General features: G+C 68.2%; 53 protein-coding genes and 1 pseudogene (1 of these 54 running past the window's edge). 28 read left to right on the top strand and 26 right to left on the bottom strand.

The features are described from left to right. From IG75_RS0116060 to IG75_RS0116040, 5 genes are all read left to right on the top strand, one after another. On the top strand, positions 1-2,481 hold the 3' portion of the coding sequence (locus tag IG75_RS0116060; protein ID WP_030522085.1) for a bifunctional FO biosynthesis protein CofGH. Its footprint begins 102 nt before the window's first position; only the last 2,481 of its 2,583 coding nucleotides appear in the window; its start codon lies off the left edge, out of view; its stop codon occupies positions 2,479-2,481. Positions 2,482-2,674: 193 nt separating this feature from the next. Then, positions 2,675-2,998, top strand: coding sequence for a ferredoxin (fdxA, locus tag IG75_RS0116055; RefSeq protein ID WP_030522084.1), 324 nt, complete (start codon positions 2,675-2,677; stop codon positions 2,996-2,998). 12 nt (positions 2,999-3,010) lie between these two features. Continuing rightward, on the top strand, positions 3,011-4,129 hold the full coding sequence (gene dapC / locus IG75_RS0116050; RefSeq protein ID WP_030522083.1) for a succinyldiaminopimelate transaminase: 1,119 nt from the start codon (positions 3,011-3,013) through the stop codon (positions 4,127-4,129). Between the two features lie 99 nt (positions 4,130-4,228). Next, positions 4,229-5,866 carry an L-glutamate gamma-semialdehyde dehydrogenase gene (gene pruA / locus IG75_RS0116045; protein WP_030522082.1) on the top strand — a complete coding sequence of 546 codons (1,638 nt, stop codon included), beginning with the start codon at positions 4,229-4,231 and terminating at the stop codon, positions 5,864-5,866. 22 nt (positions 5,867-5,888) lie between these two features. After that, entirely contained in the window at positions 5,889-6,878 is a 990-nt protein-coding gene (locus IG75_RS0116040; protein WP_030522081.1) for a proline dehydrogenase family protein, read from the top strand. Position 6,879: 1 nt separating this feature from the next. Here the strand turns inward: IG75_RS0116040 and IG75_RS0116035 are convergent, their stop codons facing one another. Then, positions 6,880-7,746 carry an oxygenase MpaB family protein gene (locus tag IG75_RS0116035; RefSeq protein WP_030522080.1) on the bottom strand — a complete coding sequence of 289 codons (867 nt, stop codon included), beginning with the start codon at positions 7,744-7,746 and terminating at the stop codon, positions 6,880-6,882. A 128-nt stretch (positions 7,747-7,874) separates the two neighbouring features. Here IG75_RS0116035 and IG75_RS0116030 point away from each other — a divergent pair, with 128 nt between their 5' ends. Continuing rightward, positions 7,875-8,519 (top strand): TetR/AcrR family transcriptional regulator, encoded by a 645-nt coding sequence (locus IG75_RS0116030; RefSeq protein ID WP_030522079.1) that lies wholly within the window; start codon positions 7,875-7,877, stop codon positions 8,517-8,519. A 38-nt stretch (positions 8,520-8,557) separates the two neighbouring features. On the opposite strand, the gene IG75_RS0116025 is transcribed toward IG75_RS0116030, so the two are convergent. Continuing rightward, complete coding sequence (locus IG75_RS0116025) at positions 8,558-9,436, bottom strand: oxygenase MpaB family protein (protein ID WP_030522078.1); 879 nt, start codon at positions 9,434-9,436, stop codon at positions 8,558-8,560. Positions 9,437-9,699: 263 nt separating this feature from the next. Between IG75_RS0116025 and IG75_RS0116020 the strand changes: the two genes are divergently transcribed. Continuing rightward, positions 9,700-11,148 carry an acyl-CoA synthetase gene (locus tag IG75_RS0116020; RefSeq protein WP_051714652.1) on the top strand — a complete coding sequence of 483 codons (1,449 nt, stop codon included), beginning with the start codon at positions 9,700-9,702 and terminating at the stop codon, positions 11,146-11,148. Positions 11,149-11,181: 33 nt separating this feature from the next. Next, the gene (locus IG75_RS0116015) at positions 11,182-11,550 is read left to right on the top strand and encodes a PPOX class F420-dependent oxidoreductase (RefSeq protein ID WP_030522076.1); all 369 of its coding nucleotides are present in this window, start codon (positions 11,182-11,184) and stop codon (positions 11,548-11,550) included. Between the two features lie 15 nt (positions 11,551-11,565). Here the strand turns inward: IG75_RS0116015 and dapD are convergent, their stop codons facing one another. Beyond that, positions 11,566-12,513: a 2,3,4,5-tetrahydropyridine-2,6-dicarboxylate N-succinyltransferase gene (gene dapD, locus IG75_RS0116010; protein WP_030522075.1), complete on the bottom strand. Its 948-nt coding sequence runs from the start codon at positions 12,511-12,513 to the stop codon at positions 11,566-11,568. Positions 12,514-12,573: 60 nt separating this feature from the next. Between dapD and dapE the strand changes: the two genes are divergently transcribed. From dapE to IG75_RS0115985, 5 genes are all read left to right on the top strand, one after another. Beyond that, a complete protein-coding gene (gene dapE / locus IG75_RS0116005; protein ID WP_030522074.1) occupies positions 12,574-13,671 on the top strand; it encodes a succinyl-diaminopimelate desuccinylase in 1,098 nt (365 codons plus the stop codon). 147 nt (positions 13,672-13,818) lie between these two features. Then, positions 13,819-14,622 carry an LOG family protein gene (locus IG75_RS0116000; protein WP_030522073.1) on the top strand — a complete coding sequence of 268 codons (804 nt, stop codon included), beginning with the start codon at positions 13,819-13,821 and terminating at the stop codon, positions 14,620-14,622. After that, the gene (locus tag IG75_RS0115995) at positions 14,616-15,176 is read left to right on the top strand and encodes an LOG family protein (RefSeq protein ID WP_030522072.1); all 561 of its coding nucleotides are present in this window, start codon (positions 14,616-14,618) and stop codon (positions 15,174-15,176) included. Before IG75_RS0116000 ends, IG75_RS0115995 begins: the two co-directional genes overlap by 7 nt. Positions 15,177-15,494: 318 nt before the next feature. Then, positions 15,495-16,376 carry a dihydropteroate synthase gene (gene folP, locus IG75_RS0115990; RefSeq protein ID WP_030522071.1) on the top strand — a complete coding sequence of 294 codons (882 nt, stop codon included), beginning with the start codon at positions 15,495-15,497 and terminating at the stop codon, positions 16,374-16,376. After that, on the top strand, positions 16,373-17,311 hold the full coding sequence (locus IG75_RS0115985; RefSeq protein WP_030522070.1) for a glucosyl-3-phosphoglycerate synthase: 939 nt from the start codon (positions 16,373-16,375) through the stop codon (positions 17,309-17,311). Before folP ends, IG75_RS0115985 begins: the two co-directional genes overlap by 4 nt. Positions 17,312-17,344: 33 nt before the next feature. Here the strand turns inward: IG75_RS0115985 and IG75_RS0115980 are convergent, their stop codons facing one another. From IG75_RS0115980 to sigE, 6 genes are all read right to left on the bottom strand, one after another. Next, positions 17,345-17,869 carry a hypothetical protein gene (locus tag IG75_RS0115980; protein WP_030522069.1) on the bottom strand — a complete coding sequence of 175 codons (525 nt, stop codon included), beginning with the start codon at positions 17,867-17,869 and terminating at the stop codon, positions 17,345-17,347. Positions 17,870-18,107: 238 nt separating this feature from the next. Further along, positions 18,108-18,968: a hypothetical protein gene (locus IG75_RS0115975; protein ID WP_030522068.1), complete on the bottom strand. Its 861-nt coding sequence runs from the start codon at positions 18,966-18,968 to the stop codon at positions 18,108-18,110. Between the two features lie 51 nt (positions 18,969-19,019). Continuing rightward, positions 19,020-19,436: a Sec-independent protein translocase protein TatB gene (gene tatB / locus IG75_RS0115970; RefSeq protein WP_030522067.1), complete on the bottom strand. Its 417-nt coding sequence runs from the start codon at positions 19,434-19,436 to the stop codon at positions 19,020-19,022. Between the two features lie 33 nt (positions 19,437-19,469). Then, entirely contained in the window at positions 19,470-21,014 is a 1,545-nt protein-coding gene (locus IG75_RS0115965) for a S1C family serine protease (protein WP_030522066.1), read from the bottom strand. 10 nt (positions 21,015-21,024) lie between these two features. Continuing rightward, positions 21,025-21,420, bottom strand: coding sequence for a zf-HC2 domain-containing protein (locus IG75_RS0115960; protein ID WP_036514211.1), 396 nt, complete (start codon positions 21,418-21,420; stop codon positions 21,025-21,027). A gap of 64 nt (positions 21,421-21,484) precedes the next feature. Next, positions 21,485-22,150: an RNA polymerase sigma factor SigE gene (gene sigE, locus IG75_RS0115955; RefSeq protein WP_281181638.1), complete on the bottom strand. Its 666-nt coding sequence runs from the start codon at positions 22,148-22,150 to the stop codon at positions 21,485-21,487. Positions 22,151-22,602: 452 nt separating this feature from the next. Between sigE and IG75_RS0115950 the strand changes: the two genes are divergently transcribed. The 4 genes from IG75_RS0115950 to IG75_RS0115935 all read left to right on the top strand — a co-directional run bounded on the left by IG75_RS0115950 (position 22,603) and on the right by IG75_RS0115935 (position 27,324). Continuing rightward, entirely contained in the window at positions 22,603-23,235 is a 633-nt protein-coding gene (locus IG75_RS0115950) for an O-methyltransferase (RefSeq protein ID WP_373863774.1), read from the top strand. Positions 23,236-23,903: 668 nt separating this feature from the next. After that, positions 23,904-24,674 (top strand): TetR/AcrR family transcriptional regulator, encoded by a 771-nt coding sequence (locus tag IG75_RS0115945; protein WP_063834151.1) that lies wholly within the window; start codon positions 23,904-23,906, stop codon positions 24,672-24,674. 77 nt (positions 24,675-24,751) lie between these two features. After that, complete coding sequence (locus IG75_RS0115940; RefSeq protein ID WP_030522061.1) at positions 24,752-25,672, top strand: ABC transporter ATP-binding protein; 921 nt, start codon at positions 24,752-24,754, stop codon at positions 25,670-25,672. Then, complete coding sequence (locus IG75_RS0115935; protein WP_036514207.1) at positions 25,669-27,324, top strand: ABC transporter permease; 1,656 nt, start codon at positions 25,669-25,671, stop codon at positions 27,322-27,324. Before IG75_RS0115940 ends, IG75_RS0115935 begins: the two co-directional genes overlap by 4 nt. A gap of 56 nt (positions 27,325-27,380) precedes the next feature. Here IG75_RS0115935 and glgC read toward each other — a convergent pair whose 3' ends face one another. Further along, on the bottom strand, positions 27,381-28,595 hold the full coding sequence (gene glgC / locus IG75_RS0115930; protein WP_030522059.1) for a glucose-1-phosphate adenylyltransferase: 1,215 nt from the start codon (positions 28,593-28,595) through the stop codon (positions 27,381-27,383). Between the two features lie 123 nt (positions 28,596-28,718). Here glgC and glgA point away from each other — a divergent pair, with 123 nt between their 5' ends. Beyond that, on the top strand, positions 28,719-29,876 hold the full coding sequence (gene glgA, locus IG75_RS0115925; RefSeq protein ID WP_030522058.1) for a glycogen synthase: 1,158 nt from the start codon (positions 28,719-28,721) through the stop codon (positions 29,874-29,876). A gap of 14 nt (positions 29,877-29,890) precedes the next feature. Here glgA and IG75_RS0115920 read toward each other — a convergent pair whose 3' ends face one another. The 10 genes from IG75_RS0115920 to IG75_RS0115875 form a co-directional block, all read right to left on the bottom strand. Beyond that, positions 29,891-30,298, bottom strand: a complete 408-nt coding sequence (locus IG75_RS0115920; RefSeq protein ID WP_051714651.1) for a group I truncated hemoglobin — start codon at positions 30,296-30,298, stop codon at positions 29,891-29,893. Positions 30,299-30,414: 116 nt separating this feature from the next. Then, positions 30,415-31,284 (bottom strand): putative RNA methyltransferase, encoded by an 870-nt coding sequence (locus IG75_RS0115915; protein WP_051714650.1) that lies wholly within the window; start codon positions 31,282-31,284, stop codon positions 30,415-30,417. Further along, positions 31,271-31,438 (bottom strand): DUF3117 domain-containing protein, encoded by a 168-nt coding sequence (locus tag IG75_RS37935; RefSeq protein WP_064484472.1) that lies wholly within the window; start codon positions 31,436-31,438, stop codon positions 31,271-31,273. Before IG75_RS37935 ends, IG75_RS0115915 begins: the two co-directional genes overlap by 14 nt. A 158-nt stretch (positions 31,439-31,596) precedes the next feature. Next, positions 31,597-32,178: a DNA-3-methyladenine glycosylase I gene (locus IG75_RS0115905; RefSeq protein WP_281181636.1), complete on the bottom strand. Its 582-nt coding sequence runs from the start codon at positions 32,176-32,178 to the stop codon at positions 31,597-31,599. Then, positions 32,175-32,495, bottom strand: coding sequence for a DivIVA domain-containing protein (locus IG75_RS0115900; RefSeq protein WP_030522054.1), 321 nt, complete (start codon positions 32,493-32,495; stop codon positions 32,175-32,177). The genes IG75_RS0115905 and IG75_RS0115900 overlap by 4 nt, the downstream gene beginning before the upstream one ends. A 19-nt stretch (positions 32,496-32,514) precedes the next feature. Continuing rightward, complete coding sequence (locus IG75_RS0115895) at positions 32,515-33,651, bottom strand: Mrp/NBP35 family ATP-binding protein (protein ID WP_030522053.1); 1,137 nt, start codon at positions 33,649-33,651, stop codon at positions 32,515-32,517. A 19-nt stretch (positions 33,652-33,670) separates the two neighbouring features. After that, a complete protein-coding gene (locus IG75_RS0115890) occupies positions 33,671-34,525 on the bottom strand; it encodes a lytic transglycosylase domain-containing protein (protein WP_030522052.1) in 855 nt (284 codons plus the stop codon). Between the two features lie 276 nt (positions 34,526-34,801). Beyond that, complete coding sequence (locus IG75_RS0115885) at positions 34,802-36,190, bottom strand: lytic transglycosylase domain-containing protein (protein ID WP_245713335.1); 1,389 nt, start codon at positions 36,188-36,190, stop codon at positions 34,802-34,804. 144 nt (positions 36,191-36,334) lie between these two features. After that, the gene (locus tag IG75_RS0115880) at positions 36,335-36,943 is read right to left on the bottom strand and encodes a DUF1003 domain-containing protein (protein ID WP_030522050.1); all 609 of its coding nucleotides are present in this window, start codon (positions 36,941-36,943) and stop codon (positions 36,335-36,337) included. Continuing rightward, complete coding sequence (locus IG75_RS0115875; protein WP_030522049.1) at positions 36,940-38,220, bottom strand: magnesium transporter MgtE N-terminal domain-containing protein; 1,281 nt, start codon at positions 38,218-38,220, stop codon at positions 36,940-36,942. The genes IG75_RS0115880 and IG75_RS0115875 overlap by 4 nt, the downstream gene beginning before the upstream one ends. A 54-nt stretch (positions 38,221-38,274) precedes the next feature. On the opposite strand from IG75_RS0115875, the gene IG75_RS0115870 reads away from it, so the two are divergent. From IG75_RS0115870 to IG75_RS0115860, 3 genes are all read left to right on the top strand, one after another. Beyond that, positions 38,275-39,219, top strand: coding sequence for an HpcH/HpaI aldolase/citrate lyase family protein (locus IG75_RS0115870; protein ID WP_030522048.1), 945 nt, complete (start codon positions 38,275-38,277; stop codon positions 39,217-39,219). A 554-nt stretch (positions 39,220-39,773) separates the two neighbouring features. Beyond that, positions 39,774-40,265: a YflT domain-containing protein gene (locus tag IG75_RS0115865; protein ID WP_030522047.1), complete on the top strand. Its 492-nt coding sequence runs from the start codon at positions 39,774-39,776 to the stop codon at positions 40,263-40,265. A 3-nt stretch (positions 40,266-40,268) separates the two neighbouring features. Beyond that, positions 40,269-40,850 (top strand): suppressor of fused domain protein, encoded by a 582-nt coding sequence (locus tag IG75_RS0115860; RefSeq protein WP_030522046.1) that lies wholly within the window; start codon positions 40,269-40,271, stop codon positions 40,848-40,850. 35 nt (positions 40,851-40,885) lie between these two features. On the opposite strand, the gene IG75_RS0115855 is transcribed toward IG75_RS0115860, so the two are convergent. Further along, positions 40,886-41,959, bottom strand: a complete 1,074-nt coding sequence (locus tag IG75_RS0115855; RefSeq protein WP_030522045.1) for a magnesium and cobalt transport protein CorA — start codon at positions 41,957-41,959, stop codon at positions 40,886-40,888. A 139-nt stretch (positions 41,960-42,098) separates the two neighbouring features. Between IG75_RS0115855 and IG75_RS0115850 the strand changes: the two genes are divergently transcribed. The 5 genes from IG75_RS0115850 (at position 42,099) to IG75_RS0115830 (ending at position 47,901) form a co-directional block, all read left to right on the top strand. Further along, positions 42,099-42,953 carry a PHP domain-containing protein gene (locus IG75_RS0115850; RefSeq protein WP_030522044.1) on the top strand — a complete coding sequence of 285 codons (855 nt, stop codon included), beginning with the start codon at positions 42,099-42,101 and terminating at the stop codon, positions 42,951-42,953. Further along, positions 42,950-43,216: a hypothetical protein gene (locus tag IG75_RS0115845; protein ID WP_030522043.1), complete on the top strand. Its 267-nt coding sequence runs from the start codon at positions 42,950-42,952 to the stop codon at positions 43,214-43,216. Before IG75_RS0115850 ends, IG75_RS0115845 begins: the two co-directional genes overlap by 4 nt. Before the next feature lie 524 nt (positions 43,217-43,740). Then, positions 43,741-44,946, top strand: coding sequence for an NAD(P)-dependent malic enzyme (locus IG75_RS0115840; RefSeq protein ID WP_030522042.1), 1,206 nt, complete (start codon positions 43,741-43,743; stop codon positions 44,944-44,946). Between the two features lie 356 nt (positions 44,947-45,302). Then, positions 45,303-46,205, top strand: a complete 903-nt coding sequence (locus tag IG75_RS0115835; protein WP_281181635.1) for a glycine betaine ABC transporter substrate-binding protein — start codon at positions 45,303-45,305, stop codon at positions 46,203-46,205. A gap of 211 nt (positions 46,206-46,416) precedes the next feature. After that, positions 46,417-47,901 carry a DHA2 family efflux MFS transporter permease subunit gene (locus tag IG75_RS0115830; protein ID WP_030522040.1) on the top strand — a complete coding sequence of 495 codons (1,485 nt, stop codon included), beginning with the start codon at positions 46,417-46,419 and terminating at the stop codon, positions 47,899-47,901. Between the two features lie 68 nt (positions 47,902-47,969). Here IG75_RS0115830 and IG75_RS0115825 read toward each other — a convergent pair whose 3' ends face one another. The 4 genes from IG75_RS0115825 to IG75_RS0115810 form a co-directional block, all read right to left on the bottom strand. After that, positions 47,970-49,763, bottom strand: a complete 1,794-nt coding sequence (locus IG75_RS0115825; protein ID WP_030522039.1) for an AMP-dependent synthetase/ligase — start codon at positions 49,761-49,763, stop codon at positions 47,970-47,972. Positions 49,764-49,890: 127 nt separating this feature from the next. Further along, complete coding sequence (locus IG75_RS0115820; RefSeq protein WP_030522038.1) at positions 49,891-50,814, bottom strand: alpha/beta hydrolase; 924 nt, start codon at positions 50,812-50,814, stop codon at positions 49,891-49,893. Between the two features lie 22 nt (positions 50,815-50,836). After that, positions 50,837-51,667 carry an SDR family NAD(P)-dependent oxidoreductase gene (locus IG75_RS0115815; protein ID WP_030522037.1) on the bottom strand — a complete coding sequence of 277 codons (831 nt, stop codon included), beginning with the start codon at positions 51,665-51,667 and terminating at the stop codon, positions 50,837-50,839. Beyond that, positions 51,664-53,211 (bottom strand): flavin-containing monooxygenase, encoded by a 1,548-nt coding sequence (locus IG75_RS0115810; protein WP_036514202.1) that lies wholly within the window; start codon positions 53,209-53,211, stop codon positions 51,664-51,666. The genes IG75_RS0115815 and IG75_RS0115810 overlap by 4 nt, the downstream gene beginning before the upstream one ends. Positions 53,212-53,278: 67 nt before the next feature. Here IG75_RS0115810 and IG75_RS0115805 point away from each other — a divergent pair, with 67 nt between their 5' ends. Then, a complete protein-coding gene (locus IG75_RS0115805) occupies positions 53,279-53,911 on the top strand; it encodes a TetR/AcrR family transcriptional regulator (protein ID WP_030522035.1) in 633 nt (210 codons plus the stop codon). Between the two features lie 3 nt (positions 53,912-53,914). On the opposite strand, the gene IG75_RS0115800 is transcribed toward IG75_RS0115805, so the two are convergent. Further along, entirely contained in the window at positions 53,915-55,147 is a 1,233-nt protein-coding gene (locus tag IG75_RS0115800; protein ID WP_030522034.1) for an MFS transporter, read from the bottom strand. A 771-nt stretch (positions 55,148-55,918) separates the two neighbouring features. On the opposite strand from IG75_RS0115800, the pseudogene IG75_RS0115790 reads away from it, so the two are divergent. Beyond that, positions 55,919-57,671, top strand: a pseudogene (locus IG75_RS0115790) (DNA-directed RNA polymerase subunit beta); the annotation flags it as partial.

Here is a 57,671-nt window from a genome sequence, read left to right as displayed (position 1 = left end):
ACACTGAATGTCGACGAGGCCACGGTGCTGCTGCACGCGCGCGGCGACGACCTCGCCGACCTGTGCCGCAGTGCCGTCCGGGTACGTGACGCCGGGCTGGCCTCGGCCGGACGGCCCGCCACGATCACCTATTCGCGCAATGTCTTCATTCCGCTGACCCATCTGTGCCGCGATACCTGCCACTACTGCACTTTTGTGACGGTGCCGGGGAAGTTACGGGCACAGGGTCGCGGGATGTTCCTGGAACCCGACGAGGTGCTCGATATCGCGCGCCGGGGCGCCGAACTGGGCTGTAAGGAAGCGCTGTTCACCCTCGGCGACCGGCCCGAGGCCCGCTGGCCCGAGGCCGCGCAGTGGCTGGACGAACGTGGCTACGATTCCACCCTCGACTATCTGCGCGCGGTATCGATCCTGGTACTCGAGGAGACCGGGCTGCTGCCGCATCTCAACCCCGGCGTCATGTCGTGGGAGGAGATCTCGCGGCTGAAACCGGTGGCGCAGTCGATGGGCATGATGCTCGAGACCACCGCGACCCGGCTGTTCACCGAGAAGGGCAACTGCCATTACGGCAGCCCCGACAAGGACCCCGCGGTACGGCTGCGGGCCATCACCGACGCGGGCCGGCTCTCGGTGCCCTACACCACCGGTGTCCTGGTGGGTATCGGCGAGAACATGGCCGAACGGGCCGATACGATCGCCGCGATCCGCAAGCAGCACAAGGCGTTCGGTCATATTCAGGAAGTGATCGTCCAGAACTTCCGCGCCAAGGACGACACCGCCATGCGGCACGCGCCCGACGCGGACTTCACGGAGTTCCTGGCCACCATCGCGGTGACCCGCCTGCTGCTCGGACCCGATGTCTCGGTGCAGGCGCCGCCGAACCTGGTGTCCGGGGCGGAATGCCGGGCCCTGCTGGAAGCCGGGATCGATGATTGGGGCGGCGTCTCGCCGGTCACCCCCGACCATGTGAATCCCGAGCGGCCCTGGCCCAACCTGGACACTCTGGCCGAGATCACCGCGGCCGCCGGTTTCGAACTGGTGGAACGCACGTCGGCGCATCCGAAATATGTGCGGGCGGGTAACCCGTGGATCGATCCGCGGATCGGCGCGCATGTCGCGGCCCTGACCGACGCCGAGACCGGCCTGGCGAAATCCGGCGCGCTCCCGGTGGGTCTGCCCTGGCAGGAACCCGACGAGTCCTGGGAGTCGGCGGGTCGTACGGATCTGAACACCGAGATCGATACCACCGGGCGCAATACCGATACCCGCAGCGATATCGACAACGCGTTCGGCGACTGGGACACCATCCGCGAGCAGGTTCGCGATCTCGCCGCCGCCCCCCAGCGGCTGGACGCCGACGTACTGGACGCGCTGCGTGCCGCGGAACGGGATCCGGCCGGTCTCACCGATGCCCAGTACCTGGCGTTGGCCACCGCCGACGGACCCGATCTGGAAGCCGTCGCGGGTCTCGCGGACCAGTTGCGCCGCGATGTCTGCGGCGACGATGTCACCTACGTGGTGAACCGCAATATCAACTTCACCAATATCTGCTACACGGGCTGCCGGTTCTGCGCGTTCGCGCAGCGCAAGGGTGACGCCGACGCCTTCACCCTCAGCACCGAGGAGGTCGCCGACCGGGCCTGGGAAGCCTATGTCGACGGCGCGACCGAGGTCTGCATGCAGGGCGGTATCGACCCCGACCTGCCCGTCACCGGCTATGCCGATCTGGTGCGCGCGGTGAAGGCACGGGTGCCGTCCATGCATGTCCACGCCTTCAGCCCGATGGAGATCGTCAACGGGGCCTCGCGCGGTGGTGAAAGCGTCCGCGATTGGCTGACCGCGCTGCGCGAAGCCGGGCTGGGCACCATCCCCGGTACGGCCGCCGAGATCCTCGACGACGAGGTCCGCTGGGTGCTCACCAAAGGCAAATTGCCCGCCTCCGCCTGGATCGATGTGGTCACCACCGCCCATCAGGTCGGCATCCGGTCGAGCTCGACCATGATGTACGGACACGTCGACAACCCGAGCCACTGGGTCGGGCATCTGCGGGTGTTGCGCGGTATCCAGGACGAGACCGGCGGTTTCACCGAATTCGTCCTGCTCCCGTTCGTGCACCAGAGCGCCCCGCTCTACCTGGCCGGCGCCTCCCGCCCGGGTCCCACCAACCGCGACAACCGCGCCGCGCACGCCCTGGCCCGGATCATGCTGCACGGCCGGATCGACAACATCCAGACCAGCTGGGTGAAACTCGGCACCACGGGCACCCGGGTAATGCTGCGCAGCGGCGCCAACGACCTCGGCGGTACCCTCATGGAGGAGACCATCTCCCGGATGGCGGGTTCGCAGCACGGGTCGGCGAAGACGGTGGCCGAACTCACAGAGATCGCCGAGGGTATCGGCCGGCCGGTCCGGGAACGCACCACCACCTACGGTGTTCCGCCCCGGCGGAGTGCGGCAGCCCCAGGTCTGGAACTCGTCTAGGCGCGTGGCCTTCGAGTGAAGGCGCGCAGCGACCGAGCGCAGTAGTGGAGTACCGGGGCCACGAAGCTCCGACCATGCGACGCCGGAGCCGGCGTCGGGTATTAGGGCAGGCTCACCGGGCGTAGCCTGTGGGGCGCCAGGGATACTTGTGTGCGGGCGCAGTTACCCGGAGAAGGAAGACTTAGGAGCGGGAGTGACGTACATCATCGCCGAACCGTGCGTTGACGTGAAGGACAAGGCATGCATCGAAGAATGCCCTGTGGACTGCATCTACGAGGGCGGCCGCATGCTCTACATCCATCCCGACGAATGCGTTGACTGTGGTGCGTGTGAGCCGGTCTGCCCGGTGGAGGCGATTTTCTACGAGGACGACACGCCCGATCAGTGGAGCGGGTACGTCAACGCCAATGTCGACTTCTTCGACGAGCTGGGCTCGCCGGGCGGTGCCACCAAGCTGGGCAAGGTCGATTCCGATCCGGCGTTCATCAAAGAGCTGCCGCCGATGGCGGGCGAGTAGAGCATTCGCACGATGAGCGCCGAGGTAACCGAACGTCGCCGGGTGAGTGCGGCCCTGCCCGATTTCCCGTGGGACACCATCGCCGAGGTGAAGGCGCGGGCGGCCGCACATCCCGGCGGACTCGTCGATCTGTCGGTGGGTACGCCGGTCGATCCGGTCGATCCGCTGATCCGCGCGGCGTTGAGTTCGGTCGCCGAGGTGCCCGGTTACCCGACCACGCACGGCACGCCGGAGTTGCGTGCCGCCGCGGTGGCCGCGCTGACCCGGCGTTTCGGTATCACCGCGGTGCCCGAGGCGGCGGTGCTGCCGGTGATCGGCACCAAGGAGCTGATCGCGGGGTTGCCGCGGCTGCTCGGGCTGGGACCCGCGGACCTGGTGGTGATCCCCGAGGTCGCCTATCCGACGTACGAGGTGGGCGGACTGCTCGCCGGGACCCGGATTCTGCGTGCCGACGGACTCACCCGGCTGGGCCCGGAGACTCCGGCACTCATCTACCTCAACTCACCGTCCAACCCGACCGGCAGGGTGCTCGGCGTGGAGCATCTGCGGAAGGTGGTCGGTTTCGCGCGCGAGCGCGGGGTGATCGTCGCATCCGACGAGTGCTACCTGGGGCTGGCCTGGGAAGAACCGGCCGTGTCGATTCTCGACCCGCGGGTCTGCGACGGAGATCACACCGGCTTGCTGGCGGTGCATTCGCTGTCGAAGACGTCGAATCTGGCGAGTTACCGGGCCGGATTCGTGGCCGGTGATCCGGAGCTGGTGGCCGAGTTGCTGGAGGTGCGCAAGCATTCCGGCATGATGGTGCCCTTTCCGATCCAGGCGGCGATGGCGGCGGCGCTGGGCGACGACGCGCATGAATCGGTGCAGCGGCAGCGGTATCGGGCCCGCCGCGAGATCCTGCGATCGGCGCTGCTGGATGCCGGGTTCCGGATCGACCATTCCGAGGCCGGGCTGTATCTGTGGTCGACTCGCGGTGAAGCGTGCCGGACCACGCTCGAGTGGCTGGCCGAGCGCGGCATCCTGGCGGCTCCGGGCGAGTTCTACGGTCCCGCGGGCGCCCGGCATGTGCGGATCGCATTGACCGCGACCGACGAGCGGATCGAAACGGCCGCACAACGGCTGCGCGGCTGAGCACGCTCTGCCGCCGCTGTGCGGCAGTGCGGTAACGACTCCGCAGAGATTCGCGCGTCGAGTTCGGGCGGGGCCGGGCGGGCGGCGCTAGCCTGGGGTATGGACGCTGTCACAGTTGTCCCCACCCCCGGTAACGAGCCGGTGCACACGTACGCGCCCGGTAGCCCCGAGCGGGAACGGTTGCTCGGCAGGCTCGCCGATCTCTCCGACAGCACCACCGAGATCCCCCTGGTCATCGGCGGTAAGCATCGTCCGGGTATCGGCACGCGGCGGGAGATCGTCGCACCGCATCGGCACCGGCAGGTACTCGGGACCTATACCGACACCACACACACCGAAGCCGCCGCGGCGATCGACGCCGCGACCGCGGCCGCCCCCGGATGGCGTGCGCTGCCGTTCGACGAACGCGCCGCGGTGCTGTTGCGAGCCGCGGACCTGCTGGCCGGACCGTGGCGGGAAACTCTCGCCGCGGCGACCATGCTGGGCCAGTCGAAATCGGTGGCGCAGGCCGAGATCGACGCGCCGTGCGAGCTGGTCGACTTCTGGCGGTTCAATGTCTCCTTCGCCCGGGGCATCCTGGCACAGCAGCCGCAGTCGAGTACGGGGGTGTGGAACCGGCTCGACTACCGCCCGCTGGAAGGCTTCGTCTACGCGATCACCCCGTTCAATTTCACCGCGATCGCCGGCAATCTGCCGACCGCGCCCGCGCTCATGGGCAATACGGTGGTGTGGAAACCCTCGCCCACCCAGACGCTGGCCGCCTATTACACGATGAAACTGCTGGAGGCGGCCGGACTGCCGCCCGGCGTCATCAATATGGTCACCGGTGACGGGCGGGAACTCTCCGAGGTCGCCCTGGCCGATCCCCGGCTGGCCGGTATCCATTTCACCGGGTCGGGCGCCACCTTCCAATATCTGTGGAGCCGGGTGGGCGCCAATATCGGGCGCTATCACGGATATCCACGGATAGTGGGGGAGACCGGGGGCAAGGATTTCATCGTCGCGCATCCGTCGGCGGACCCTGCCGCATTGCGGACGGCGCTGATCCGCGGGGCCTACGAGTATCAGGGCCAGAAATGTTCGGCCGCCTCGCGTGCCTATCTGCCGCGCTCGCTGTGGCGGGAGATGGGTGACGATTTCCTCGGTATCGCCGAGAGCCTGAGCTACGGCGATATCGCAGATCTGTCGAACTTCGGTGGCGCGGTGATCGACCGGCGGGCCTACGACAAGAGCGTGCGGGCGATCGAGCGGGCGCGGTCCGCCGGGGTGGACGTGCCGGTGGGCGGCACCTACGACGACAGTGAAGGCTGGTTCGTCCGGCCGACCGTGCTGCTCGCCGACGATCCACGCGACGAATCGTTCGCCACCGAATACTTCGGCCCGATCCTGTCGGTGTACGTGTACGACGATTCCCAGCCCGACGCCTACCGGACGATCTTGGCCGAGGTCGAATCCACCGCCCCGTACGCGCTGACCGGCGCGGTCTTCGCGCAGGACCGGCATGCCGTGGAAGAGGCCGCCCAGCTGTTGCGGTTCGCGGCCGGCAACTTCTATGTCAACGACAAACCCACCGGCGCGGTCGTGGGGCAGCAGCCTTTCGGCGGGGCACGCGCTTCGGGCACCGACGACAAGGCCGGGTCCCCGCTGAACCTGCTGCGCTGGGTGGCCCCGCGCACCGTGAAGGAAACCTTCGTCCCGCATACCGACCACCGCTATCCCCATATGGAGCAGGGATGAGCGCCCCGCCCCGCCGCTACGCATGGCGCCTGGACCAGCCCCGTCCCCGCGGGGAGTCCCGGTGAACCCGCTGCGTCCGGCGATCCTCGCCGTCGCCGGGTCGGAGCGGGTGAAACGAACTCTTACCACGAGCCCGGCCACCGCGGCGATGGTCCAGCGCTTCGTACCCGGGGAATCCCGGCCGGATCTGATCGCCGCGGCCCGCACACTGTTGATGAGTGGGCGGGCGGTGAGCGTCGACTATCTGGGCGAGAACACCACCGACCGTGCGCAGGCCGACGCGGCGGTCGCCGAATATCTGGCATTGATCAACGATCTGGCGGCCCTGCCCACCACCGAGGTGCCCGCCGGCGCCGCACCACTGGAGGTGTCGGTCAAATTATCCGCGCTCGGGCAGGCGCTGGGCGCCGACGGCCCGGCGATCGCCACCGAGAACCTGCGCACGGTGTGCACCAAGGCGGCCGAAGCCGGGGTATGGGTGACCGTGGATGCCGAAGACCACACCACCACCGCCGCCACCCTCGCCGTCACCGGGCAGGTCCGTCCGGATTTTCCCTGGCTGGGCACGGTGATCCAGGCCTACCTGTACCGCAGCGAGGACGATTGCCGTGACCTCGCCGACGCGGGCGCCCGGGTGCGCCTGTGCAAGGGCGCCTACCGGGAACCGGAAACCGTCGCCTATCAGCGACGTGTGGATGTGGACCGCGCCTATCTGCGCTGCCTGCGGGTGCTCATGCGCGGCGCGGGCCGTCCCCTGGTGGCCTCCCACGATCCGGTGGTCCTCGCGGCGGCGGCCGACCTCGCGACGATCACCGGCCGTCGCCCCGGCCGGCTGGAATACCAGATGCTGTACGGCATCCGCACCGACGAGCAACTCCATCTCGCCGACCGCGGCGATTTCGTCCGGGTGTACCTGCCCTACGGCCACCAGTGGTACGGGTACCTCATGCGCCGGCTCGCGGAACGGCCCGCCAACCTGGCGTTCTTCCTCCGCGCGCTGGCCGGGCGGTAACTCAGACCAGGGGTTTGCCCTTGCGGATACGGCGGCGCATATCCCATAGGTAGTAGTTCATCGGGAACTGGCGTAGGACGCGGGGCTGGATCCTCAGGCCCACGCCGATGAGCTTCATGGTGCGGTCGAACCAGCGCTGGTTGCCCGCGGTCCAGGTGAGATGCATTTTCTCGCGGATCTGCGGCGGCAGGCAGCCGGTGACGACGAACCGGTGGAATCGTGCCGATACCCACTGGATCGGGGGCGCCACCATCTTCAGGTCGATGAGGTCGTTGAAGTAGGCGCGGGTGGTGTCGTCGATTTCCAGGGCGTCGAGGTTCTCTTCCCAGAACTGCCAGAACGCGGCGCGGTTTGCCGGCCACATCTCCGGTCGGACCTGCAGGGTGGTGCCGAGCCGGATGCTGTGGGCGTAGAAGGTGTCGGCGGTCGCCTCGTCCATCGGGCCCTGGACCTTCTCCAGCAGGTCGACGAAACCGAAGTACAGGCAGGCGGCGACCCACAGCTGGAGTTTCGGATCGAAGGCGTTGTACTTCACCGGGCTGGTGGGTTTGGTGCGGATATGGCGATGGGAGGTATTGACCGCGAGGCGGTAGGCGTTGCGTTCTTCGTCGGTGCCCAGCATGGCGACGGCGAGGTAGGTGAGGGTGGTGCGGAGCCGTTTGAACGGATGCTCCATGACATTGCCGCTCTTGACGTCGCTCTCCATCACACCGTAGGCAACCGGCCGCAGACCCAGCTGCATGATGACGTTCGCGGTGCCGCCCAGGAACGCGGTGACTCCGACGATGTGATCGTTCATATCGAAGTCTGGTGCGTACAGCCGCTGGGGTTCGGGATCGTTCATCGGAGTGGGCCGGGGAGCGGTCATCGGTGACCTCTTTCCTATGAGAAGATTATATGATAACCATCTCATTCTCTCGATGTTGCGTCAACCGGCCCCGTGATTGTGCGATGCTTACCGTGTCATTGCATCGCCGAGCGCGGGAAGGTGCCGAGATGGGTGCGCTGGCTCAATTGTTGCCTCTGGTGCGAACACCGCGCCGAGATCAAGATCAATCCGTGCTGTCCGCGGCGTTGCAGGCTTTTCTCGACTTCGGGATCAAGCGCACGAGCATGGTGGAGGTCGCCCGGCGTGGCGGCCTCTCCCTGGCCACACTGTACCGGCGGTTCTCCAGCAAATCGGACTTGATCCAGGCGGTCGGATTGGCGCAGACCCGCGATTTCATCGAGGGTGTCGACGCCGCGGTGCAGCAGCAGATCGAGCGCGACGCCGGCGCCGAGGATCAGATCGTGGAACTGTTCGTCGCGTTCCTGGCCGGTCTGCGCGGTAACGAGCTGCTGGATCGGCTGCTGAACACCGAACCGGAGATCGTGCTGCCCTATCTGACCACCCGGGGCGCCCCGGTGATCGAATTGGGTCGCGATTACGTCGCCGAATTCATCACCCGACTCCAGGGCGAAGGCAAGCTCCCGGAATACGATCCGCTGCCGCTGGCCGAAATGATCGCGCGGACCGCGCTGTCGCTGGCGCTGACGCCGCAAACGGTGATCCCCCTGGATGACGATATCGCGGTGCGCAGATACGCGCGTGATCATGTGGCGGTCTCGTTCCGGGTGCCGGGCCAGGTCGCCGAATCCTGAAATTCGAACAGGCTCGTTTTCATATCCGCGAATTCGAATCAGACGAGTTTCAGTCCGAACCTGCGGCGGATCCGGAAATCGACCAGATAGGCCTGGATGGGGAAACTGCGCAGCGGTGCCGGCAGCGTCGCCGAGATCCGGCCCAGTCCACGGAGCATGCGCCCGAAGCGGCGCTCGTCGCCGGCCGACCAGGCCATACCCATCTCCGCGCGTAGATGCGGCGGTAGGAGGCCCGCGGTGACCCATCGGTTGAAGCGGCCGCCGAGGAATTGGACCGGGCGGGGGAACATCTTCAGATCGACGATCTCGTTCAGCATGTCCCGGACCGGTGGGTCGATCTTGGTCGCGGCCAGGTTTTCGGTCCAGTAGCGGTCGAATGCCGCCGGGTCGGCCGGCCAGGCCTCCGGCGGCACCTGCAGGGTGGTGCCCAATCGTGCGGAATGGCGATAGATCGTCTCTTCGAGGTCGGCGTCCGCCCGGCCGTGCATACGCTCCCGGATATCGCGTGCGCCCCAGTACAGGCAGGCGGCCACCCACAATTGCAGATCGCGGTCGAATGCGTTGTACCGCACCGGGCTCTGCGCGGTGGAGCGCACCTGGCGATGCGAGGTATCGACGGCTGCCCGATAAGCGGTCCGCTCGGCGGGGCTGCCGAGCAGCGCGACCGCCAGATAGGTGAGTGTGGTGCGCGTGCGTTTCACCGGATGCAATGTCAGCCTCCCGCTGTCGACCGGGCTTTCCAGAACTCCGTAACCGACTCCGGGAACGGCGAGCTGCATGATGACATTGGCGGCGGCCCCGAGTATCGCGGCGCCGTCGATATAGGGCCGGAAGTCGAATTCCTCGTCCTGCACCGAATGGGCCGGTCCGGCGGCGGAGCCGGATACGGGGGGACCGGCGGCGGGTGTGCTGGTCATGGAAGCCACCGTTTCGAGGGCTCGAGAAAGCTGACGATTCACCTTCTCGCCGCTGCCCATATGTGTCAAGCGAGGCCGCAAACAATTCGGTCTCGTGTGCGTCGGAGCTCGCCCGTGGTAAGTGTGATTTGAATCGATGAAGTTTCACCAATGGGTGTGGAATTCCCGCGCAACGATTACGCGCACCTCCTACCGCCGCATTTGCCGGGATTATCGGGCAGGTGCCCGACCGCCGAACGAGGCCGGGGCAGTAGTTTGGGCGCATGTCCTACGGCCACCGTCTGCTCAGCTCCCTCGACCCCCTCGCCGTCGCCGCGGGCGCCGATATCCCGGACGCCGTGACCATCGACGGTGTGACGCTGTCCCGCAGTGATCTGCTCGGGGCGGCCACCTCCGTGGCCGAACGTGTCGCTCGCGCCGAACGAGTCGCCGTGCTGGCCCGGCCGACGGCGGCGACCGTGCTCGCCGTGGTGGGATGCCTGATCGCCGGAGTCACCGTGGTGCCGGTACCGCCCGATTCCGGAACGGCCGAGCTCGACCATATGCTCGCCGATTCCGGCGCCCAGGCATGGCTCGGCGACGCGCCGGAGGGCACCTCCCTGCCGGTGGTCCCGGTGCGGCGGCACGCCCGCTCCTGGCACACCTATCCCGAGCCCGATCCGGGCGCACCGGCTTTCGTGCTCTACACCTCCGGCACCACCGGCGCCCCCAAAGGTGTGGTGCTGAACCGCCGGGCCATCGCGGCCGGACTCGACGCACTCGCCGACGCCTGGGCCTGGACCGCCGCCGATGTGCTGGTCCACGGCCTGCCGCTGTTCCATGTGCACGGGTTGATCCTGGGCCTGCTGGGGCCGCTGCGGGTCGGTAGTCCGCTCGTGCACACCGGGAAACCGACTCCCGCGAACTATGCGGCGGCCCCGGGCACGATGTACTTCGGCGTACCGACGGTCTGGACCCGGATCGCCGAGGATCCGACCGCGGCCAAGGAGCTGGCCGCGGCCAGACTGTTAATCTCCGGTAGCGCCCCGCTGCCGGTACCGGTGTTCGAGCGGCTCGCCGAACTCACCGGGCATCGGCCCATCGAACGCTACGGCATGAGCGAAACCATGATCACCCTGTCGGCTCGGGCGGACGGTGAACGGCGGCCCGGTTGGGTGGGCGTACCGGTGCGGGGCGTCGAGACCCGGCTCCGGGACGAGGCAGGACAGCCGGTACCGCACGACGGCTCCGGTATCGGCGGCCTCCAGGTGCGCGGGCCGATGCTCTTCGACGGCTACCACGGCCGTCCCGAGGCCACCGCCGACTGCTGGACCGAGGACGGGTGGTTCCGCACCGGCGATGTCGCCGCCATCGACGCGGACGGTTTCCATCGGATCGTAGGCCGTGAATCGGTGGACCTCATCAAATCCGGCGGCTACCGGATCGGCGCGGGCGAGGTGGAAACCTCCCTCCTCGGCCATCCGTCGGTCGCCGAAGTGGCCGTTGTCGGCTTGGCCGACCCGGATCTGGGGCAGCGGATCGTCGCCTTCGTGATCCCGCGCGGCCCGGCGCCGGCGGAACAGGAACTCATCGACCATGTGGCCGGGGAACTCTCGGCGCACAAACGGCCCCGTGAAATCCGGTTCGTGGACTCGCTCCCGCGAAACGCCATGGGCAAGGTCCAGAAGAAGCTGCTCGACCGGCCGCGCCCGCGGCACGAGCCAGGGTCTTGACCTGAACGTGGATCGAGGTTTTACCGTTCGATCATGAACACCACGCTCACCCGGGACCATATCGATTACCTCGCCGGACAGCGGCTCGGCCGGCTGGCCACCGTGGCGCCGGACGGGGCGCCGCAGAACAATCCGGTCGGCTTCCGCTACAACCCCGAACTCGGCACGATCGATATCGCGGGCTGGAATATGGGCCGGTCCCGGAAGTTCCGCAATCTCGCGCGGAACAACCGGGTGGCCTTCGTGGTCGACGATATCGCCTCGGTCCAGCCGTGGCGGGTGCGGTGCCTGGAGATCCGGGGCGCCGCGGAAGCCCTGACCGATACGGTCACCTACATCGGGCCGGAGGAGAGTGAACTCATCCGCATCCACCCCGAACGCGTGATCGCCTTCGGCCTCTGAGTGCCGCCGGCGGACCTAGTTGTGGGCGTGCAGGGCCTCGTTGAGTTCGATACCGGTCCCGGCGCGCGGCACCACCTCGACGGCTCCGGTGCGCGAGTTGCGGCGGAACAGCAGGTTGTCCTTGCCGCTCAGTTCGGCCGCCTTCACCACGGTGCCGTCCGGGGCGGTGACCTTGGTGCCGGCGGTGAGGTAGAGACCGGCCTCGACCACGCAGTCGTCGCCGAGCGGAATGCCCAGGCCGGAGTTGGCACCCAGCAGTGAGCGCTCACCGATCGAGATGATGGTCGTGCCGCCACCGGAAAGGGTGCCCATGGTGGAGGCGCCGCCGCCGATATCGGAGCCGTCGCCGACGAGCACCCCGGCCGAGATCCGGCCCTCGACCATGGAGGTGCCCAGGGTGCCGGCGTTGAAGTTCACGAAGCCCTCGTGCATCACGGTGGTGCCGGCGGCGAGGTGTGCGCCCAGCCGGACCCGGTCGGCGTCGCCGATACGGACACCGGACGGGACCACGTAGTCGACCATGCGCGGGAACTTGTCGACGCTGTACACCGTGACCGGGCCACGCGCGCGCAATTTGGCGCGGGTGATCTCGAAACCCTCCACCGCCGCCGGGCCGTGGTTGGTCCACACCACATTGCTGAGCAGGGCGAACTGGCCCTCCAGGCTCACGCCGTGCGGCCGGACCAGACGATGGGAGAGCAGGTGCAGCCGCAGATAGACATCGTGAGCGTCCACGGGGGCGGCGGAGAGATCGGCGATGGTGGTGCGCACCGCGACGACATCGACGCCGCGCGCCGGGTCCGGGCCCACCAGCTCGGCGAATTCGGCGGGCACCGTGGCGAGGCGTTCGGTGCCGGTGTCACCGAACTCACCCAGCTCCGGGCTGGGAAACCAGGTGTCCAGGACGGTCCCGTCCGAGGTCACGTTGGCGATGCCGATGGCGGATGCTCCCTGAGTGCTCACGACACGGAAGCCTACCCACCGGCGGTCTGTCACGGTGGGGCCCCTCTACGCTCGTACGCTGTGACACTCGACCTGCACGCCGATCCCATCGCCCTCACCGCGGCCCTCGTCGACATCCCGAGCGTTTCTCGGGGCGAGGCCGCGATCACGGCTGCCGTGGAAACGGCGCTGCGCACCCAGACCAGCGGTTTCGAGGTGCTGCGCCGCGGCAATGTGGTGCTCGCCCGGACGAACCGGGGACTGCCGACCCGGGTCGTGCTGGCAGGGCATCTGGACACCGTGCCGATCGCGGACAATGTGCCGGGCCGGTTCACCACCGAGAACGGCGCCGAGGTCTTCTACGGTTGCGGTTCGGTGGATATGAAATCGGGCGACGCGGTGTTCCTGCATCTGGCTGCCACCGTCGCCGAACCGGTCCACGATCTGACCCTGATCTTCTACGACTGCGAGGAGATCTCCGCCGAATTCAACGGACTCACCGCCATCGAGCGGGAAGTGCCGGAATGGCTGGACGGTGATCTGGCGATCCTGGGCGAACCCTCCGGCGGCTGGATCGAGGCCGGTTGCCAGGGCACGCTGCGGGTCCGCTTGCGGACCACCGGGGTGCGTGCGCATTCGGCCCGCTCCTGGCTCGGCGACAATGCGATCCACCGATTGGCGCCGGTCCTGGCGCGGCTCGCGGAGTACCGGGCCAGGGAGGTCGAGATCGACGGTTGCCGTTACCGGGAGGGGCTGTCCGCGGTCCGCGTCGGCGGCGGGGTCGCGGGGAACGTGGTGCCGGACGAGGCCGAGGTCGAGGTGAATTTCCGGTTCGCCCCGGACCGTTCGGTGGAGCAGGCGATCGACCACGTGCGCGAGGTGTTCGCGGATATCGAACTCGACCTGGAGGTCACCGACTCGGCTGCCGGCGCGCTGCCCGGCCTCACCGCCCCCGCGGCGCGCGGGCTGGTCGACACGGTGCGGGCGCACGGGTCGGCGGGCGTGCGGGCCAAATACGGATGGACCGATGTCTCCCGGTTCGCCGCCCGCGGTATCCCCGCCGTGAACTTCGGCCCCGGCGACCCCAACCTCGCGCACAAACGCGACGAGCACGTCCCGTTGGCCCAGATCACCGCGGTCACCGAGATGCTGCGCCGCTACCTCACAGCTTCGCCCTAGCCCGCTCCGGCGTATCGGCGGCGCCGGCCGAGCCGGGACCGAGCGAGCCGGCCGGCCGTACGAGGCATGCGCGCAGCGCACGGCCCGCGGGCGCGGCGGGGGGACCTCAGGGGCCTCGACCCCGTGCGCGCCCAATACACTGCGGCCATGTCTACCGACGCCGCCGAATCCGGGATGGCCGGCAAACCCAAGACCCGCTACCGCGGGCCCATCATGTTCCGCCGGGAACGGACCCCGCGGGGCACCACCGCCGACCAGCATCTGCTCGATCAGCGCAGCGACAGCGACTGGGTACACACCGACCCGTGGCGGGTGCTGCGGATCCAGGCCGAATTCGTCGAGGGTTTCGGCGCGCTGGCGGAGGTTCCGCGCGCGGTGAGCGTCTTCGGTTCGGCACGTACCGAACCCGGTAATCCGGAGTACCAGGCCGCGCGGGAACTGGGCGCGGCCCTGGCGACCGCCGGTTTCGCGGTCATCACCGGCGGCGGTCCCGGGGTGATGGAGGCGGCCAACCGCGGAGCCTCCGAGGCCGGCGGCTACTCCATCGGACTGGGTATCGAGCTGCCGTTCGAGCAGAGCCTCAACGACTGGGTCGATCTGGGGATAAACTTCCGCTACTTCTTCGTGCGCAAGACGATGTTCGTGAAGTACTCCCAGGCCTTCGTCTGTATGCCCGGCGGATACGGCACCCTGGACGAACTGTTCGAGGCGCTCACCCTGGTGCAGACCCGCAAGATCACCCGGTTCCCGATCATCCTGTTCGGCAGCCGGTACTGGGCGCCGCTGGTGGACTGGATACGCGGGTCCCTGGCCGCCGACGGTCGTATCTCCCCGGGCGATATCGATCTGCTGCACGTCACCGACTCGGTCGAGGACGTGGTGCGCATCATCCAGGAGTCCGAACCGGGCGCCGCCACCATCGAGAAGGTCGGGACGGAGGACGAATGGTGACTCCGCGGCCCTTCGCGGTGTGCGTGTACTGCTCGGCCGGTACCACCGACCCCGATCAGCTCGAATTGGCGGCCCGGGTCGGCACCGAAATAGCCCGGCGCGGGTGGCAACTGGTATCCGGCGGCGGGCACGTCTCCATGATGGGTGCGGTGGCCACCGCCGCCCGCGCCGGCGGCGCCAATACGGTCGGCGTCATACCGAAACACCTGGTCCACCAGGAGGTGGCCGATGTGGACGCCGACGAACTGGTCGTCACCGATACGATGCGCCAGCGCAAACAGGTGATGGAGGATCGCTCCGACGCCTTTCTCACCCTCCCCGGCGGAATCGGCACCCTCGAGGAGTTCTTCGAAACCTGGACCGGCGGCCACCTGGGCCAGCACAACAAGCCGATGGCGATCCTCGACCCCACCGGGCACTACAGCGGCCTGTTCACCTGGCTCTCCGAACTCCACGACCGCGGCTTCGTCCCGCGGGCGGCCCTCGACCGCATCACGGTCACCCCCGACCTCACCGAAGCCTTCGCGGCCCTGAGCAAGGATTCGGATCAGTGAGCTGATCCGGGGCAGTGTTTTTCGGCGGCGCCTTCGACCCTTTCAGGGCCTCGTAAGACTCGGCACCGAGAGGGTGGCTGTTCGTGAAAGGGATCAGACGCCAGGCCGCCCGGGCGGTCGAGTCGGCATCCGACCCGAGCGTCGAATGCCGACGCGACCGCATGTGTCGAGTGTTGCGAGACACCTCAAAGGGTTGGGGCCCGTCTCGCCGTTCAGGCCTCGAAGTGCATGCGGCGGAGCCGCGAGTCTCGAGGCCTGAACGGCGAGACCAAGGGGGCCTCGACCCCGGGCGCCGAAGGCGCGCCATAAACTGAGTTCATGTTCGAGCCCGTCCGGCCGTTGCCGACACTCTGCGGCCGGACCGTCGCGACGGATCGCGCGCTGGTGATGGCCATTGTGAACCGCACCCCTGATTCCTTCTACGACCGTGGCGCGACCTTCAGCGATTCCGCCGCGCTGGCCGCGGTGGCCCGGGCTGTGGACGAGGGCGCCGATCTGGTCGATATCGGTGGGGTGAAGGCGGGGCCGGGGGAGCATGTGGACGCGGCCGAGGAGGCGCGGCGGGTGGTGCCGTTCGTGGCGGCGATCCGCGCGGCCTATCCCGGCCTGTTGATCAGTGTGGACACCTGGCGGTCGGAGGTGGCGCGGGCCGCGGTGGCCGAGGGGGCGGATCTGATCAACGACACCTGGGCGGGTGCGGATCCGGAGTTGGTGCCGGTGGCGGCCGAGACCGGGGCCGGGATCGTATGCAGTCACACCGGCGGGGCGGTGCCGCGCACCCGGCCGCATCGGGTCCGGTACGGCGATGTGGTGGCGGAGGTGACCGACACCGTGGTGCGGGCGGCGGAGCAGGCCGCGGCGGCGGGGGTGCGCCGGGATTCGATTCTCATCGACCCCACCCATGATTTCGGGAAGAACACCTATCACGGGCTCGCACTGTTGCGGGCAGCGGACGTTCTTGTTAAAAGCGGGTGGCCGGTCTTGATGGCGCTGAGCAACAAGGATTTCATCGGAGAGACATTAGGTGTCGGACTTTCCGAACGACTGGAGGGCACATTGGCGGCAACAGCATGGTCGGCCGCGGCCGGTGCTCGCGTTTTCCGTGTGCACGAGGTTGCCGCGACCCGTCGCGTCGTGGACATGATCGCCGCGATCCAGGGCATCCGGCCCCCCGTGCGAACTCTGCGAGGTCTCGTATGAAATTTCCCCATCACGAGCCCGACTGGGCGTCGACCCACACCTGGGATGCCCCCGACTGGTCGGTGACCGATCTCGTCGCCGCCAAGGCCGGCCGGACCGTATCGGTGGTGCTGCCCGCGCTGAACGAGGAGAGAACCGTCGCCGAGGTGGTGGCCAGTATCCGTCCGCTGCTGGGCTCCCTGGTGGACGAGCTGGTGGTGCTGGATTCGGGGTCGACCGACGCCACCGCCGACCGCGCTCGCGCGGCCGGCGCGGAGGTGATCACCCGGGAGCAGGCCGTACCCGAGCTGGAACCCTTCCCGGGTAAGGGCGAGGTGCTGTGGCGTTCGCTGGCGGTGACCACCGGTGATCTGGTGGCGTTCGTCGATTCCGATCTGATCGACCCGGACCCGGCATTTGTGCCGAAGCTGCTCGGTCCGTTGCTCACGACTCCCGACCTGCATCTGGTGAAGGCCTACTACCGGCGGCCGCTGCGGCACGGCGGCGGGGTCGACGCACACGGTGGCGGCCGGGTGACCGAGCTCGTGGCCCGGCCCCTGCTGGCCGCGCTGCGGCCGGGGCTGACCCAGGTGTTGCAGCCGCTGGGCGGTGAGTACGCCGGGACCCGCGAGTTACTGACGGCGGTGCCGTTCGCCCCGGGATACGGCGTGGAGATCGGGTTGCTGCTCGATACCTACGACCGGCTGGGCCTGAGCGCGATCGGGCAGGTCAACCTGGGTGTCCGCACCCATCGCAACCGTCCGCTGGCCGATCTCGGTGTGATGAGCAGGCAGATCCTCGGGACGGTGCTGGGTCGCAGCGGGGTCCCGGATTCGGGGGCGGCGCTGACCCAGTTCCCGCTGATCGGTGGCGAGTTCACGCCGCACAGCACCGCGGTGGATCTGGTCGATCGGCCGCCGATGAACACCATCCGGCCGGACGTCGCGGCCGCGTGAGCGAACGGGCCCGCACCGCGGCGCCCGCCGGCCTCAGCGGTCCGGGTCCGGCTTTTCCGCCGGTGGTTCGTCTCCGGTTTCCGGGGGCTGCTGCTCGTCTCCGGGCTTCTTCGCCGGGCGGCCGACGGCTTCGGTTTCCGGTGGCGGTTCGGCTCCTGTCTCCTTCGCTGTCCCGCCGGGAACTCCGGGTTCGACGCCGCCGGCGCCGGGCGTGGCTTCCGCGATGGGCGGTATCTCGGGTCCGGCGCCGGTCGCCGTGGGCGGGGTGACGACGGCCGCCGCGGGCCGGTCGGCGTCGTCTACCGGTTCCGGTGCGGCCCCGGTTCCGCCGGTTTCCGGTCGGTCTTCGCCGGGCTCTTCGGCCGTTTCCGCTTCGGTGGGTTCCTCTTCGGCCGCTTCCTGCTCGACAGGTTCCTGTTCGTTTTCCAGACGCGCGCGGAGTTCGGCGACTGTCACGTAGTCGCTTTCGGCGGAATGGGGGGCGCGCAGCCACAGGACGAGGGTGATCAGCAAGCCCACCGCGACCAGGGCCACCGCCAGGATGATCAACGCGTTCACCTGAGCCTCCACGAATTATCTTTCGGAGCCGACAATCGCCATGTGCACCGCATAGGTACCGAGTAATGCTCTGGCTATCGAATCGTCGGGCCCGGGTAACCGGTCGCGGTAATAGAAATCGGCCTACTGCGCACCACAGTAGCAATTCTTCGACCAGCTAATATTCGCTGTCGCTATCGGTGTTCCGGCGTGTCGGCGGTATCGGCCGCGGATCATTCGCGGTCGGCGCGGCTCGCGGTCAGCGCCGCTGGCGTACGGCCTGGGGGCGGGAATCCACCGGTTCGTGGAGATAGACGGGGGTGAGCAGATCGGCGTCCACGGGTTCACCGGTGGTGCGCTCGTAACGGACGCCGATCAGTACGGAGAAGCGGCGGTTGGCCGCTCGTTCGTGCAGGGTCGCCAGCCGGGTGGCCAGCAGCCGTACCGCGCCGAGCGAACCCGGTGGGTGCAGGCCGTCGAGAACCAGGATCGAACCGCGGCCGTCCGGGCGCGGTAGCCGTGCGAGATAGGCGATATCGTGCGGTTCCGGGCTGGCCGGCCGGTAGATACGCCGGGCGGCGCGATCCTCGATACCGCGCCGGCCGTCCCCGGGGCGCGCCACGGCGCGGCGCAGGCGTGGGTCGGCGGCGATGAGATGCCGCAGGCTCGGGGACAGTTCCGGACCGCCGATCACGATGAGGCCGTCCCGCAGCAGATCGATCGGGCGTCCCGGGGCGAAGGGTTCGATGGTGACCGCGAAGCCGAGTTCCCGTAGCTGTTCGGCCAGCCGGGGCGCCGCCGCCGGGTCCGGAGCGCCGATCAGCCTGCCCGCGCGGGTATCCGGGACCAGCAGGGTCAGCGGCCCGTGCCCGAAGAACAATCCCTCGGGTGCCGGGCCCTGGGTGCTCACCTGGTGGATCCGGGCGCGGGAAAGGCCTGCTGCGGCACCGATTCTCGCGAAAGTCCACCCCTCGGCGTGTAACTCGCGGATCACCGCGCGCCGAATCCGGGTGAGTTCGTTGATGGTCTGCTGAGCCGCTGCGACACCTTCGGTGGCGGCCTTGAGTCGCTCGACTTTGTCTTCGATCGCGAATATTCGCGCCACGTCATCGGCCGACATGTGCGAAGTCTAGACAGGGAGACGCTGAACTGCGTCTAGCCTGGTTGACGATCAGGTGGCGTCGGTATCGATCGGGGGACGTTCGTTGTGCTCCAAGGGTTTATCCAACTTGGGCATCGGGTAATCTGGCATCCCGCTGTGTGTCCCCAGCACATTCTTGCTGTCCGGCAGGGCGCCGTCGAGATCCTTGAAAAGGGAATCATCGCCGTTCAGGAGGTGTTTCGTCACCACCGAACGCGGTGACATACCCCGTAATTCCTGGAGGTCGGCGAGCGGTTTACGCAACTCCTCGAATTCGGGCCCGAGTTCGGACCGCAATTGTGATGTGGCGCCGGTGGCGTAATCGCGAACTTGGCGCAGGCTGCGCGCAGTCCACCGCGCCGCGCCGGGCAGGCGCTCCGGACCGAGAATCACGAGGGCGGCGACGAGTAGCACGAGCATCTCGCCCCACCCGATACTGCTGAACACTCCTACAGGCTACCCGGCGCCGCGACCAGCGGGTCAGTCGGAGGTCAGCGTCACCGGGATATCCACCTGCCGGCCTTCCCGGATGAGCTGGACGTTCACCGACTGGCCGATTTTATTCATCTGAACCGCCACCACCAGTTCGTCGGGATTGGTGACTTCACGGTCGCCGATCCGGACGATCACATCGCCTTCGACGATGCCGGCGTTCGCGGCCGGGCTGCCCGGCTGTACATCGGCGACCTCGGCGCCGCTCATGACTTCGTTGGCGACGGTCTTCTGCCGGGCGCTCACCCCGATCATCGGGTGATGGATCGACCCGTCGCGGATGAGGGTCTGCGCGACCTGGGTCATCTGGTCCACCGGGATGGCGAAGCCGAGGCCCACCGAACCACCGCTCTCGCTGCGGATGGCGGTGTTGATCCCGATGACCCGGCCGTCCGCGTCCACCAGCGCGCCACCGGAATTGCCCGGGTTGATCGACGCGTCGGTCTGTACCGCGTCGATCACCGCTTTGGTATCGCTGCCCTCGCCCTCCAGTTTCACCGGGCGATGCAGCGCGCTCACGATGCCGGAGGTGACGGTTTTGCTCAGGCCCAGCGGGGATCCGACGGCCAGCACCGCATCGCCGACTTGCACGTCTTCCGATTTGCCGAGCTGGGCAACCGTGAGATTTTTCACATCCACCTTGAGTACCGCGAGATCGGTCTTGGGATCGCGACCCACGATATTGGCCGGTGTCCGGGTGCCGTCGGAGAAGGTGATCTGGATCCGGGCCCGCCCGGACTGGTCCTGCGCGGCCATGGAGATGACGTGGTTGTTGGTGACGATATAGCCGTTACCGTCGATGACCACGCCGGACCCGGTGGCGCCGTTGTCGCCGACCGTGGTGCGGATGGACACCACCGACGGCAGTACCGCGTCGGCGACCTGCGCGATCGGGCCGTGCGGCTGCTCGCCGTCGGTCTGTTCCAGACTGACTTTGCGGGAGGTCAGGGTCGAAGCCGTTTCCGCGGTCAACCGGCCGACCAGGCCCCCGACCAGCCCGATTGCCAGGGCGATCGCACCGAGCGCCAGCAGCGCCTTCGGGGCGACCCGGGACCCGAAGAGAACCTGCCGAGCGGAGAGTTGTTCGGCGCGCGGGAATTCTCGCGCGGCCGGTGTGGCGAGTGCCGGAGCACCCAGGCGGGCCGCCGAATCCGGATCGCGCCAGGGATCGGCCGGGCCGGCTACCGGTTCGCGCTCGTTGTCGGCGTCGGGATCACGCTGGAGCAGTTCGGTGGAACCGGGTGGCCGGCCGAAGGCCTCCTCCAGTACGGCGCGTGGCGGGCCCTTCGGGGCCACCTTGGTCACGGAATCGGCGTCCGGGCGGGCCGGGCGCGCGGCGAAGGATCCGGATTGACCCGAGGGCCGGCGGAAGACATTCGCGGTATGTGAGTCCACATGGGGTCGATAGACCGGCCGCGGAGCCAATACGGGCGCATCGGGCGGGCGCAGAGTGCCGTTGTCGGTCGTCGTGCCGTTTTCGTCCGCCGAATCAGCGTTATCGGCAGGGGAATTCTGCGTCGGTTCGGAACTCACGCGGCAAACTCTACTTGCGCCACCACACCGACCACCGGAAGCTGTCGAAGGTTGCCGAGAAAGATTGGCTCGTGAAGCCGAATACCGCCTCGTTACGCTGATTTCCGGCCGAATTCTGCGATTGTGCGCCGCTGGGCGGTTCGGCGAGGGGAATGCGGGACAGCGTGTCGTGCAGCCCGGTGGGAATCGAGACCTGGGAGGCGCGGCGCAGGGCGATCCGCGCCTGCTGCTGGGCCTCGACCTCGGCCGCGCATTCCGGGCACACCGAAAGGTGCTGGGCCGCACGCAGGTAGGGATTCATCCGCAGTTCGCCATCGACGTAGGCGGCGACTGCCTCGCTCGCCAGATGCTCGGTGGAGTGGAACTGCGGGGAACGACGACCGGGCGTTTCGGAGTCGCCACTCATTCGCTGCCCATCCTTCCCGACCGGTATCACAAACTGCTGTGATCCCGGCGTCATGATCGCAGGATCACCCGAAGCTCGCCTCGGCGGCGAAACGCTCCTGGACTCCATTATGCGCAAGATACTCGCGCAGTGCCTGCCGGCCGCGATGGATTCGACTGCGCACCGTGCCGAGTTTCACGCCGAGCGTCGCGCCGATCTCCTCGTAGGACAGCCCCTCGATATCGCAGAGCACGACCGCGGCGCGGAACTCCGGAGCCAGCGAGTCCAGCGCGGACTGCAGATCCGGATCGAGCCTGGCGTCGTGGAAGACCTGCTCGGGCCCCGGCCCGTCGGCGGGTACCCGGTCGTAGTCCTCCGGTAGCGCCTCCATCCGGATACGGCTGCGCCGCCGGACCATGTCCAGGAAGAGATTGGTGGTGATGCGGTGCAGCCAGCCCTCGAAGGTGCCGGGCTGGTAGTTCGACAGGGACCGGAAGACCCGGATGAAGGTTTCCTGGGTGAGGTCCTCGGCGTCCTGCGCGTCACCGGAGAGGCGGTAGGCCAGCCGGTAGACCCGATCGGCGTGTTCGCGGACCAGTTCGTCCCAGGTCGGCATCACGGTGCGGTCGCCGGTGGCGTCGAAGGCGGCGGTGCCGGTGAGCGGAAGCATGCTGTCGAGCTCGGAGGCCGTATCGGCCAACACGGCCTGGGCGGCGTCGTATTCCTCGGCTCGCTCGTCGGTAATGGACATATCGGGCACCTCCATCAGGGCGTCCGGTGGAGCGGGGTCTTCGGTCACCGGGTCGTGCTGCGCGGCTACCTCCGAAACCGGCCCGGTAAACGGCCGCGGGCCGAATTCGTCCGGCCCGGGTAGACCGTGCCCGGCGCGGGTCGCCGAACGGTCGGCCCGGGACAGTTCGGGCAAGGTGGCGGACTCGCGTGCCGCATCGACCATGTGGATGGTGACAACCTCCTGATCGGGACCGAGGCGTAGGCTCGAATACGCGGCCCGTTGTTCGGGCCGTCGTTCATCGGGTACAACGGTGGATCGGTACTCCGTTGTTCCCGTCCGCCGCGCTCGGTCGGCTGGTCTTGCGTAGCCCACACTCTTCCGTCTCCCGGTGTGGGGCGGTTATGGGGATCCTGAGGGACACCTGAGAATGTTGCGACCGGCATCGCCGCGTTTGGCATAGCCTCTTGGGCGTGGCATCGAACCTGGAGCTCAATCTCGCCTACGTGGAGGAATCCGTCGTCGAGGACGAGGTACTCGTCAGCGCCCGCGAACGGGCCACCGAGCTGGGCGTGGCTCCGGTACCGCCGTCGGTCGGCGCGCTGCTGAGCATGTACGCGCAGCTGCTGGACGCGCGGGCGGTGGTCGAGGTGGGTACCGGTGCCGGGGTCAGTGGATTGTGGCTGCTCGACGGTATGCGCGAGGACGGCACGCTCACCACCATCGATTCCGAACCCGAACATCAGCGGGCGGCCAAGGAGTCGTTCCGTGCCGCCGATATCCCGCTCGCCCGGACGCGGCTGATCAACGGGCGTGCGCTGGACGTGCTGCCGCGGCTGGCCGACGGCGCCTACGACCTGGTGTTCCTCGATGCCTCGCCGATCGAGCATCCGCAATACATTGCCGAGGCGGTGCGGCTGCTGCGGGCCGGCGGGGCGGTACTGCTGCACAATGCGCTGCTCGGGGGCCGGGTACCGGATCCGGCGAATCGCGACGCGGCGACCCAGGCGGTACGTTCGGCGACCCGGTACGTGGCCGAGAACCCGGGTCTGACCAGCGTGCTCATTCCGCTCGGTGACGGGTTGCTCTGCGCGTCCAAGGGCTAGCCCCGCGGCCGGTTCGGCTGCCCGCGCGCCCTGACCTCGTCGCCATCGGACTCCCGGCCGCCCCGGGGCGGTGATCAGACGCGGCGGGCGCGGCAGGCCTGAGGGCCGGAGTGCAGCGGTCGTCGCCGGTGTTGCGCTCGACCGGGCCCCGAAGGGGACTTCGCCGAGGTCGTCGGGGCAGGCCTCGGCGCGGTCCCGGCCGGCGTGATTGCCGGTGCCGCCGGCCGTACTCGTCCGGTCGTCTGTTCCGCCCTGTATCGACGGCCCGCCGAAGATCACGTCCGGCTGCACGGAATCCGGTGCGGTGCCGACGCGCGGGTTGCCGGATGCCACTGGTGGTGGCGACCCGGTTTCGATGCGGTGGCCGACGCCTGTGCAGGGTGGTATTGCTGCGACGTTGCCGCACGGGGGCGGAAACCGTGGTCGGGGTCGCGTTCCGGGGGCGACAGGTTGCTGCGCCGGTCCGGTGGATAGGCCCCTGCTTCGGGCAGGGGCCTATCCACCGACGCTCGAGGGGGAAGGCCGGATCCGGCGCGCCGGCGCACGGCTGTGAGCTGTGTATTTGTGTTCTTCTGCACCAGGTGGCACGCCCGGGCCGGGCGTCTTTACGGAATCTCTACGGCATCCCCTCTTGCGCCGTCATTGAACGTGTGTTTAATGTATTGAACATGCGTTCAAGCGATGATCTGAATACGCGGGCCCGGATTCGGGACGCCGCCCTCGTGCTGTTCGGCGAAGAGGGCTTCGGAGTCGGTGTACGTGCGATCGCGGCGGCCGCGGGTGTGTCGCCGGGCCTGGTCAACCATCATTTCGGGTCCAAGGACGGGTTGCGGCGCGAATGCGACGATCATGTGCGCGCGGTGATCCGCGAATCGAAGATGAGCTACATGAACCGGCCGTCGTCGGGGAATCTGCTCCAGCAGCTGGCCGAGATCGAGGAGTTCGCGCCGATCATCGCCTACGTGATGCGCAGCTTCCAGGCCGGTGGCGATCTGGCGGTATCGATGTTCGAGCACATGGTCGAGGACGTCGAGCAGTATCTGGAAGCCGGGATCGCCTCCGGCGCCGTGCGGAGGCCGCGGGACCTGAAAGCGATGTCGCGCTATCTGGCGAGCGTCAACGGCGGCGGCATGCTGCTGTTCATCCAGCTGCGTGCCGGAGCCTCGGGGGCGGTCGACTACCGGCAGGCGTTGCGGGAGTACAGCGACCAGATGATGTTGCCCGCTCTGGAGATCTTCACCGAAGGGTTGCTACCCGACTCCACCATGCTCGATACCGTCCTGGCCGACGCCGCGGCCCGGGCCGGACAGGGTGCACCGCCGACGCCGGACGCACCGACCACCGGCCGCGTACCCGCGCCGGACGCCGGAGCGGAGGCGGCCGCCGCGCACCCACCAGAAACGCCGACGCCGGCACGAACCGCCGGCGACGCGCACTGAGCCGGCGCGGCGTCCGATCCGCCGCGCCTGCGAACCCTCTCCATCAACGCTCTATCTCTGTCCCACGAGGAGACACGATGATTTCGGCAATTCGGATCCGGGATCTGCACAAACACTTCGGTCAGGTCCGGGCACTGGACGGACTGGACCTGGAAGTGTCCGAGGGCGAGGTCCACGGATTCCTGGGCCCCAACGGAGCCGGTAAGTCCACCACCATCCGGGTGCTGCTCGGGCTATTGGCGCGCACCTCCGGTGAGGTGCGGATGCTGGGGCGCGACCCCTGGGCGGACGCGGTGGCACTACACCGCGAGATCGCGTACGTGCCGGGTGATGTGACCCTGTGGCCGTCGCTGAGCGGGGGCGAGACCATCGACCTGCTGGCCTCGATGCGCGGTGGGCTCGACATCGCGCGCCGGGCCGAACTGATCGAACGCTACGAACTCGATCCCCGGAAGAAGGCACGCACCTACTCCAAGGGCAACCGCCAGAAGGTCGCGCTGGTCTCGGCTTTCTCCTCGCACGCCCGGCTGCTGCTGCTGGACGAACCCACCTCCGGCCTGGACCCGCTGATGGAACAGGTGTTCCGGGAATGTGTCGCCGAGGCGGCCGAGCGGGGGGCGACCGTGCTGCTGTCCAGTCACATCCTCTCGGAGGTGGAGGCACTGTGCGAGCGGGTCACCATCATCCGGTCCGGGCGCACGGTGGAAAGCGGCACGCTGTCGTCCATGCGGCATCTGAGCCGTACCTCCATCACCGCCGAACTCACCGGCGATCCCGGTGATATCGCGGCCATGCCCGGGGTGGCCGATGTGAGCATGGACGACCACACGCTGCGCTGCCAGGTCGACGGTGAACATCTGGCCGAGCTCATCCGCGTCCTCGGCGATACCGGCGTCAGCAGCCTGACCAGCCGCCCACCGACGCTGGAAGAGCTGTTCATGCGGCACTACTCGATCAACGGCCACGAGGCCGGCGAGCTGGAAGAGGCGCGGAAATGACGACCGCCGTCGCCGGGGCACGGCACAGCGTGCTCCCTACGAGTCCCGGCCGCACCGGATTCACCGGGACCACCCGGCTGCTGCGGCTGTACCTGCGCCGCGACCGGATCGTGGCGCCGCTGTGGATCCTGCTGCTGTCCCTGCCGTTGGGCGGGGTCTATGTGGCCAGTATCGAATCGGTGTATCCCACCGCGGCCGATCGCGCCTCCTTCGCGGCCACCATCCTGGCCAGCCCGGCGCAACTGGCGATGTACGGCCCGATCTACAACACCTCGATCGGCGCGGTGGGCATCTGGAAGGCCGGGATGTTCCACACGCTGATCGCGGTGGCCACCATCCTCACTGTCATCCGGCACACCAGGGCCGAAGAGGAGACGGGACGCAGTGAGATCCTTGCCTCCACCTCGGTCGGTCGCTACGCGAACCTGACGGCCGCGCTCGTCCTGGCGCTGGGCGGCTCACTGCTCACCGGACTGCTCGGCGCGGTGAGTCTGACCGCGACCGATGTCCCGGCGAGCGGATCGCTGGCCTTCGGGCTCGCGCTGGCCGGATCCGGCATGGTTTTCGCGGCCGTGGCCGCAGTGACGGCGCAGGTCTGCACCGGCGCGCGGCTGGCCCGCGGACTGGCGTTCGCGGTGCTCGCGGTCACCTTCACCCTGCGAGCGATCGGTGACGCCCGGGCGGGGGCGGGCCCGGTGAGCCCGCTGACCTGGTTGTCCCCGCAGGGCTGGTCATTGCAGGTGCGACCGTACGCCGGTGATCGCTGGTGGGTGCTCGCGCTGCACCTGGCCCTGCTGGTGGTGCTGATGACCGTCGCCTACGCGCTGCTGCGCCGCCGTGATGTCGGTGCGGGTCTCATCGCGGAACGGCTCGGGGAACCGGCGGCGGGTGCGGACCTGGCCGGACCGTTCGGCCTGGCGGTGCGGCTGCAACGCGGCACGCTGCTGGCCTGGACGGTCGGGGTCGGTCTCTACGGTCTGGTGATCGGCAGCGTGGTGGCGGGTATCGGGGACAGCTTCGCCGAGAACGAGACGCTGCGCGATCTGATCACCCGGATGGGCGGCTCCGAATCGATCGAGGACTCGTTCATCTCCTACGCCTTCACCATGCTCGGAGTCGCGGGCGCGGCGTACGCCGTCTCGGCGACACTGCGGTTGTTCGGCGAGGAGAACGGCCACCAGGCCGAATCGGTACTCAGCGGGGCCGTCGGCCGGCTGCGCTGGGCCGGCAGCCATCTGGTGTTCGCGCTCGGCGGGCCCGTGGTGATCATGCTGACCGCCGGGTTGCTCGGTGGCGTGGCCTACGGTCTCGCCAAGGACGATATCGGCGGGGAATTGCCCGGTGTGGTGGCCGCGGCCCTGATCCAGCTTCCGGCGATCTGGTTCTTCGCCGGGCTGACCCTGGCGCTGTTCGGGCTGGTGCCGCGCTGGACTCCGGTGGCCTGGGGACTGCTCACCGCCGCGATCGCGGTGTTCCTGCTCGGTTCGTTCTCCGGCGCGCCGCAGTGGTTCCGCGATCTGGAACCGTTCAGTCACGCGCCCAAGGTGCCGGGGTCGGAGTTCACCGCGACTCCGGTTATCGCGGTCACGGTGATCGCCGCGGTGCTGCTCGCGGCCGGACTCGCCGGGGTGCGGGGACGCGACATCCGCTGACCTGTCGCCGTCGGTGTGGTGCCCCCTTCCACCGGGAGGGGGCACCTCCGTATCGGTCAGACCCAGGTGCCCTTGCCGACGGTCACCACACCGCCGTTGCTGATCGCGAACCGGGAGCGGTCGCGCTCGGAATCCACGCCGATGATCTCGCCCTCGGACACCATGACGTTCTTGTCCAGAATCGCGCGCCGGACCACCGCCCCCCGCCCGATCCGTACCCCGGGCATCAGCACACTGCCCTCGACGGTGGCTCCGTCGTCGACCATCACATTGGCGCTGAGCACCGAATTACGGACGGTCGCCGCGGACAGGATGCTGCCCGCCCCGACAATCGATTCCTGGGCCAGGCCGCCCTGCGCGAATTTCGCTGGCGGAAGATTCTCCGCGGCGCCCCGGATGGGCCAGTGCCGGTTGTAGAGGTTGAACACCGGGTTCACCGACACCAGGTCCATATGGGCTTCGTAGAAAGCGTCGATGGTGCCGACGTCGCGCCAGTAGCCGCGGTCGCGGTCGGTGGCGCCGGGCACCTCGTTGTCGGCGAAATCGTAGACCGCCGCCTGGCTCGCCGAGACCAGGCCGGGAATGATGTCACCACCCATATCGTGGTCGGAATCGGAATCCTCGGCGTCGGCCTTGATGGAATCCACCAGCACTTTGGTGGTGAACACATAGTTGCCCATGGAGGCGAAGGTCGAATTCGGGTCGTCGGGGATACCGGGCGGATGCGCCGGTTTCTCCAGGAAACCGATTATGCGGCCGGATTCGTCGGAATCGATACAGCCGAATGCGCCCGCCTCGCTGCGCGGCACCCGGATACCGGCCACCGTGACCCCGGCCCCCGAGTCGATATGGTGGGCCACCATCTGTTCGGGATCCATCCGGTAGACGTGATCGGCGCCGAAGACCACGATGTAATCGGGATCCTCGTCGTAGATGAGATTCAGCGATTGCATGATGGCGTCGGCGCTGCCGGTATACCAGCGCGGCCCGAGCCGCTGCTGGGCCGGAACCGGAGTGATGTATTCACCGGCGAAACCGGACAGCCGCCAGGTCTGTGAGATATGCCGGTCCAGTGAATGCGATTTGTACTGGGTGAGCACACAGATCCGGAGGAAACCGGCATTGACGAGATTGCTGAGCACGAAGTCGATGAGGCGGTAGGCGCCGCCGAAGGGGACGGCCGGCTTGGCCCGGTCGGCGGTCAACGGAAAGAGTCGCTTGCCCTCGCCACCGGCGAGCACGATTCCTAGGACGTGCGGCTGGCTCCTCACAGTGCCAAACTACCGAACGAGGTGGTCGGCGGGCATCGACCGCTCGGCGGCTACCGTGAATTCGTGAGTTCCGGTTCCAGCGGCGCGGCCGAGTTGTCCGCGGCCGACGAGCTACGGGTGGCCATGCTGACCCGAGAGTTTCCACCCGAGGTCTACGGGGGCGCGGGCGTCCACGTGACCGAACTGGCGGCCCGGTTACGGCGGATGAGCGCGGTGACCGTGCACTGCATGGGAGTACCGCGCGACACCGCACAGGTGCACGGACCCGATCCGGCCCTCGACGGCGCCAACCCCGCCCTCCGGATGATGTCGGCACAGTTACGGATGGCCGGCGCGGTCGGCGCGGCCGACGTGGTCCATTCGCACACCTGGTATTCGGGCCTGGCGGGGCATCTGGCCGCCACCCTCTATGGGATCCCGCACGTGGTCACCACCCATTCGCTGGAACCGCGGCGACCGTGGAAAGCCGAACAACTGGGCGGTGGATACCGGCTCTCGTCCTGGTCGGAACGCAATGCGCTCGAACACGCCGACGCGGTGATCGCGGTGAGCGACTGGATGCGCCGCGACGTACTCGACGCCTATCCCGCGCTGGATCCCACCCGGGTGCACGTCGTGCGCAACGGGATCGACGCCGGCGTCTGGCATCCCGGCCCGCCGGAGCCCGGTAGCCGCCGAATCCTCGACGAACTCGGTGTGCGGGCGGACCGGCCGCTGGCGGTGTTCGTCGGACGGATAACCCGGCAGAAAGGCGTCGGCCATCTGCTGGGCGCGGCGCGCGAGATCGATCCGGAGATCCAGCTGGTCCTGTGTGCGGGCGCGCCGGACACGCCGGAACTGGAGGCCGAGGTCGCGAATGCCGTGTCCGGGTTGCACCGCCGCCGGGGCAATGTGTTCTGGGTCCGGGAGATGCTGCCCACCGAACAGATCCGGCAGCTGCTGGCGGCGGCCACAGTGTTCGTCTGCCCCTCGGTCTACGAACCACTGGGGATCGTGAACCTGGAGGCCATGGCCTGTTCGACCGCAGTGATCGCCTCGAATGTGGGCGGAATTCCCGAGGTGGTCGCGGACGGGCGGACCGGCCGGCTGGTGCATTTCGAGGCGGGGGCGACCGGCGCCTACGAGCGCGCGCTGGCGGCGGCGATCAACGAGCTGGCGCTGGACCGGGCGCGCGCGGCCGAACTGGGCGCGGCCGGCCGTCGCCGCGCCCGGGCCGAATTCGACTGGTACCGGATCGCCGAGCAGACCCTGGCCGTGTACCACACCGTCTGTAAACGCTGAGCCCTCGCCGGCCGTCAGGCCGAGGAGGACCCGGAGGTGATGTCATCGGCCAGTGGGGCGATGGCCGCGATGATCTGGGCGACGGTCTCCTCGCCGACGCCGGCTGCCGTCAGTGAATCGGTCAGGTGACCGGCCACCAGGGTGAAATGGTGCATGGTGATCCCGCGTCCCTGATGCACCTGTTTCATCGGCGCGCCCGAGTAGGGTTCAGGACCGCCCAGCGCCGCCGCGAAGAATTCGACCTGTTTGCCCCGCAGCCGGGACATGTTCGTCCCGCTGAAGAAACCGGCCAGTTCCGCGTCGGCGAGGACCCTGGTGTAGAAATCGGCGACGACCGCTTCGAGCGCTTCGTGACCGCCGATCTGTTCGTAGATGGTGGTGGTGCCGGTGTCTTTTCGTTTGCCGAATGTCGGTATCCGCATAGGACAAGGACATCAGGACGGTGTTACTCGGCGATCAGGCCGATGTCGCGAGCGGATTGCTTTCTGTGCCAGCACTATTGCCCCCTTCTCACCGCGGCGGCGAGTGGCCGGTGAGGTCAGACCGGGGCGTAGGTTCCCACGGTGACCGACGCGGTGACCTCGAAGGGTTCGGGCAGGCGGGCGATCCGGGCCGTCGCGTCGTCGGCGTGGTGCGCGGAGGGGCCCATCGCCACCAGATTCGCGATATCGGCGCGGGAGAGGGTCATCGCGTAGTCGACCGTGCGGTGTTCGCTCCGGGTGAAACGACCGGTCATGGCCGCGGCGAGGCGGCGGTCCTTCGCGGGGTCGACGGTGACCATGCCGACCGGTTCGATGAGCTCGGCCAGATGCCGGTCCGTGGGCGTGACGACGATATAGCGGCCGCCGGGACCGAGGGCCCGGGCCACGGCGTCCGGATTGCGCGGTGCGAACACCGACAGCGCGGTGGTGAGCGTCTGTTCGCGGATCGGCAGGCCCCGCCAGGCGTCGGCCACGACCGCGGCCGCGCGCGGATGGGCGCGGGCGCACCGCCGGCCGGCCGGTTTGGCGATATCCAAGGCGATCCCGCGGGCCGCCGGGACCGACTCGAGGACCCGCGCCAGGTAGTAGCCGGTACCCGCACCGATATCCGCAATGAATCCGCCGGCGCCGGTATCGTGCGCGGCCACCGTGGCCGCCGCGACGGCGTCGGCGATCGGCGCGAAATTTCCGGTGCCCTGAAAGGCCGCCCGCGCGTCGAGCATGGCGGCGGTGTCACCGGTCAGTTTGGTGGCGGCACCGGTGAGCAGGCTGATATAGCCCTGCCGGGCGATATCGAAACTGTGCCCGCGAGAGCAGCGCAGTGTGCCCGGCGCGGACGACAGGCCGCGGTCGCATTCGGGGCAGCTCAGTACCTCGGCGACCGCGGCGAGCGCCGATTGTTCGGCTACCTGTCTAGCCGGTGACACTCTTCAATTCGTCACCGAGTGCCGCGGCTTCGTCCGGCGTGAGTTCTACGACCAGACGCCCGCCACCCTCGAGTGGGACCCGCATGACGATCCCACGGCCTTCCTTGGTTGCCTCGAGGGGACCGTCCCCGGTACGGGGCTTCATGGCCGCCATCCTCTGCTCCCTCCAGATCTGCGCTGTATGCTGCGCACTTGCTCGGAACTCCGGTTGTCGCCAACCGGGCGGTCCGTCGGTTGAGACGACGGACCGCACTCGGTCCATTCTTCCCTATCGCATGAGATGACGGACACTCGACGTCCAAATGTGATCGGTCAGCCGACCGCGGTGTGCCGGGTATCGACCCAGCATTCGGCCAAGTGATCGTCGACCATACCGGTGGCCTGCATGAGCGCGTACGCGGTGGTGGGCCCGACGAAACGGAAACCGCGCCGCTTCAATTCTTTTGCCAGTGCGATGGATTCGGGCGTCGTCGCCGGAATATCGGGCAATGCGCGCGGACGCGGTCGCGACGGCGGGGCGAAGGACCACAGCAATTCGTCGAGTCCGATATCGAGTTCGCGCGCGACTTTCGCGTTGGCGATACACGCGTCTATTTTCGCGCGATTGCGCACAATGCCGGCATCGGCGAGCAGCCGTTCACGATCCGTGTCGCCGAACTCCGCGACCCGGTCGATGGCGAATCCGGCGAACGCCGCCCGGAACGCGGGCCGTTTGCGCAGAATCGTGATCCACGCCAGGCCGGACTGAAAAGCCTCCAGGCACAGCCGCTCGAACAGGGCGTCGTCCCCGTGTAGCGGCCGGCCCCATTCCTGGTCGTGGTAGTCCCGGTAGAGCTGTGATTCCACCGACCACGGGCAACGGATCGGCGTGTCGGTCGCCACGGATGCGGTCACGGCTGGTCCGTACCGTGCTGCGCGGCGGCACCGGCCGCGCGGGCCTCGGCGAGTTGACCCTGCAACTCGTCGATCCGGGCGGCCAGCCGGGCCAGTGCCCAATCGACCTCGCCGGCCTTGTACCCGCGGACCACCTGCTGGAAGCGCAGCGCCCGGACATCCGCGCCGTCGATGCCCTCCACCGGTAGCACCGTCGCCGTAGTGCCCTCGGGGAGCGGGCCCAGCTCCTCCGACCGCCCGAACAGGGCGCTGGCCAGGAGGAACAGGACTGCGGCCACCAAACCGACGATCACGACGTACAGCAGCAGGGTGAGCATGGATCGAGTCTATGTGCGCTCAGAGATGACGGGTGGTGTCGATACCCAGCGACATACCGGCCAGGCCGCGCCGGCGGATGGCGAGCTTGTCCGCCACCGCGCGCAGGGCCACGGCCGACGGGCTCTCCGGATCCTTCAGCACGATGGGCGTGCCCTCGTCACCGGCTTCCCGCAGCGCCTGCTCGATCGGGATCTGACCCAGCAGCGGCACCTCAGCGCCCACCGCCCGGGTGAGACGGTCGGCCACCGCCTGACCGCCGCCGGACCCGTACAAATCCATCCGGGTGCCGTCGGGCAGATCCAGCCACGACATGTTCTCCACCACGCCGGCGATCCGCTGCCGGGTCTGCAATGCGATGGCGCCGGCGCGCTCGGCGACCTCGGCGGCCGCGATCTGCGGGGTGGTGACGACCAGGATCTCGGCGTTCGGGATCAGCTGGGCGATGGAGATCGCCACATCACCGGTGCCGGGCGGCAGATCCAGCAGCAGGACGTCCAGATCACCCCAGAACACATCCGCGAGGAACTGCTGCAGGGCCCGGTGCAGCATGGGGCCGCGCCACACCACCGGGGTGTTGCCCTTGGTGAACTGCGCGATCGAGATCATCTTCACGTCGTGCGCCACCGGCGGCATGATCATCCGCTCGACCTGGGTCGGCCGGGCGTCGGTCCCGAGCATGCGCGGGATGGAATGGCCGTAGATATCGGCGTCGAGGACCCCGACGGACAGGCCGCGGTCGGCGAGCGCCGCCGCCAGGTTGACCGTCACACTGGATTTACCGACGCCGCCCTTTCCGGAGGCCACCGCGTACACGCGGGTCAGCGAACCGGGCTGGGCGAAGGGGATGACCGGCTCGGCGGAGTCACCGCGCAATTGTTTGCGCAGTTCGGTGCGCTGCTCGTCGCTCATCACATCGAGATCGACCGAGACCGCGCCCACGCCCGGGACGTCGGCGACCGCGGTACTGACCCGCTGGGTGATCTCGGTGCGCAACGGGCAGCCGGCGGTGGTCAGGTAGACCTCGACATGCACATTGCCGTCCGGTTCGATCCGGATGCTCTTCACCATGCCCAGTTCGGTGATCGGTTTCCGGATCTCCGGGTCATCGACCTTCGCGAGGGCGCCCCGCACCTCCGCTTCCGTTACCACTGGCATGCTGCCGATGGTAGTGCGGTCAGATCTTGGGGAGTTCCGCGGGCCGCGGTGCGATACCCGTCTGGTACGACTGCTCCCAGGCCATCACGTTCGCGACGTAGGCCATCGAGTTGTTGTAGCGCAGGATCGCCCTGGTCTGCTGGGCGGGATCGCTCATGTCCAGACCGCCGGAGCACAGGTACTTGCCGGCGGTCAGGGTGGCGTCGTAGTAGTTCTGCGGATCGGAGATGCCGTCGCGGTTGCCGTCGGCGGCGAAACTGGTCCAGGTCTCCGGCAGGAACTGCATGGGGCCGACGGCGCGGTCGTAGCCGCCGAAGCCGTCGAGTGCGCCGCCGTCGGAATCGTGGATGACATTGTTACCCGACAGACTGCCGTCCAGCACGGGACCGAACACCGGGGCGAGGGCATTACCGTCGGCATCGGCCCGGCCGTTGTTCATATGGGTGGACTCGACCCGGCCGATACCGGCCAGCATGGTCCACGGCATATTGCAGTCGGGATTCTCGTCGGCCAGGATCTGCGCGGCGCCGATATAGGCGGCCTCGGCGATCCCGGGGATGCCCGAGGCGGCCACGGGGAGATCGTTGCGGGGGCGGTTCGGATCCAGCGCGACCGATTTCACCTCGACGCGCGCCTCGGGCGACTGCTTGGCCATGGCGTGCATCGCGGTGGGGTCGACGGAGGCGGGGGCCGCCGCCTGCGCGGGCGCGGCGCCGAGTGCCGAGATCTGCATGGCCACCGAGGCCGCGGTCGGATCGGTGACCACTGCCGCGGCGGCATTGGTGGCCACGACTCCGGCCGGAACCAGCCCGGTGAGTGCGATCACCGAGCTGCGGGAAACGGTGGCAGGTTGCTGTTTACGGTGACGCCCCACGTACTCAAGCCCTTCATCTCAACGCACAGCCTGCGGTCACGAGTGGTTCGTTGCCGGTCCGTGACCTGTTGTGTCGACAATACCGCATCCGAGATCTGTTTGTTACTCCTCCGTGACCATTATTTCCGCGCGGATGGGAATGGGAAGCGGTGGCGCCGCTTCGGAACTCGGTTAGCGCCCGCCCGGCCGGGCGCGGCGGCAGCCGGGCCCGGCCGGTGCCCGGGCCCGCTGTACCGGCGTGGGTGCGGCTGCCGCGCGTCCGGTGGAACCGCCTGCTCAGGCGGGAGGAACGGGCGTCGGCGGTGCCGCCGGAGCCGCGGGTTCGGGTGCCGCCGGGGTGGTGTCCGCCGGCGTGGGCGGAGCCACCACGGGAGCCGGGGCGAGCCCGACCGGCAACGGGATGACGATCCCGCCGGGGAGCGTGATCGACGGCGGCGCCGGCGGTGCAGGTGCAGGTGCGGGAGCGGGTGGGTTCTGGTTCTCGGCGGGCGCCGGTGCGGCCGGTGCGGATTCGTCCGGTGCCGGTGCGGACGGGGCATCGGGCTCGGGTGCCGGGTCCCCGGGCGCGGGGGCCGGAGCTGCCGGACCGGTACGGCCCGCGGGCCCGTCCGGGACGACCGGAGCCGGATCGGGCAGCGCCTCGCCGACCTTCGGGGCGCCCGGAGCGGGCGGGCACAGCAGCCCGCAGGGAATCGGCGGCAGGCCCGGGATCCGGATCATGGGCGCGGGCCGCGGCGTCTGCGCCGGTAGCGAGGGCGGGGGCGGCGGGACCTGGTTCTCGGTCTGCGCGGCCAGCAGATCGGTTGGGCCGGGCGGGAATTCGGTCGGAATACTGCCCGGCGGGACCAGATCGGGCGAGACGGTGACCGGGGCCGGCCGGCCGCCGGTCCGGTAGGCCGCCGACCAGCTCAGCACATTGGCCGCATACGACATGGAGTTGTTGTAGCGCAGCACCGCCCGCAATTCCTGCTGCGGGTCACGCAGATTCAGGCCACCCGAGCACAGGTACTTCCCGGCGCCGAGGGCGGCGTCGAAGACATTGTGCGGATCGGCGCGCCCGTCGGCGTTGCCGTCCGCGGCGTAGCGTGACCAGGTGCTCGGCAGGAACTGCATGGGTCCCAGCGCCCGGACGTATCCGCCGTCGGCCGCGCGGATGACTTCGTTACCGGGCAACGAGCCGTCCAGTGCCGGACCGAAAATGGGCGGGTTGGTGGTACCGGCGGCGTCCGTGCGGCCGTTGCTCGCATGGCCGGATTCGATCCGGCCGATCCCGGCCAGCAGATTCCAGGTGACACCGCAGCCCGGTGTCGAGGACTGCAGGGCCAGTTCGGCATTGCGATAGGCCGCGAGCACGATCTCCGGAATACCGAGCGCGCCGCCACCCTGGGGCAGGTTGATGGTCTGCAGCGGGACGATGCCACCGAAGGGTGGGATACCGTCGGCGGGGGAGGGGCTGAGCGCGCGAAGTTTCCGGGGTGTCGAGCGCTCGACCGGTAGCATTCCGAGTGTCTGGGTCAGTGGCGCGTCGGTGGTCACGTCCGGGTCTTCGAGACGATCGGTATCGGCGGCGAGCCGAGCCCCGGGAGCCTCCGGGGGAGTCGACGAGAAGGTGGTGTGGGCGGCCGAACCGCTCGCTACCAGGCCCGCCATGACCAGAGCCGACATTGCCACAGGGGTAGGTATCCGCATTCGGCTCCACCATTCCTCTATGTCACAGGTGAGCAACCGTCCCGGACATTCCCGGACGGCGTGCTCGGGACAACGTGATCCAGGTTACCTACCGGTCAGGAGCATATTGCGGATTTCCGGTCATTCGTCCGCGACAGGCGATGAAACAGAGCCCGTAACCGGCCTGTGACCGGAGGTTTTCTTGCGTTTCGGCTTGGCAGATTTTTCCGGGCGCGTCGGCCCCACTCCCGCCGCCGACTCGATGCGATCGAGTGCGTCGCGGATCTCGTCCAGTTCCCGCCTCAGATAGTCGCGGGTGGCCACCTCGCCCACCGCCAGCCGCAGAGCGGCCAGTTCGCGCGCCAGGAACTCCGTGTCGGCCTTGGTCTGCGCCGCCCGTAACCGGTCCTCCTCCAGCGATACCCGGTCGCGGTTGTCCTGCCGGTTCTGCGCCAGCAGGATCAGCGGCGCGGCGTAGGCGGCCTGGGTGGAGAAGGCCAGATTCAACAGGATGAAGGGATAGGGGTCCCAGCGCAGCGCGAGGAAGAAGATGTTCAACGCGATCCAGACGATCACCACCACCGTCTGCAACGCGAGATAGCGTCCGGTGCCCAGGAACCGGGCGATGCGTTCGCTGCCGCGCGCCAACGCCTCGGCGTCCCAATCGAATCGGAACCGGGATTCCACCGGTGTCTCCAGCCGCTGCCGGGCGGCCGCCGCCGCCCGGCTCGCGGTGCTCTTGTCCGTCAATGCCGTACACCCTCGAACAGTTGCTCGTCCGCACGCCAATCCCGCGGCAGCAGATGATCCAGTACATCGTCCACGCTCACCGCGCCCAGCAGATGATTCTGCTCGTCCACCACCGGCGCGCACACCAGGTTGTAGCTCGCGAAATAGCGGGCCACCGCGGTGAGCGGGGCCTCCGGGCGCAAGGTGGTCAGATCGGTGTCCAGGAGCCCGCCCACCAGATGGGCGGGCGGTTCCCGCAGCAACTGTTGCAGATGCACGCACCCCAGATAGCGCCCGGTCGGCGTCGCCGTCGGCGGCCGCACCACGAAAACCAGCGAGGCCAGCGCGGGCGTCAGGTCGGGGTCCCGGACCCGGGCCAGCGCCTCCGCGACGGTTGTCGACGGCGTCAGGACCACCGGTTCCGGCGTCATGAGCCCGCCCGCGGTATCCGGGGAGTGCTCGAGCAGCCGGCGCACCGGTTCCGATTCCTCCGGATCCATCAGTGTCAGCAGCGATTCGGCCTCGTTCTCCGGCAGCCCGCCCAGCAGGTCGGCGGCGTCGTCGGGATCCATGGCCTCGAGGACATCGGCCGCGCGCCCGATCTCGAGCTTGCCCAGCAGCTCCAGCTGATCGTCGCCGGACAACTCCTGCACCACGTCGGCGAGCCGTTCGTCGTCGAGCGCCACGGCGACCTCCAGCCGCCGCTTCTCCGGCAGTTCGCGCAACAGATGCGCGACATCGGCGGCCCGCTGACCCTCGAACTGCTCGAGCAGCGTGCTCACATCCTGACCCGGCCGCCCCAGTTCGTACGGTGTGAGACCCTGCACCCGAGCCCAGTCGACCACGTGCACGGTACGCCGCCGCCCGAGCCTGCGGTGCCCGCGCACCGCCACCCGCGACACCCGCCAGTCCCGGGTCCGGGTGAGCGTCATCCCCAGATCCACCACATACACATCGACCCCCGCCAGATCGGGCAGATCGGGATCGTCCACGCGTACCGCCGAGTCGACGATCTGCGCCATGGCCAGCACCTCACCGGGACGCTGCGCGAAACGCCGCAGGCTCACATTGCCGGTGTTCAAGTTCACCGAACCGGGTTCGACGGCGGTGACGCGCAGCATCGGGACGAAGATCCGGCGACGGGTCGGCAACTCCACCACCAGGCCGTGGACACGCGGTTCTTGCCGGTCGTACCGGACGGCGACCACCACGTCGCGAACACGGCCGATAGACTCGCCGTCCGGCCCCAGCACCGCCAGACCGGTCAGCCTGGCGATATACACCCTGGTAGCTGCCATGGGTGTCAGGCTAGATGTTCCGGGGCCGGACCGGGCCGACCCCCAGGAGAGTTGATGAAGCCGCGCCGTTCCGTGCTCGCCGTGCCGGGCAGCAATCCCAAGATGATCGCCAAAGCCAAGGGCCTACCGGTCGACGAGGTCTTTCTCGACCTCGAAGACGCGGTCGCACCCGAGGCCAAGGCCGCGGCCCGCGCGAATATCGTGGCCGCCCTCAACGACTCCGGCTGGGGTGGGCAGCTGCGAGTGGTACGGGTCAACGACTGGACCACGCAGTGGACCTACGCGGATGTGATCTCGGTGGTCGACGGCGCCGGTACCGCACTCGACGCGATCCTGCTGCCCAAGGTCACCGACGGCGGTCAGGTGCGCGCACTGGATCTGCTGTTGAGCCAGCTGGAACGGGCCAACGGACTCGAACCCGGCCGCATCGGTATCGAACCGCAGATCGAGAACGCGCTCGGCCTGCGCAATATCGACGAGATCGCCACGGCCAGCCCCCGGGTACAGACCCTGGTCTTCGGCCCGGCCGACTTCATGGCCAGCATCAATATGCGCACCCTCGTGGTCGGTGAACAGCCCGAGGGCTACGACACCGGCGACGCCTACCACCACATCCTGATGACCATCCTGCTCACCGCCCGCGCCCACGGCCTGCAGGCCATCGATGGCCCCTACCTGCAGATCCGCGATATCGACGGCTTCCGGCGCGCCGCCGGCCGCACCGCCGCCCTGGGCTTCGACGGGAAATGGGTACTGCACCCGAGCCAGGTCGACGCGGCCAACGAGATCTTCAGCCCCCGGCAGGCGGACTACGACCACGCCGAACTCATCCTGGAGGCCTACGCCTACCACACCTCCGCCGCCGGCGGCGCCCGCGGCGCGGTGATGCTCGGCGACGAGATGATCGACGAGGCCAGCGCGAAAATGGCGGTGGTCATCGCGGAAAAGGGCCGGGCGGCGGGGATGAAACGCACGACCACCTTCACACCACCGGAGTAAGAGTTCGTCCGGCGGGTCCAGGGTCGGCCGCGACCGGAATGGCGGTGATCGAGGGATCGTCCGCGGTACCCGGCGCACGATGCTGTCAACCCCGCGCCGGCCGGCCCGCGTCTCGGTGAGCACCCAGGCCTACCGGTTGGCGGCTTTGTTGCTGGGAATGCTCGTTTGTAAGGTGCGGGCTCGCTCGTGAAGGCGAGTGTGCGGGCCTGCTCGTGAAGGTGATGTGTTTATTTGCGCGCCTCCGGCGCGCGGGCCTCGACCTTTTCAGGGCCTCGTAAGACTCGGCACCGAGAGGGCGCTGCCATTCGTGAAGGCGATCAGACACCAGGTCGGCCGAGTGGCCGAGTCGGCATTCGATCCTGGCCATCGAATGCCGACGTAACCCGCATGTGTCGAGTTTTGCGAGACACCTCGAAGGGTTGAGGCCCGTCTCGTCGTTTCGGCCTCGAAAGCGCATGAGCCGAAGGCTCGAGTCTCGAGGCCGAAACGACGAGACCAAGGGGGCCTCAACCCCGCGCCGCCGCAGGCGGCGCCAAATAAGACAGAATGGACTTATGACGAACCCTCTTGGAGGCTCGAATCGCGGTAGGCAGGGTCTGCCCACGCCCCCTTCCGGGTGGCCGGTCGGTTCGTATCCGACCTATGCCGAGGCGCAGCGTGCGGTGGATCATCTGGCGGACAATCAGTTCCCCGTGCAGAACGTGACCATCGTCGGCGTGGACCTGATGCAGGTCGAGCGGGTGCTGTACCGCTTGAACTGGGGCAAGGTGATCGGCGGGGGTGTGGTCTCGGGTGCGTGGCTCGGGTTGTTCCTGGGTCTGTTGCTGAGCCTGTTCACCACCAACGGTATGGCCGGCCCGCTGGTGGTGGGCCTGGTCGGCGGCATCATCTTCGGGGTCATCTCGACGACCATCCCGTACGCGGCCACCCGGGGTCAGCGGGATTTCGCGTCGACCATGCAGTTGGTCGCGGGCCGTTACGACGTGTTGTGTGACCCGAAGACGGCCGAACAGGCCCGGGATCTGCTCGCGAAGCTGGCCATCTAGCGGATGGACGTGTTCGAACGCGTCCGGACGGCCGTGGCGGATTTCTTCGGGGTGGACGCGGCCGCGGTGGATACGGCTTCGATGACCTTCCTGGGCCTCGAGCCGATCGAGATCCTGCGCATCCCCGGTGACGGTGTGACGCACTATCTGACGGTCGGTGGGTCGCGGCATCCGATGGGCGATCCGGGGGATCTGCACGCCGATCCGGTGCGCGGTCCGCGGGCGGAGCTGGTGCTGACGGTGCGGTCGGCGGCCGGTGCCGGGGCGGGGGTGGCCCGGACGCTGGGGGTGCTGGCGGCGGCGCCCGCGGTCGAAGGTGTTGTGCTGCAGGCGGACGCGCTCCTGGATCTGGGCGAACCGATCTGGCAGGACGCGCCGTTCACGGCGGTGCTGCTGGGCGCGGGGGAGATCCCGGAGATCGAGTTACCGGATCCGGCGGAGCCGGTGCGGTATTTCACGGTGACGCCGGTGACGGCGACCGAGGCGGCCTGGGTGCGGGTGCGCGGGGCGCAGGCGCTGCGGGATGCCTGGGCCGAGGCCGGGATCGATGTGCTGGACCCCGGCCGGGGCGCGGCTTCGCTGTAGCGTCCGGTGCGGGGTCCGGCGGTGGCCGGGCCCGGTCAGAGCCAGTCGTTGCGGTGGAAGAGCGCGAGCAGCGTCAGGCAGATGCCGAGGATGACCACCAGCACCACCGGATAACCCCAGCTGATCCGCAGTTCCGGCATGTGCTCGAAGTTCATTCCGTAGATACCGGCGATCATTGTCGGCACCGCGGCGATGGCGACCCACGCCGAGATCTTGCGCATATCGGTGTTCTGCTGGACGGTGATCTTGGTCAGCGCGGCGCTGATGAGAGCGCTGAGCGAATCGTCGAAATCGGTGATGCGTTCGGCGACGCCGGTGTGGTGGTCGGCGACATCGCGCAGATAGCGCCGGATCTCCGGGTCGATCGGCAGCTCCTCCTTGTGCACCAGCAGTTGTAGCGGCAGCGCCAGCGGATTGACCGCGCGCCGTAGTTCCACCACTTCGCGTTTGAGCTGGTAGATCGCCTCTACGGTGATCCTGGTGCGCGGGGTGAACACCTCTTCTTCCATCGCGTCGATATCGAATTCCACCGCCTGCACGACGTCTATATAGGAGTCGACCACATGGTCGGCGATGGCGTGCAGCACCGAGCCGGTGCCCAATCGCAATCGGGCGGGGTCGGCTTCCAGGTCCCGGCGCACGGTCGCGAGCGGCGAATGTTCGCCGTGCCGGACGGCGATGACGAAATCGGGTGCGGTGAAGATCAGCAGTTCGCCCGTTTCGACGATCTCGCTGACCGTGTGCAGTTCGTGTTCCCGGTAGGCGACGGTGCGCATGACCATCACGAGGGTGTCGTCGTAACGCTCCAGTTTCGGCCGCTGATGGGCCTGGACCGCATCCTCGACGGCGAGGGCGTGCAATCCGAAGGTCTCGGCCACCTCGCCCATCTGCTCGGCGTCGGGGTCGTGCAGACCCAGCCAGACGAAACCGCCGCGTTCCCGGGCGGCGGCGAGCGCCTTCTCGTGGGTGTAGCGGCCCGGGAGCCGGCTGCCGTCCACATAGACCGCGCAGTCGACGACCGCACGCGCGGTGGGTACTCGGATATGCGGTACCGCGGTGGAACGCCGCGTCCGCCCCGGACCATGGAACGGCAGCGGAATCGAAGGCACGCGTCGATGCTACGTCGCGGCAACCACAGCCGGGACCTCCACGGAAAGCTCCGGTCACCGCGTCCCGGAAACGCCGCCACGCCCGCGCTTGCCGCCCCGCACCGGCAGCGCCCCGGACGAGCACTGGAAGACTGGACGGGTGCGCATCGATCTGCATACCCACTCCACCGCCTCCGACGGCACCGACAGCCCGGCCGAACTGGTGCGCAAAGCGGCCGATGCCGGGCTGGACGTCGTCGCGATCACCGATCACGACACCACTGCGGGCTGGGCCGAGGCCGAGGCCGCCCGCCCGGCCGGGCTGACCTTGATCCGGGGCATGGAGATGTCGTGCGTGGGCCGCGGTGTCGACGGCTACCCCGTGTCGGTGCATCTGCTGGCCTACCTGTTCGACCCCGCCGACAGCGGTTTCGCGACCGAACGGGAACGGCTGCGTGCCGAACGGGTCGAGCGACTACGCGCCATGGCCGAACAGATGGCCGCCGACGGGCTTCCGATCGACCCGGACGCGGTGCTGGCCGCCGCCGGCCCCGCCGCGGGCCGCCCCCACCTGGCCCGCGCCCTCGTCGAAGCGGGTGTGGTGCCCTCGGTGAATGCCGCCTTCGCCGATCTGCTCGCCTCGGACGGCCCCTATTACGTGGAGAAGGCCGATACCCCGCTGCGCCGGGCGGTGGCGATGATCGCCGGCGCCGGGGGCGTGAGCGTGCTGGCCCACGGGCGGGCCCGCAGCCGGGGCCGGCTGCTGGACCTGCAGGAGGTGCGCGACCTGGCGCCGCACGGACTGGGCGGCCTGGAGGTCGATCATCCCGACCACAGCCCCCGGGACCGGGCGGTACTGCGGGAACTGGCCGGTGAATGCGGACTGCTGGCGACCGGCTCCTCGGACTACCACGGCGCCAACAAGACCATCGGCCTGGGCGAATGCACCACCGACCCGGCGCAGTTCGAGAAACTGGCCGGCCGGGCCACCGGCGTACCGGTACTGGCCGCATGAGAGTAGTGCGCGGCATCAGCGGTGTGGCGGCGGCCGGGCTGGTGCTGCTGGCACTGGTCGTCGTCGGGGCGGAGATCATGGGCGAGCGCCGTGGATTTCCCGGGCCCGGCGCCGAATCGGTGGCCTGGCATATCGCTGTTGCCGTGATAGCCGTTGTGGCACAGGTGTATTCGGATCGGGTGCGGGGCGCGGCGAGCCTCGGCGCGGCGGTGGTGGTGCTGGGTTCCGGCGCGATTCTGCTGTGGACCCAGTGGTGGGGCTGACCGGCGGCGCAGTACGTTCCGGTCGCCGGGTTCACCCGGCTTCCCGGAACCTTTGAGGTGTCTCACCGGACCGCGGCGCCGTTCGCGAGTTTCCGCTCACGGGAAGGTAATGCTCGCGGCCTACGCTGGCCCCGTGGTGTCCGAAACGCGCAATCCGCCGGGCCCGGTTTGGCGAACGATCCGGGACCTGGCAGAATGTTGCGGATTCCCGATCGTTGCCACCGCCGGGTCGGGGATATCAGGCGCCCGCCGCTCCGCGACGCACCGTCGCGACGGGAAACGGGCACCGGTCGAGTTCATTCGGACCAACCCGTCCGAAATCCACCCGGACAGTAGCTGCCCGAAATCAGCGCCATCATCTATTGCCCCGTGTCCGGGCTCCCGGGTCCTCCGGGTACCGGTTGCGCCAGGAAACATCCTGGTCGCGCCGCCGATGAACGATATGACGCAGATAACACCAAATACCCGGCGGTAACCGTCCACCGGTTACGACCGCAACCAGCAGGAGTGAAATCGTGTCCTCTGTGACTGACGCACCGAACGCCACCGCCAGCAAAGAAGAGGTCCAAGATCTCTCGGCGATCACTCACGAGGAGATCTTCGCGGGTCACCTCGGCGGCAAGCTCTCGGTCGAGCTCAGCTCGCCGCTGGCCACCCAGCGCGACCTATCGATCGCCTACACCCCCGGGGTGGCACAGGTGAGCCGCGCCATCGCCGAGGACGAGAGCCTGGCGAAGCGCTACACCTGGACCGACCGCCTGGTGGTCGTGGTCAGCGACGGGTCGGCGGTGCTGGGCCTCGGCGATATCGGCCCGCGCGCCTCCCTCCCGGTCATGGAGGGCAAGTCGGCGCTGTTCAAGAAGTTCGCCGGACTCGACTCCATCCCGATCGTGCTGGACACCAAGGACGTCGACGAGATCGTCGAAACCCTGATCCGCCTGCGCCCCAGCTTCGGCGCCGTGAACCTGGAGGACATCTCCGCCCCCCGCTGCTTCGAAATCGAGAAGCGGGTCGTGGAAGCCCTCGACTGCCCCGTCATGCACGACGACCAGCACGGCACCGCCATCGTGGTGCTGGCCGCCCTCAACGGGGCCGCCGCCGTGCAGGGCCGTGCCACCTCCGGCCTCAAAGTGGTCGTGTCGGGCGCCGGTGCCGCCGGGGTCGCCTGCACCAACATCCTGCTCGCCGCGGGTGTCGCCGATGTGACCGTGCTCGACTCCAAGGGCATCGTCAGCCGCGACCGCGGTGACCTCAACGCGGTCAAGGCCGACCTGGCCCAGCGCACCAACCCGCGCGGCCTCACCGGCACCGCCGCCGACGCCCTCGCCGGCGCCGACGTGTTCCTCGGCCTGTCCGCGGGCACCATCGCCGAAGAGCTCATCGCCTCGATGGCCCCGGAGTCGATCGTGTTCGCCATGTCCAACCCGGACCCGGAAATCCACCCCGATGTGGCCAGCAAATACGCCGCCATCGTCGCCACCGGCCGCAGCGACTTCCCGAACCAGATCAACAATGTGCTCGCCTTCCCCGGCGTGTTCAAGGGCGCGCTCGACGCGGGCGCCCGGCGCATCACCGAAGGTATGAAGATCGCGGCCGCCAACGCCATCCTCGGCGTCGTCGCCGACGAACTCGCCGTCGACAAGATCGTGCCCAGCCCGCTCGACCCGCGCGTCGCCCCCGCGGTGGCCGACGCGGTCGCCGCCGCCGCCCGCGCGGAGGGCGTCGCCTGATAGATCGTTCCGCCTTACCCGGGCGGTAACCGCAACTACAGCACTCGGCCGCCACCCTGGGCCGGGTGCTGTAGTTTTTGCGGTGTTCTTTGGCGCCGCCTTCGGCGTCGACCCCGCGCGCCGAAGGCGCGCCAATAAACACAGGACCTTCGCGAGCGGGCGCGCATCTCCCACCTCTGCGGCCCGGTCACGTTCGAACCCGTGAGCGTGTAGTCGTGTCCGGGTCCGGTTCGTGCCCATCCCCTGAAGCCCCAGGCGCTTCCGCTGCGCCCCGGTCATCCGCCAGCGGGGACCCTGTAGATTTCTGAGAGTTGTCGGGTGCCCGGTTCGGGTGCGGCGGGCTGGTTACGGAAGAGGTGTCTCGCGCAATGCTGCTGGCCGCGTCGACGCGTGTCGTTGCTCGGGTGCTGGTGCCTGTTCTCGCCGTGCTGACCGTCTCATGTGGTGGGAAAGAGACCGAGCCGCTGGTGGTGGGGGCGCAGGGGGCAGCCGAGTCACGGGTGCTGGCGGAGATCTACGCGCAGGCGCTGGCGCGGACCGGGGCCGCGGTGCGGGTGGAGCCGGGGTTGGATGATCGCGCGGAGGTGTTCGCGGCGTTGGACGCGGGGACCGTGGCGGTGGCCGGTGACCACAACGGCGCTCTGCTGGCGGAGTTGAATACCGGGGCCGAGGCGACCACCACCGAGAAGGTCACGGAGGAACTGAACGGGTCGTTGCCGCAGGGCACGATCACCTCCGATGTGGCCGACGGCGCGGATTTCGAACCGCGGGTGCTGGTCACCACCGCCGTCGCCGAGCAGCGTGGGATCGATTCGGTGGAGCAGCTGGGTGGGCAGTGTCCATCGATGGTCGCCGGTGTCGCCGCGGTTCCGGGATTGTTCGAGCTACCGGAGGTCGCCGGGAAGATCACGGACTGCGCATTCGCCTCGACCGAGGTATTTCCCGAGCCCGAGGAACTGCGGCGTGCGTTGCTGGAGGGCCGGGTCCAGGCCGCGGTGCTGGCCGGTCCGGCCGAATTCCTGCCGGGCGGTACCGAGGGGCTGAAGGTGCTCGCCGACCCGGCGGACGCGATCAGACCGGAGAACCCGCTCGCGCTGGTGCGCAAGGGGGCGTTGGACGATCGGCAGCTGGAGAAGTTGAATTACGTGGCCGGTGAACTCACCACCGATGAGCTCGCGGCCCTGGTGCTGCGGGTGCGGGACGAGTCCGCGGACCCGGGGGAACTGGCCCGCACCTGGCTGGACGCGCACGGTCTCTGAGCAGGACTAGGATCGGTCCGATATGCCCGGAATGTTGGCGCGGCGCCCGGCGTCGTACCTGGAGTTCGGAGTGACCACGGCATGAGCAGGCCGCGGCTGTCGTGCCCCGTCCGTACGGTGGGCCGGTAGTCCCAGGTGGTGCGCCCGTGCGGCGCATCGCGACAGATCCACGAAACGGCGCATCGGGCGCCGCTCGACAGGAACGGAAGCTATGCCCACTCAACGCAATCCGTGGCTCGCATTAGGTGCGCTGGTCGTCGGATTCTTCATGATCCTGCTCGATGTCACCATCGTGGCTGTCGCGAATCCGGCGATCATGGCCGATCTGCACGCCGATATCGCGCAGGTCATCTGGGTGACGAGCGCCTATCTGCTCACCTACGCCGTGCCGCTGTTGATCACCGGGCGGCTGGGCGACCGGTTCGGGCCCAAGAACATCTACCTGTTCGGGCTCGCGGTATTCACGCTGTCCTCGCTGGCGTGCGGGCTGGCCGGTGATATCGAGACCCTGATCGCCGCGCGGGCCGTGCAGGGCCTGGGCGCGGCATTGATGACCCCGCAGACGATGGCGGTGATCACCCGGACCTTCCCACCGGACCGGCGGGGCGCCGCCATGGGTATGTGGGGCGCGGTCGCCGGGCTGGCGACGCTGGTGGGCCCGATCCTGGGTGGGGTGCTGGTCGACGGTCTCGGCTGGGAATGGATCTTCATCGTCAACGTGCCGGTCGGGGTGGTGGCCTTCGCGCTCGCCGTCTGGCTGGTGCCGGCGCTGCCGACGCATGAGCACAAGTTCGACCTGGTCGGCGTGGTGCTGAGCGCGGTGGGCATGTTCCTGCTGGTCTTCGGTATCCAGGAGGGCAATACGAGCGACTGGTCGGCGAAGATCTGGGCGATGATCGTGGCCGGGATCGTGGTGCTGGCCGTCTTCGTGGTCACCCAGGCCCGCGGTTCGGGCGAGCCGCTGTTGCCGTTGCCGCTGTTCCGGGACCGCAATTTCTCGCTGTCGAATCTGGCCATCGCCAGTATGGGTGCGTCCGTCACCGCGCTGATGGTGCCGATCTACTTCTATCTGCAGGCCGTCCACGGTATGTCGCCGACCCGGTCGGCGCTGGTGCTGGCGCCGATGGCCGTGGTCACCGGGTTCGCCGCGCCGGTGGTGGGCCGGCTGTCCGACCGGATGCATCCGCGGATCATTCCGACCGTCGGGTTCTTGGTGTTCGCGCTCTCGGTCTTCTGGTTCGCTCTGGTCATGCGGGATCCGCACGCGAATATCACCTGGATGGTCGTGGCGGGCGCGGTGGCGGGCGCCTCGAACGCCTGTATCTGGGCGCCGCTGGCGACCACGGCCACCCACAATCTGCCGATCTCGCAGGCCGGCGCGGGCGCGGGCGTCTACAACACGACCCGTCAGGTCGGGTCGGTGCTCGGTAGCGCGGCGATCAGTGCCCTGATCGCCGCGCGGATGAGCGCGGCGGGACTGGGCGGCGCCCCCGCCGGGGAAGGGATGGGTGCCGGTCAGGTGCCCGAGCCGGTGAAGCAGGCATTCAGTACCGCATTGAGCCAGGCCACCCTGCTGCCGGCTGCGCTGCTGCTGGTCGGGGTGGTCGCCTCGGTCCTGTTCATCCGCTTCCAGGCCGGTGACGCGCCCGACCGGAGCGCCCTGGATCTGGACAAGGCGGACTCGCTGACCGGTTAGCCCGTCGCGGGACCGAACGCGAACGGCCCGGTGAGCATATGCTCACCGGGCCGTTCGCATTGCGGGGATCAGCCGTAGATCTTGTCCACCTCGGTGGCGTACTGCTTCATGACGACCGCCCGCTTGAGCGACATCTTCGGCGTCAGCTCGCCGGTTTCCTGGGTCCAGTCCGAGGTCAGGATATTGATCTTCTTGATCTGCTCGGCCTTGGAAACCTTCTTGTTGGTCTCGGCGACCGCGGCCTCCACCTCGGCGACCAGGGCCGGGTTCTCGACCAGTTCGGCGATCTCCACCTCGACGGCGATGCCGTTGCGTTCCTTCCAGCCCGGCAGCGCCTCCGGGTCCAGCGTGATGAGTGCGCCGATGAACGGTTTCCCGTCCCCGACCACCATCACCTGGCCGATCAGCGGATGCGCCCGCAGCTCGTCCTCCATGGGCGCCGGGGAGACGTTCTTACCGCCCGCGGTGACCAGGATTTCCTTCTTGCGGCCGGTGATGGTGATGAAACCGTCGGCGTCGATGGCGCCCAGATCGCCGGTCCGGAACCAGCCGTCGGCGAACGCGTCGGCGGTCGCCTGCTCGTTGCCCCAATAACCCGCGAACACCACGGGACCGCGCAGCAGCAGTTCGCCGTCCTCCCCGATCTTGGCGGCGTGGCCTTCGAGCGGACGGCCGACCGACCCGACCCGGATGTGTTCGGGGGTGTTGACCGAGACGGCGGCGGTGGTCTCGGTGAGGCCGTAGCCTTCGAAGATGGTGACGCCGACACCGCGGAAGAAGTGTCCGAGCCGGGCGCCCAGCGGGCCACCGCCGGAGACGGCGGCCTGACAGTTGCCGCCGAGGGCGGCCCGCAGTTTGCCGTAGACGAGCTTGTCGAACAGTGCGTGCTTGGCCCGCAGTACCAGGCCGGGTTTCCCGGCGCCCAGGGCCTCGCTGTAGGCGATCGCGGTGGCCGCGGCGGCGTCGAAGATCTTGCCCTTGCCCTCGTCGTGAGCCTTCTGTTTGGCGGCGTTGAACACCTTCTCGAATACGCGCGGTACCGACAGCACGAAATCGGGCCGGTGCTCGGCGAACTGCTGGACCAGCGTGCTCCAGTCGGAGGTATGCGCCAGGGTGACCTTGGCGTCGAAGGCGGCCAGGCTCACCGCGCGGGCGAAGACGTGCGCCAGCGGCAGGAACATGAGCGTTTTCTTGCCGGGGGTCAGGAACGACGCCAGCGCGATCCGGTCGGCACGGGATTCGGCCCAGAGATTGGCGTGGCTGAGCATGACGCCCTTGGGCCGGCCGGTGGTGCCGGAGGTGTAGATGAGAGTGGCCGGGGAGGCCGCGTTCACCTGGGCGCGCCGGTCGTGGACGGCCTGCTCGTCGAGTTCGGCGCCGCGCCGGACGAGTTCGTCGATCGCGTCCTTGTCGATCTGCAGGGTTTCCCGCAGCGCGGTCAGTTCGGCCGGATCGATCTCGTCGATGACGCCGCGGTGCTTGTCGTTCTCGACGACCAGCAGCGCGGTGGCCGAATCCTGCAGGATCCAGCGCGCCTGTTCGGCCGAGGAGCTGTCGTAGATCGCCACGGTGCAGCCGCCGGCCGCCCAGATGGCGAAATCGAGCAGGGTCCACTCGTAGCGGGTGGCGGCCATGATGGCGACCCGGTCGCCCAGTTCGACACCCGAGGCGATGAGGCCCTTGGCCACATCGGTGACCGCTTTCGCGAACTCCGCGGCCCGGACATCGCGCCAGCCGCCCGTGCCGTCGGGGACGTTGAACATCACCGCGGCGGGGGATTCTTTCGCGTAGCGGAACACGTTGTCCGAATTGTTCGCGTCCTCGGGGATGGTGTAGGAAGCCGGGGCTTCGAACTCGCGCATCATTGCCTTTCCCTGTTTGCCAACTCGTCGGTAATTTACGCCACCGGAACCGGACGGGGCGCGGGCCACCGGTAAACGCCCTGGATCTCACCCTGGAACCAGGGCGGAACGCGTCCCGATCAGGCTTTCATCCTAGGTCGCGCAGCGGTAGCTGATCGACGGCTTGCCGGAGGAAATCGGCCATTTCGGTCAGTGCCGCAGCAGCTGGGCCCACCAGGGCGGCCTGTAGCTGGGCGACATGCCAGAGGCCGCGGCTCTCGGTGAACGAGACGCTGACCCCGGCCGCGCGCAGGGCCGCGGTGAGATCGACGCACTGCGGATGCAGTAGTTCGTCGATATCGGCCTGGATGTACACCGGCGGCAGCCCGGCGAGGACACCGTGCAGCGGGGCGTAACCGGTATCGGCGGGATCGCCGGTGCCGAGGTAGGCCGCGGCGCAGGCCCGCGACCAGGGCCCGTTGACGACCAGATCGCGGGGGCGTTCGGCGAGCTGGTTCGGATCGACCCACGGCGCGATCAGGCCGAGCGCGGCGGGGGTGTGGCCGTGCCGGGCGATGAGCCGCTGGGCGAGCGCAAGGGAGAGTCCGCCGCCGGCCGAGTCCCCGGCGATCGCGATCCGTTCCGGCCGGTAGCCGTGTCCGGCGACCAGTTCGAGGAAGGCGGCCTCCGCGTCGTCCAGTGCCGCCGGGTAGGGATGTTCCGGTGCCAGCCGGTAGCCGAGGGCGTAGACCGGTAGCCCGGTTCCGGCGGCGAGCCGGCCGTTGAGCGAGCGGTGGGTGGCGAGCGAACCCACGGCGTATCCGCCGCCGTGCAAGTACAGCACGGCGGCGGGTTCGGCGGGGGCCGGGCCGGCCGGTGCGAGTCGCTCGGCCGGGCGGCCGCCCAGGCGGATCCGTTCGACTTCGACGCCCGGCGGTACGGGCTGCAACGCCGAACCGGCGTCGATCAGGGCCCGCTGGACCCGCCAGGGCAGCCGGGAGTGCAGAGCCACCCGGTACATCGAGCCCAGGACGGCCCGCGTCAGCGGCAGTGGCAGCGCGATATCTCGCATGTCGTTCCTTCTCCGGTACCGATCAGGGCAGGAAACGCCGTTCGACGCCGACCGCGATGCGCTGGTAACCGGCGGCGGCGGTGCGGACGAACAGGTCCAGCAGCTTGGCCTCCCAGCCGATCAGCACCCGGCCGCGGCCCTTGCGGACACCGTCGACAATGGTCTGGGCGGCCATTTCGGGACTGTGGATGGCGAGGTACTTGTCGAACATCGAGCTGGCGTTCGCGCCGTCGATATCGTCGCTGTAGGTGGCGTTGCGGGCGACGGCGGTCTTGATACCGCCGGGGTGCACACAGGTGACCTTGACCGGTGCGCGGTCCACCAGCATTTCCTGGCGCAGCGCCTCGGTGAAACCGCGGACCGCGAACTTGGCCGAGTTGTACGCGGCCTGTCCGGGCACCGCGATCAGGCCGAAGAGGCTGGACACGTTCACCACGTGACCGTCACCGGATTCGAGGAGGAACGGCAGGAACGCCTTGGTTCCGTTCACCACACCCCAGAAGTCGACATCCATGATGCGTTCGATGTCTTTGAAATCGGTCTTCGCGATATCGCCGTGGTGGGCGATACCGGCGTTGTTGTAGATCTGGTGCACGACGCCGAAATGCTGTTTCACCGCGTCGGCGTAGAGGAGTACGGCCTCGCGTTCCGCCACGTTCAGCCGGTCGGATTTCACCTCCGCGCCGAGTTCTTCGCAGCGGCGGGTGGTCTCGGCCAGGCCTTCGGTATCGATATCGGAGAGGGCCAGTTTCGCGCCGCGCCGGGCGAGGTTGACCGCCAGCGCCCGCCCGATCCCGGACCCGGCTCCGGTGATCACACAGACTTTGTTGCGGAAGTAGGAATCATTGCTCATGGTGCGGTGACAACTTTCAGATCAGGTCGGGCCGCCGTGTCGGCAGCCGTCGTCGTATCGTAGGCGGCGACGTCGAATTTCCTTGTGATCCGGCGGAATTCGAAGGTGAAGTCCGGCCAGAGGGTTGTGTTGTTGCCGTGCTTGTCCAGGTACCAGCTGGCGCAGCCGCCGGTGCTCCAGACGCTCTTGGTGAGCTTCTTCTGCAGGCCGGAGTTGTAGGAGTCCTGCGCCGAACGGCGCACCTCGACGGTGCGCAGACCCTGGCGTTCGAAGGTGGCCAGCGCGTCGGCGATGTAGTTGATCTGGGATTCGATCATGTACACCATCGAGGTGTGGCCCAGGCCGACATTGGGGCCGAGCAGGAAGAACATATTCGGGAAGTTGGCGATCGCCGACCCCTTGTAGCCCTGCTGGCCGATATCGTCGAACACCTCGGTCAGGCTGCGGCCGTCGCGACCGTAGATGGTCTCGTAGGCGGGGGAGTCGGTGACGTGGAAGCCGGTGGCGACCACGATCGCGTCGACCTCGCGTTCGGTGCCGTCGGCGGTGACGATCGAGTTCGCACGGATCTCGGCGATCCCGTCGGTGACCACGTCGACATTGTCGCGGTCCAGGGCCGGGTAGTACTCGTTGGAGATCAGCATGCGTTTGCAGCCGATGCGGAAGTTCGGGGTGACCTTCTTGCGCAGTTCCGGGTCGCGGATCTCCATCGCCAGTTTGGCCTTGGCCAGGGCTTCGAAACCGCGCATCAGCGGTGGAAACTTCGCCAGGCCGACCACCTGGGTCTCCCGGGCGGCGTAGATCGCGGCCCGGGACAGGCGCTGTACGCCCGGGATGTGCTTGAACGCCAGCCGCTCGGGCGGCAGGTAGGGGCGATCCAGCCGGGGCAGCAGCCAGGGCGCGGTGCGCTGGTAGACATCGAGGTGGGCGACGCTGCCGGCGATGGCCGGGACGATCTGAATGGCCGAGGCGCCGGTGCCGATGACCGCGACGCGCTTCCCGGCGAGGTCGGAATCGTGGTTCCACCGGGCCGAGTGGAAGATCTCGCCCTCGAAGCTGTTGATGCCCTTGATATCGGGCAGGTTGGGCTCGCACAGCGCGCCGACCGCGGAGACCACGGTATCGGCGGTGAAATCGCCCTTGCTGGTGGTCACCTCCCATTGCGCGGTCTCGGCGTTCCAGCGGGCGCCGGTGACATCGCAGTCGAAGAGGTGCTTGTCGCGCACGTTGTACTTATCGGCGACGCCCTGGATATAGGCCTGGATCTCGCCCTGCCGGGAGAACGACCGCGACCAGTCCGGATTCAGGGCGAAGGAATAGGAGTACAGGTGTGAGGGCACATCGCACGCGGCGCCGGGATAGGTGTTGTCACGCCAGGTCCCACCGACATCACTACCGCGTTCCAGTACGAGGAAATCCTCGCGGCCCTGCTGGGTCAGCCGGATGGCGAGGCCGAGGCCGGCGAAACCGCTGCCGATGATGATCGTCCGCAGATGACGGGTGGGCTGGTTAGCGACAGCTTTGTCTGTAACCTTGCGACTCATATAATGAGCGTAAGGGCTTATTGAGTCGCAGTCAACAGTATTGAACGGCATTCAGTAGGATGGACAGGTGAGTACGAGCCCGGAAGCACCCGCCAAGCGCGTCCGATTGAGCCCGGACGAACGGAAGACGCAGCTGATCACGCTCGGCGTGAAAATGCTCGGCGAACGGGCGATCGAGGACATATCGGTCAGCGAGATCGCGGCGCAGGCGGGGATCTCCCGGGGACTGCTGTTCCACTATTTCCCCACCAAACAGGACTTCCAGCTCGAAGTGATCCGGCACGCGAACGCCGAACTGCTGGCCCGTGTCGTCCCCGACCCCACGCTGAGCCTGTTCGATATGCTGCGCGACTCGGTGGGCCGCTATATCGACTACGTCAGCGAGAACCGCACCTCGTACCTGGCCCTGCTGCGCGGACCCACCAGCTCCAGCCCGGAGTTGGCCGCCATGGTCGAGCAGACCCGGCACGCGATCGTCGATATCATCCTCTCCCAGGTCCCGCTGTCGCCGGAGGAGCGCGAGCGGCCTCGGCTGATACTCGTGGTTCGCGGCTGGGTGGCCTTCACCGAAGAAACCACCCTGTCGTGGCTACGCGGCGAATCCATCTCCCGTGACGAACTGATCGAACTCCTCGTGGAGTCGCTGCTGGCCCTGGCGATGGCGGTGAACCCGGCCCTCGCCGCGGCATTGCGCGCCTGAGGTTCACCGAGCCGGTACGGCCTCCGGGTTTTCCGGCGCTCGGTCCGGACGGGGCAGCAGCAGTGGTGTTGTCAACAGCAGCACTCCGGCGAGTGTGATCGCCGCGCGGATTCCGATCCATGCGGCGAGCAGTCCCCACAGCGCGGTGACCACCGCGATGGTGACCTTCTTGCTCACCGACCAGGCCGCCAGGGCGCGGGTCGCCCGGTCGGCCGGTAATTGCTCCAGCCGGTAGGTGGCGAAGACCGGGTTGAACACGGCCATGCATACGATCACGGCGGTCTGGATCACCAGGACGAGTGCCAATCCGCCGGTACCGGCGGTGACGAAGCCCAGCGCGACCGGCCAGCACACCCGCAGAATCCCGGATATCCGCAGCACGCGCCCGTGTCCGTACCGGTCGACGAGCCGGGGCGCGAGCCGTGCCCCGAGCAACCCGGCCAGGCAGGGCAGCGCGAACGCGAGCCCGAATTCCCAGGGCGCGAAGCCGAGCTGCCCGAGCATGAGTACCGACATCAGCGGCTGAGTCGCCATGATCAGCGCGCCGACCAGGGCGTCGTTGCAGAGCAGCGGGCGAAGGCCGGGATGGCCCAGGACGTATCGCCAGCCCTCGAACTGCGCGCCCGGACGCGGTGCGCCGGGGCGCGCCGGACGCGGTTCCCGGTCGCCGATCGCGCGCAGGCCCGCCGCCGAGGCCAGATAGCTCAGGCCGTCCGCGACCAAGGTGGCCATCGGGCCCAGCAGTCCGATCGCGGCGCCACCCAGCGGCGGCCCGAGCACGATGGCGGTCCAGTTCGTGGATTCGAAGCGGGCATTGGCCACCAGCAGATCGTCCGGAGCCACCAGGCTCTTCAGATAGGCGCCGGATGCGGCGGTGAAGCCGATATCGGCGGTCGCGGCGATGATCGCGACCACGAGCAGCTGCGGGAACCCGAGTGCGCCGAACGCGAAGGCGATCGGAATGCTCAGCAGCGCCGCGCACCGGATGAGGTCCATGGCGATCAGGACCGGCCGCTTGCGGCGGAACTCGACCCAGGGCCCCAGTGGAATCGCCACCAGGGCGCCGACCGCGAGGCCGGCCGCCGCCAGTATCGAGACCTCGGCGGGTCCGGCGTGCAGGACGAGGACGGCGACGAGGCCGAAAGCGTTGAACGCCAGTGCGGTACCGAAACGGCTTACCGCGTAGGCGGCCCACAGCCAACCGAACTGCCGTCCCAGGGACCGCCCATTCGCCATTCCGGCGCACCTCTCGCTCGTCCGTCCTCGCGGTGACCTGCGCGAGCAAAGCAGAAAGGGCGGGCCGCGATCAAACAACCGCGGTGGTACCCGGGCACAACCGTTCGTTGTATTCCACGGGTGATTTACCGGCGAGACGGACCCCGGTGTATCCCGCAATTATCGGGAACGATATATTTGGGTGGGAAGGTTCGGGAATTACTTCCGGATGGGCGTGGCGCTGATTCATTTCCCACTTGTGGTGCTGCCTGTTCGTACCCTGGATTCGGTGTTCACGCGCGCCTGGCCGGGCGCTGCGAGCTCGGGGGAACTCCTCGACGCCGGGCCCCGTGAGTGCCCTGGTGGCCGAACCCGACCGGGAAGGATGCCTGCGCGCAGCGCGGCCCGTCCTGCCGTGTTCTCCCCCACTCGAACCCGTGACGGCCGATTCCGGCGGTTTTCCGCCATTCGGCTTGACGTGGGGTGGATCGGGGTGTCATTATCAAAATAGAAAGCATCGGAAAACGGATGCTTTATTTTTCATGTCTCTCGACATTCGACGATTTCGTGTGTAATTTAGGACTTCGCGCCGGGGCGCGTGCTGTCCGACTCTCGAAATAAGAAACCACCGTGGAAGCGGCGCATTCTGCGTTTCGCTGCCACGGGTTGTCGTCGAGTCCTGTCCGGACGGCTTCCGCCCGCGGTGCGCGATCCCAATAACGCCCACTGACAAGCAGATACGTGACGCCCGTACCGCGCAGGTATGGGCGGCGTGCGGTGCTGGAAGGACGCATCTTGGCACTCCCTGATCAGAACGAGGTCGCTGCCGCGGCATCCGCCGGGAGCCGAATCCCCGGAAGTCCCGAGCGGCTCTCGTTCGCCAGAGTCCGTGAGCCCCTGGAGGTGCCGGGGTTGCTCGAGATCCAGACCGAATCGTTCGGCTGGTTGATCGGCGCGACCGCCCAGCGGGAACGGGCGGCCGCCCGCGGCGATTCGTTCACCGGCGGCTTGGCGGAGGTACTCGCGGAGGTCGGCCCGATCGAGGATTTCGCGGCGACCATGTGCGGCGCCGCTGTTCGTCACCGCGGAGTTCATCAACAACAACACCGGTGAGATCAAGAGCCAGACGGTTTTCATGGGTGATTTCCCGATGATGACCGACCGCGGCACCTTCATCGTCAACGGCACCGAACGCGTGGTCATCTCGCAGCTGGTGCGTTCGCCGGGTGTCTACTTCGACCATTCCGTCGACAAGAGCACCGAGAAGGACCTGCACAGCGTGCGGGTCATCCCGTCCCGCGGCGCGTGGCTGGAATTCGACGTCGACAAACGTGACACCGTCGGGGTGCGGATCGACCGCAAGCGGCGTCAGCCGGTGACCGTGCTGCTCAAGGCCCTCGGCTGGACCACCGAACAGATCACCGAGCGGTTCGGTTTCTCCGGTGTGCTGATGTCGTCGCTGGAGAAGGACAACACCGCGGGTACCGATGAGGCGCTGCTCGATATCCACCGCAAGCTCCGCCCCGGCGAACCGCCCACCAAGGAATCGGCACAGTCACTGCTGGAGAACCTGTTCTTCAAGGAGAAGCGCTACGACCTCGCGGGTGTGGGCCGCTACAAGATGGACAAGAAGTTCGGTGTCCGGCGGGACGCGCCGGGCGGTCCCCGGGTGCTCACCGAAGCGGACCTGGTCACCATTGTCGAATACCTGCTGCGGCTGCACGCGGGGGAGCGGACGATGACCGGGCCCGGCGGTGTCGAGGTGCCGGTCGAGGTGGACGATATCGACCATTTCGGTAATCGCCGCGTGCGCACCGTGGGGGAGCTGATCCAGAATCAGTTCCGGGTGGGGCTTTCCCGGATGGAGCGGGTGGTCCGGGAGCGGATGACCACCCAGGACGTCGAGGCCATCACCCCGCAGTCACTGATGAACATCCGTCCGGTCGTGGCGGCGCTCAAGGAGTTCTTCGGGACCTCCCAGTTCTCCCAGTTCATGGACGAACGCAACCCGCTCGCCGGTCTCACCAACAAACGCCGCCTGTCCGCCCTCGGACCGGGCGGGCTGTCCCGGGACCGCGCCGGCCTCGAGGTACGCGATGTGCACTACAGCCACTACGGGCGGATGTGCCCGATCGAGACGCCGGAGGGCCCGAATATCGGGCTGATGGGCTACCTGTCGGTGTATGCGCGGGTGAATCCGTTCGGATTCCTCGAAACGCCGTATCGGAAGGTGATCGACGGCACGGTGACCGACGAGATCGTCTATCTGACCGCCGACGAGGAGGACCGGCACGTCGTCGCGCAGGCGAACGAACCGCTCGATGCCCAGGGGCGCTTCGTCGAATCGCGGATCGCGGTGCGGCGCAGATATTCCGAGGTCGAGTTCGTCGATACCGGCCGGGTCGATTACATGGACGTGTCGCCGCGGCAGATGGTGTCGGTGGCGACGGCGATGATTCCCTTCCTCGAGCATGATGACGCCAACCGTGCCTTGATGGGTGCGAATATGCAGCGTCAGGCGGTGCCGTTGATCCGTTCCGAGGCG

The organism is Nocardia rhamnosiphila NBRC 108938 (assembly GCF_000720425.1).
Classification (GTDB): domain Bacteria; phylum Actinomycetota; class Actinomycetes; order Mycobacteriales; family Mycobacteriaceae; genus Nocardia; species Nocardia rhamnosiphila.
This window is presented reverse-complemented; position numbering and strand designations above follow the sequence as displayed.

Bases quoted from the DNA above. Each gene is read 5' to 3' on its own strand.
- dapC (WP_030522083.1), top strand. From the start codon at position 3,011: ATGAGCGCCGAGGTAACCGAACGTCGCCGGGTGAGTGCGGCCCTGCCC.
- pruA (WP_030522082.1), top strand. From the start codon at position 4,229: ATGGACGCTGTCACAGTTGTCCCCACCCCCGGTAACGAGCCGGTGCAC.
- IG75_RS0116040 (WP_030522081.1), top strand. From the start codon at position 5,889: ATGGCGCCTGGACCAGCCCCGTCCCCGCGGGGAGTCCCGGTGAACCCG.
- IG75_RS0116035 (WP_030522080.1), bottom strand. From the start codon at position 7,746: ATGACCGCTCCCCGGCCCACTCCGATGAACGATCCCGAACCCCAGCGG.
- IG75_RS0116030 (WP_030522079.1), top strand. From the start codon at position 7,875: ATGGGTGCGCTGGCTCAATTGTTGCCTCTGGTGCGAACACCGCGCCGA.
- IG75_RS0116025 (WP_030522078.1), bottom strand. From the start codon at position 9,436: ATGACCAGCACACCCGCCGCCGGTCCCCCCGTATCCGGCTCCGCCGCC.
- IG75_RS0116020 (WP_051714652.1), top strand. From the start codon at position 9,700: ATGTCCTACGGCCACCGTCTGCTCAGCTCCCTCGACCCCCTCGCCGTC.
- IG75_RS0116015 (WP_030522076.1), top strand. From the start codon at position 11,182: ATGAACACCACGCTCACCCGGGACCATATCGATTACCTCGCCGGACAG.
- IG75_RS0116000 (WP_030522073.1), top strand. From the start codon at position 13,819: ATGTCTACCGACGCCGCCGAATCCGGGATGGCCGGCAAACCCAAGACC.
- IG75_RS0115995 (WP_030522072.1), top strand. From the start codon at position 14,616: ATGGTGACTCCGCGGCCCTTCGCGGTGTGCGTGTACTGCTCGGCCGGT.
- folP (WP_030522071.1), top strand. From the start codon at position 15,495: ATGTTCGAGCCCGTCCGGCCGTTGCCGACACTCTGCGGCCGGACCGTC.
- IG75_RS0115985 (WP_030522070.1), top strand. From the start codon at position 16,373: ATGAAATTTCCCCATCACGAGCCCGACTGGGCGTCGACCCACACCTGG.
- IG75_RS0115975 (WP_030522068.1), bottom strand. From the start codon at position 18,968: ATGTCGGCCGATGACGTGGCGCGAATATTCGCGATCGAAGACAAAGTC.
- IG75_RS0115960 (WP_036514211.1), bottom strand. From the start codon at position 21,420: ATGAGTGGCGACTCCGAAACGCCCGGTCGTCGTTCCCCGCAGTTCCAC.
- sigE (WP_281181638.1), bottom strand. From the start codon at position 22,150: ATGTCCATTACCGACGAGCGAGCCGAGGAATACGACGCCGCCCAGGCC.
- IG75_RS0115945 (WP_063834151.1), top strand. From the start codon at position 23,904: ATGCGTTCAAGCGATGATCTGAATACGCGGGCCCGGATTCGGGACGCC.
- IG75_RS0115940 (WP_030522061.1), top strand. From the start codon at position 24,752: ATGATTTCGGCAATTCGGATCCGGGATCTGCACAAACACTTCGGTCAG.
- IG75_RS0115935 (WP_036514207.1), top strand. From the start codon at position 25,669: ATGACGACCGCCGTCGCCGGGGCACGGCACAGCGTGCTCCCTACGAGT.
- glgA (WP_030522058.1), top strand. From the start codon at position 28,719: ATGCTGACCCGAGAGTTTCCACCCGAGGTCTACGGGGGCGCGGGCGTC.
- IG75_RS0115920 (WP_051714651.1), bottom strand. From the start codon at position 30,298: ATGCGGATACCGACATTCGGCAAACGAAAAGACACCGGCACCACCACC.
- IG75_RS37935 (WP_064484472.1), bottom strand. From the start codon at position 31,438: ATGGCGGCCATGAAGCCCCGTACCGGGGACGGTCCCCTCGAGGCAACC.
- IG75_RS0115900 (WP_030522054.1), bottom strand. From the start codon at position 32,495: ATGCTCACCCTGCTGCTGTACGTCGTGATCGTCGGTTTGGTGGCCGCA.
- IG75_RS0115895 (WP_030522053.1), bottom strand. From the start codon at position 33,651: ATGCCAGTGGTAACGGAAGCGGAGGTGCGGGGCGCCCTCGCGAAGGTC.
- IG75_RS0115885 (WP_245713335.1), bottom strand. From the start codon at position 36,190: ATGTCGGCTCTGGTCATGGCGGGCCTGGTAGCGAGCGGTTCGGCCGCC.
- IG75_RS0115875 (WP_030522049.1), bottom strand. From the start codon at position 38,220: ATGGCAGCTACCAGGGTGTATATCGCCAGGCTGACCGGTCTGGCGGTG.
- IG75_RS0115870 (WP_030522048.1), top strand. From the start codon at position 38,275: ATGAAGCCGCGCCGTTCCGTGCTCGCCGTGCCGGGCAGCAATCCCAAG.
- IG75_RS0115865 (WP_030522047.1), top strand. From the start codon at position 39,774: ATGACGAACCCTCTTGGAGGCTCGAATCGCGGTAGGCAGGGTCTGCCC.
- IG75_RS0115860 (WP_030522046.1), top strand. From the start codon at position 40,269: ATGGACGTGTTCGAACGCGTCCGGACGGCCGTGGCGGATTTCTTCGGG.
- IG75_RS0115845 (WP_030522043.1), top strand. From the start codon at position 42,950: ATGAGAGTAGTGCGCGGCATCAGCGGTGTGGCGGCGGCCGGGCTGGTG.
- IG75_RS0115830 (WP_030522040.1), top strand. From the start codon at position 46,417: ATGCCCACTCAACGCAATCCGTGGCTCGCATTAGGTGCGCTGGTCGTC.
- IG75_RS0115825 (WP_030522039.1), bottom strand. From the start codon at position 49,763: ATGCGCGAGTTCGAAGCCCCGGCTTCCTACACCATCCCCGAGGACGCG.
- IG75_RS0115820 (WP_030522038.1), bottom strand. From the start codon at position 50,814: ATGCGAGATATCGCGCTGCCACTGCCGCTGACGCGGGCCGTCCTGGGC.
- IG75_RS0115815 (WP_030522037.1), bottom strand. From the start codon at position 51,667: ATGAGCAATGATTCCTACTTCCGCAACAAAGTCTGTGTGATCACCGGA.
- IG75_RS0115810 (WP_036514202.1), bottom strand. From the start codon at position 53,211: ATGAGTCGCAAGGTTACAGACAAAGCTGTCGCTAACCAGCCCACCCGT.
- IG75_RS0115800 (WP_030522034.1), bottom strand. From the start codon at position 55,147: ATGGCGAATGGGCGGTCCCTGGGACGGCAGTTCGGTTGGCTGTGGGCC.